Here is a 57,671-nt window from a genome sequence, read left to right as displayed (position 1 = left end):
CCGGTACGGGAATCGGTGCCCGCATGCGGCGCAAGCTTGAGTCCGTGGGCCGGGATACAGCCGCCGTGGATGCCCGTGAGGTGATCGCGCTTTGGCAAGCGGGCGACGTTATAGCCAGTACAATCATGAACGAGACCTTCCGTGCGCTCGGCTCTGGCCTGGCTTCGCTCATTCATATGTTCAATCCCGAGATGATCGTCCTCGGCGGAGGAGTGGCGGAGAGCGGAGAGGTTTTTTTGGAGCGGGTCCGGGCGGAAACGCTGAAGCGGGCGATGCCTTCTTTTACCGAAAATCTGAGAATCGTGTCTGCCTATCGCGGCAATTACAGCGGCATGATCGGTGCGGGCCTGCAGTTGTGGGAATATCCGCTGCGGACACCGTTAACACCCGGCGAGGGGTGAATTGAAGATTTTCGTCATTATAAATTCAGTAATGGAAGAAAAATTCTTCTGGAACGATGCAGAGGCGTGATATAATGGGCGAGACGATAAATGATAAAAAAATATAAAATTGATATTGTCAAAATCAACTTAAAGCTGTTAAATCAGAAGAAAAAGGTGATGACGATGCCACTAATTGATATGCCCTTATCGAAGCTGAAAACGTACCAAGGAATCAATCCAAGACCTCATGATTTTGATGATTACTGGGAAAAGGCGCTCGAAGAAATGCGTGCCGTAGATCCTCAGGTCGAGCTGGTTCCAGCCGAATTCCAGCTTCCTTTTGCGGAATGCTTCCATCTGTATTTCACTGGTGTAAGCGGTGCCAGAGTGCATGCGAAATATATTCGCCCTAAAGAAGCGACAGAGCCGCATCCTGCCGTGCTGCAATTTCATGGGTACCGCGGCAACAGCGGCGACTGGATGGATAAGATGGTCTATCCGGCGCTCGGATTCTCCATGGCTACCCTGGACGTTCGCGGACAAGGGGGCTTGTCTGAAGATACGGGCGGCGTGATCGGAAACACGAATCACGGCCATATTATTCGGGGCCTGGAGAATGAGGATCCCCATCGCTTGCTGTTCAGGGATGTATTCCTGGATACCGCGCAGCTCGCCGCCATTGTCATGAATCTGCCGGAAGTCGATGCAGACCGCGTAGGTGCCACAGGTTGGTCGCAGGGCGGTGCATTGACGATTGCTTGCGCGGCCTTGGAACCGCGGATCAAGAAGGCGGCTCCTGTTTATCCGTTTCTAAGCGATTACCGCAGAACCTGGGAAATGGACCTGTTCAAGAACGCTTACGAGGAGCTCAGCACGTATTTCCGCTATTTCGATCCGCAGCATAAGCGCGAGGATGAAATTTTCACGAAGCTGGGTTATATCGATATTCAAAACCTGGCTCCTCGCATACGTGCCGATGTGCTGGTCGGTGTCGGACTGATGGATACCGTGTGCCCGCCGTCCACGCAGTTTGCGGCCATCAACAAAATGACCGCTCCGGTGCAGCTGGAGATTTTCCCTGATTTCGGCCATGAAGGCCTGCCGGGGCTTCATGATAAAATCATTCAATTCTTAAAAGACCTATAATTACTAATACAAGACATCAAGCCGTTCACAAGGAGGGATCAGGATGATTGGATTTGCCATACTCGCCTTTTTTCAACTGGTCGGGTGGCTTATTCAGCGTCTGACGGGCCTGCCGCTCCCTGCCAATGTGATCGGCTTGCTTTTGTTTATTGCGGCTTTGTTTTTGAAGTGGGTGCCACTTCATAAAGTGGAGGAAACGGCGTCATTCCTGCTCAAATACATGAGTCTTTTTTTCGTGCCGGTCATTGTTGGCAGCCTTGCCTTCTTTCCGTATCTCCGCGAGCACTGGTTCGTGATTACCGGCAGTGGAGTTATTAGTCTGCTGCTGCCGCTGCTCGTGACCGGATGGCTGGTGCAGAGCCGTATACAGGCCCGAAATAACCGGCAACAGAAGGAGAATGCGCATGTCCATCGCAGCTGATCCCTTGTTCGGCATCGCCGTGACCGTTATTGTATACGCGTTGTTTTTGTGGCTGCAGTCCCGCATGTCTTGGGTTCAGCCGCTGCTGATGACGAGCGCGGTCATCATGCTGATGCTCGTTATTCTTAGAATTCCGGTTGAGGATTATCAGAAGGGCGGCTCCTGGCTGAGCTTTCTGCTCGGACCGGCGACGATTGCGCTCGGTGTGCCCATTTACAAGAATGCCGAACAGATTCGCCGCAGCTGGCGGCCCATCCTGGGCGGCATTACAGTGGGAGCATGCTGCGGTCTGCTCAGCGCAGGTCTGATTGTGTTATGGATGGGCGGTACCCGTGACATGGCCTGGACACTCATGCCCAAGTCGGCGACGACGCCGATCTCGATGGAGGTATCACGGCTCTATGGCGGCTATCCGGAACTTACGGCGGTGCTTACCGTGTTAACCGGGCTTGCGGGGAGTATCATTGGCCCGCCATTGTTACGGCTCTGCGGTGTTACGGATGAGACCGCGATCGGCGTTGCCATCGGCACGACCTCGCATGGCATTGGTACGGCGCGAGTACTTAAGGATTCGGAATGGATGGGTGCCGTCAGCGGCTTCAGCATGGGCCTGACCGGCATATGGGTGTCCATGCTGGCGCTACCCTTGCATTTGCTGGGGCTTTAAAGGATGTATCATAGTTCAAAGGGGGAGGATCGCTATGATCCTTCCTCTTTATTTTGCTGCAGAAAAGAGTTTTTATAGTGATCGGACGTTTAGCGGATAGGGATTCATTTAGTTGTTCTTTTTACATAGAATCTGCATGTTTCGATGGATGGACGCGCATATGGAAGGATAGATATAAGTTTTTATATCATGTGTCTTCCCGTAGAGGTAAAATAACCCAAGCGTTGAATACTATAGAAACAAATGATTTTCTTGCTATGGGAGGGATGCGTATGCAGCGCAAATGGGTCAATTCGCCATACACCTTTGCACTCGGTATGTTTGCCATGATGGTTCCGAGCCAGGCCTTCAGCACGTTCTACAGCTTCTTTTACGTGGAAAAGCTTGGCCTTGGCATCGGGCTCGCGACGCTGGCCCGGACGATTTTCCTCATCTGGGATGCGGTGAACAATCCACTGTTCGGCCACTGGTCCGATCGAACCAACACTCGGCTCGGAAGGCGCAGGCCTTGGATCTTCGGCGCCATGCCGCTGTTCATGCTGACCTTCGTCATGGTGTTCTCTCCTCCCGGCGGGTTATCGCAAAACGGACTGTTTGCATGGTTCCTGACGGCATTAATATTATTTGAAGCGGTATCCACGGTATTGTGGGTCAATTATGGAGCGCTGTTTCCGGAATTGTACCAAGGGGACCGCCTCCGCGCCAAGGCATCGGCCATTCAGCAGAGCTATCAGGTGGTGGCGCTGCTGATCGGTTCGGCGCTGACGCCGATTATTTTCAAGGCGCTGAATTTCTCCAACATGTCCATTATTTACGCCTTCGTATTTGGCATCAGCATGCTGGTATGTATGCTGATGGTTCGCGAACACAAAGAACACAGTGTCGGGGAGCCTTTAAAGCTTGGCGCCGCGTTCCGTGAAACGCTAAAGAACAAGAAATTCTGGCTGTTTAATATTTCGAATTCTTTTGCTCAGACGGTAAATGGGCTCGTGAGCTCCATAATTCCATTTTATGCGAAGTATGTGCTGAAGATCGGCGAAGCGCAGGTCACCATCCTGATGGCAGCTGTATTTGTATCCGTCATTCCGTTGGTCTTTGTATGGTACTGGATCTGCCGCCGGATGGACGGGGTTAAAGTCTGGCGGCTATCGCTGGCCGTTTATGCCGTATCCGTGCTTCCGCTGTGGTTCGGCTTCAACCTGATCAGCGGAGTCGCTGCGGGGATTGCCGTCGGCTTCGGACTTGCCGGCTTCCTGGTCACGCCTGCGATGGTCAGCGGCAGGATTATTGACGAAGATGCAGAAAAAACGGGGCTTCGCAGAGAGGGGATTTATACGGCCGTCGCCGGATTCATTACCCGTTCGAGTGGCCTCATCTCGGCGCTCGCCTTTCTGATTGTCGGCCTGATCTTCGGCTATGAAAGCGGCGACAAGCCGGGGCCGAATCCAGAGATGACATTCCGAGTGCTGATCAGTATTGTGCCGTTCTGTCTTCTTCTGGTATCTATCGTGATTTCGCTGCTCACCCGTTTTGAATTTACCACGCACCGGAGAGGAGATCTGACGCATGGGGAAGAAACTCATCATCAATTGTGACGATTTCGGCCAAAGCCCTGCCCTGAACCAGGCTATTACGGCTCTTCTGGAGGAGGGGAAGGTGTCCTCGGCCACGATTATGGCGGTAGCGCCCGGCTTCGAAGAGGCGGCCGCATGGACAGCCCGCCGTAAGCAGCCGAACGTGGGTCTGCACCTGACGATGACCAGCGAATTCGAAGCGCTGCGCTGGCGCAGCCTGACGGGCGACCCGTCACTGCATGACGACAGCGGTTATCAATACCGCACCGTGAAGGAATTTGAACAAGGGGCGGAGACGAAGGCTGCGGTCAAGGAAATCGATGCCCAGTATGAGCGGGCACGGAAGGCGGGCATCGTGATCAGTCATGTCGATAACCATATGGGGAGCCTGTACGGCATGGAAACCGGACGCAGTCTGCTGCCGCAGACGCTTTGGAAGGTGTCACGCTGGAAACTGCCGATGCGCTTTTTCCGGCATATCTACAAGGAAGATCCACTGCTCGGATCGCTGCAAGGCATCGAACGTCCAGTCGCCCGCGTGGTTTCCCTGGCCGATGCGCTCGGTGTGGCCATTCCCGATTATCTGCTGTCGCATCCTTTTGGGATCGAGGATGGGGAGACCTATGAGAGCTTCAAGCAGTCGATGATCGCGAAGTTGTACCATCTGCCGGACGGCGTCTGTGAAACGTATATTCATCCCGGTGTGCCGGATGCCTGGATGCAGGAGAATATACCGAATTACACGAAGCGCGTATGGGAGTATCGTCTGCCCTTTGACGATGACTTCAGCTATGCGCTCCGAGATGCTGGCGTTGAGATGACCGATTACCGGTATGTACAAGAGCACTTGAAGCGTCCGCGGCTGCGCTCGGCACTGAAGCTTGCAGGGCAGCTGCGATAGGTTAAGACGTTTAGTGGACACGGCAAATGGCAGCAGCTTAAATCGTCTTGTCAAGATTGAGATGAAGTTTTGAATGGTTATTCAAGCCCGGAAATAAAACGAGCCAACAATTGGTATGGCTCGTTTTTTTGTTGTGATTTTTCTACATCGGATCACAATTGTATTGAGGATGTACTTGCATGTTTTCATAGGTAAGAGAATAGAGGGGGTAACATTGTGTCATTTATCTAAAAATTTCCATAAGTGGCTTGTGCCGAGTTGGAATCGATGAAATGCAGTCATTACTTTCTCCGTGATCGCGGTGTTACGCATGTAGCATCGCAGGAAAATTCAACGAGATGACGGCTCCACCATCCCGTCCGTTGCCGGCATGGATCAGGCCGCCGCAGCGCTCGACGATGGCGCGGGAGATGGCAAGTCCAAGTCCGGATTCGCCGTCTTTTCCTTTGACAAAGCGGTGGAACAGATACGGCAGCAGATCTTCCGGTATGCCCGGACCGTCATCGCTGACGCGAATCACGACATGCTCATTCTGGATATCGACATGGACATAAATATGATGCTTGGCATAACGTACCGCATTGGAAACGACGTTCAACAGTGCTTGCAGCAGCTTATCAGGGTCAGCGTGAAGCGTTACGGGCTGCACATCATCGTACACCGTATGAAGCTGAATGCCTTTTTTGACGAGGAGAGGGTTCATGCGTTCCACCGTTTCCGTTAACAGATCTTGCAGGCAGACCTCTTCGCTAGTAAAAACATCCTCTTCACTGTCCAGCTTGGCGAGCAGCGTCATTTCGGTGACGAGTTTCTTGAGGCGTGCGCTTTCGCTCATGATGACATCGAGGCCCTTGTGGACGCTCTCCCCTTCAAACACACCGTCGCGGATGCCTTCCGCATAACCCGCGATGGACATCAGGGGCGTTTTTAGCTCATGGGATGCATTTTGGAAAAACTGCTTTTGCACATGATTGAAGCGGTTTAGTTCACCTGCCATGTCATACACCGATTTGGCCACCGAGCCGATTTCACCTCCGGCCTTTACGAAACTGACGTCAGCAAAACGGCGTTCCTTCACCTTGTTCAGCTCATCCCGCAGCCTGATTAGTGGCTCAATGAACTTTTTTGTAATAAACAGGCTGAGGATAAGCATGACCACTCCCGCTGTGCTGAAAATTATTAGCAGCCGTTTCAGCAGGGCCTTTTCGATGGTTTGAATTTTGCTCAAGGGAGTATAGAGCGTTAGTTTCCCCTGAGGGGTCAACTTGTCCACAGTAATATAGCTTTTGTCGAACCCGTCACGGATGCTCTGCATGCTGGAAGAATCTATTTTAGCTATTTTGGTCATGGCCACCGGCTGGGCTTCCTCAATGGAATAAGCTGGCGATGGCGATACCGTGAGAATGCTGCCCGTTTTGTCGGTCAGAATGGCACTCACATTGGCAGTCGACGAGGCTAACGGCATCGCTATGGAGTAATCTTTGGCGATGGTATTGTACTCAGTTGCTTCTACATGCTGCAGTGAAGCGGTCATTTCTACACTCATGGCCTTCAAGTCGTCTTTCTGCGCGCCGATCAGGTGATCGAGCAGCACATAGTGAATGACGATGCCTGTCACGGAAAGCACCAGTACCAGCGCAATACCAAAGGCCAAATTAATTTGATGAACGAGTTTCATCGTGCCGGTCACCTCCATCATTTCGCATTCGGTAGCCATGTCCCCATACCGCCTCAATCGGCAGGTGTCCGATTTTCTTGCGCATCCGCTTAATCAAGTGGTCTACTGCACGGTCGCTTCCGAAATAATCATCTCCCCATACATAGCTAAGCAGCTCGTCTCTCGTAAATGCACGGTTCGGATTCTCAGCAAAAACCTGCAGCATCGTGAACTCCTTGCTGGTGAGGTCCACTTCTTCACCCTGCCAAAACACCCGGCGTTCCTCCGGTAGCAGCTGCAGATGGCCGATATCAATCGACTCAGGCGATGCAGGGGCATGTCCTTCCGAACTGTTCATTTTATACCAGCGCTGCAGCTGTCTTTTGATGCGGGCTACAAGCTCGCGCGGACTAAACGGCTTCACCAGATAATCATCGCTTCCGAGCTCAAGTCCAAGAATTTTATCAACCTCATTGTCTCTGGCGGAAATCATGATAATCGGTACTTCCGCCTCGCTGCGGATCCGCCGGCAAAATTCGTATCCGTCCATGCCGGGCAGCATAATATCCAGCACCCACATGTCGGGCGGACTGTTCTTCCACAGCTCCCAGGCTTCTTCTGCGCTGCCAAGTCCAACGGTGCGGTAGTTTTCTTTTTGCAAAAAGGCTTCGACCAGATTGCGTATATTCAAATCATCGTCCACGACGGCAATGAGATAATTGTTGTTCATTACTATATCCTCCAAGCGGAATTTCTTTTATCAGTATATCAATGGGAAGGCAGCTGAGGGGGAATGCCATCGTTTTTCCACAAATCCACCAATAGCGTGCCACATCTGATCCATATACTTGGACATGCAAGCCCGGATAGCCGGGGAATACCGGCAGATGATGGTCTAGCTGATATAAAGGAGTAGACGGAAATGGCCAAGCGAACCAGGCATACCGGTAATAAGCCGCATGTTGCCCTCAAAAGAATATTTCGGATGACGGGGCTGATGCTGCTGTGCTGGTGTGCCTTCTTTGCCTGTTCGGAGGCGGCGGTCCTGACATATGACGCGATTGTCAAACGGCTTGTCGAATAGGATTTGCGCCACCGTTTTTCCACAAATCGGCCCTTGTTATGCCACATCCGCCTTGTACACTGGGACTTGCAAAACCAAAACGAAGGAGTGTTACCCATGAACGTACAAAACATACTTAAAAGGACGGCTTTGTCCGCATTGATGTTTTCTGCAGTTGCGGCTCCGGCCGTGACGAATGCGGATAGCAGCCATCAATCCGAGACGCCTGCTGCAAAGACACAAGCTGCGATCGCCATCTCCGCAAAGGATGGCAACAACATGCAGGACATCACAATCACGAAGATTTCCGATCCGCTGGCTCTTGCCAAAAAATATGCCCCGGAAACGGTGGCGGATTGGCAAAAGACACTGGAACAATTCAAAAAAACCTTCGCATCGGAAACGATGCAGAATGTTATTGTCAGTAAAGCAGTAAGCCTGAAGGATGCTTCCGGTGTAAAAATGGACAAATCCGAGCTGTCCGTTCCTATGACAGTGGCACAGCCTGTTCCTTCCGATAAACCCATCTTTAGCGTGGAAAAGATCAAAGATATCTCTGGAGAAAAAACAGGTCAATATGAGATTGCTGTCCCTATAAGCGAAGCAAAGACAATCGCGTCTGTAAAAATTTCTCCCAGTACGGCTACCCTTAAGGATGATATCTCTGGAGAAAAAACAGGTCAATTTGAGCTGGCGGTCCCCGCAGCCAGCTTGACGGATTCGAAAGATAAAGCGGAAATGGCTTCGCTCACCGTCTCTTTCTCAACGATTGAGGCCAAGGGAGCCGAGTCAGCTTTCGGAAAGGCTTGGACAGCTTTAACCGAAGCCGAGGAATCCAATAATGCAGACGCCATCAAGAAAGCACTGGCTGAGCTGCTCCAGCAGTACAAACAGCAAATCGCCGAGAAGGAAGCCGCTGCGAAGTAAGTTTTCCGCCTTTTAAACTAGAGAGAAAACCATGTGCCGTAACGAAAGATGATCAAGGAGATCGCCAAAAGCCCCTGCCGCTGTTTGAACAGCCGAAGCAGGGGCTTTTGCGTACATATTTCGCGAGACGCTGGCTAGAAGCAGGTGAACGACTGGATTTGTCTCAAATCGATGCCGGTATACATCCAGAAGAAGCCGTTCCAGCGGAAGCCGGCAACGGAGGTCCGTCCGACAAAAATCGGATAGAACCAGAAGCCGCGGCCGCCGGACAACCAAACATAGGTATTGCGAAACAAGCAGCCGGAAATCGCGCCGGGATCGACGGCGAACGCTGAAGCGGCAGGCTGCTGCGGGGTGTACTGCGGCGGCGGGGCGGTGGGCGCCTGCTGCTGTCCTTGCGGACCAAAAGGGGGCATAAAGGCCATGGTTCGTAACACTCCTTCGTTAAGATAGGGATTTCGAATGGTTAGTTTGGGGTCAAGCCATCAGGTTGCCAGTAAGGTAATGACGAGCAGTTCATACAGAACGAGAGGCAGTATGGCACCGCTGAAGCTGCGCTGTCCGCTATGCTGTGCCATCGGCATTTGAATGTACAGGATGCCGTTATTGCAGTTGACGATCATGCCTTCAAAGACATCGCCGTCGAGCGTTTCAATTCGGACAAGCTGGTTGACGTGTTTTTGGCAGAGGTGGCTGAATTTGTCACGGACCGATTTGAGGGTATGGTGCATATTCGGATCAGCTTGATATAAGGTTTGCTGCTGATAGCCAGGATACTGCAGACTCATATTTAAGACCTCCATTTGGGGTTATCGCATGGAATATCGTATGCGGATGCCTAGATGGAGGTGTCTGGAGGAAAAGATGCAGCAGATTAGCGTACAGGCATACAGCTGGCATAAATAAGATTTCTCAACCCGATGCGGATTTAGTATGCTAGAGGAGTAGAGTTTAACCAAAGGGGGACAAACAGTCATGAGCGGCAAAACATTAATCGAAGCCTATGAACAGACAGCTTACCCGCTGGGTGGCAACGGTCCGCGCGATGTTCAGGTGTTGAAGGAAGCCTTCGATCAGGTACAAGGAAGCCTGGGAAGTGATATGTACGGCAATGGCAAGGTCATTGAGGATTTTCAAAATAAGATGGCATCGGTGTTGGGCAAGGAATCGGCGGTGTTCTTCCCAAGCGGCACGATGGCGCAGCAGATTGCGCTCCGGATCTGGTGTGACGAGAAGGGATTGAAGCGCGTCGCCTATCATCCGCTTTGTCATTTGGAAATTCACGAGCAGGACGGCTTGAAAGAGCTTCATCACATTGAGCCTATTTTGCTCGCAACCCAAGACCGGCTGATCACGCTGGCGGATGTGCAGCAGCTGGACGAGGAGATATCCTGCCTGCTTCTGGAGCTGCCGCAGCGTGAGATCGGCGGCCAACTGCCTGCTTTCGAAGAAGTGGAGGCCATTTCTGCCTATTGCCGTGAAAAAGGCATTAAGTTGCATCTCGACGGAGCGAGATTATTCGAGATCATACCTTATTACGGAAAATCAGCTGCAGAAATCTGCGCGCTGTTCGACAGCGTCTATGTATCCTTGTACAAGGGAATCGGCGGGATCGCCGGGGCGATTCTGGCGGGCGACAAGGGCTTTACGGAGCAGTCGAAGGTATGGAAAAGACGCCATGGCGGCGATCTGATCAGCCTGTATCCTTATATCATCAGCTCGGATTACTACTTCGAGCAGCGGATCGGCAAAATGTCCCAGTATTATGAGGGAGCCAAGGAGCTCGCGGCTTTGTACAATGCATGCGAAGGTGTACTCACCAAGCCCGAGGTGCCGGTATCGAATATGTTCCATGTTTACTTCGAGCTTCCGGAGGAGAAAATGGCTTCGATTCTCACCTCGGTTTTGGAGGCTTCGGGGGTCGGATTAACCGCATGGCTGCGCGATGCCGGGGATGGTATCAGTTCTTTTGAGATCAGCATCGGCGACCGCTACCCGAACGTGCCGAAGGACAAACTCCAGGAAGCCTTCCGTCTGCTGAACGAGAAGATGAGGGAGCAGTAGAATAATCTGCGCAATATCGTTTAGCCTTGGCAATTTTGCCAAGGCTTTTTGGCATTCTATCGGCATCACTTCCTTTGACAACGTTTACAAGTCGGAAAATGTTAAGTATTATAGCAAGAAAAACCGGATATTCATGATTCTCTCATCAAAATTAAAACGCTTTAAGGCGGGTGTATGTGTGAAAAAATGGCTGGGAAGATCGCTGAAGCACAAGCTTTCGCTGCTGATTATCATGACAACGCTGGTTCCGCTCCTGTTTCTCGGTTTGTTTTCGTATAAGACGGCAGAAGGTTTGACCGAGGAAAAGGCCAAGAGTTCCGGGATGAATACGCTCCGCCAGGTGGAGGTATACCTCGAAACCATGGTCAAGGACGTGGAAAACATGTCTTTGTTTCTGATCGGTCATAACGGCGTGCAGAATTACTTGAAATCGCCGGAGGGCGACCTGCTTCAGCAGACCACGATTATCAATTTCCTCACGAATTTGGCATTTTCCAAGGATTATATCGCGAACATTATTATTGAACCGCTCGGCAGCAAGCCGCCGATCTCCCACAAGTCCATCGTGGGTTCCGACTTTATCGACATTACCACCACGATTCCCGACTATTACGAGCAAAACCCCAAATGGTGGTCGAACGTGCACCGGCAGTGGACCTTTGAAGGCGCGCGCAAGGTCATTACCCTGGCCAGACCCATTCGTAGCACGGACAAATTCAAGCTCATCGGCAAGGTGCAGATTAACCTGGATCAGGGTGTCATTGCCCGGCAGATTCGGCAGGCAGCTCTGGAAAAGGGAGGGTTCGTTCTGCTCCTGGATGAGAAGGACCACATCATAGCAGGACCGGATACAATGGAAACCAATATGCCGCTATCCGTCTACTATCCCGAGATCGGAGCTTTCAAGGGACGAAGCGGATATCTGGATTATGGGTCGGGAGCCGACAAAAAAACGGTACTCTACAATACGATGTCCAGCGTGAACTGGAAGCTGGTGGGCATCATCCCTACGCAGGAATACCGCTCGCAGAACCATTACTTTCTGATTTTGACTGCCGTCGCGGTCAGCGTGGCCATGCTGTTTGTTATTATTTTCGTTGTCTTCCTGATCCAGAAAATCACCAATCCATTATCGGCACTGACTCGCTTTCTGAAAGATTCAAGCCCGGAAGAACCGCTTCCCGCGATTCCCGTAAAATCGATCGACGAGGTGGGACAGCTGATCGTCAGCTATAACCGTCTGAGTACCCGGATCGTAAAGCTGACGGATGAGGTGAAGCGCAATGAGTCGCTGAAGAAAGAGGCGGACATGCAAGCGCTGCAGCTCCAGATCAATCCCCATTTTCTGTACAATACGCTTTCATCCATCCACTGGCTGGCGCTCATGAATCGGGATTCCAAAATTGCGGAGATGGTCGGCTCGCTGAGCGACTTTCTAAGGTTCAGCCTGAATAACGGTCAGGAGTACTGTCCTGTCGGTCAAGAGATGATGCATGTCAAAAATTATGTCAGCATTCAGTCTATCCGCTATCCGGACAAATTCAGCATTCAGGTTCGGGTGGATGCCGAGGCGCAGGAACAGCATATGCTGAAATTGCTGCTGCAGCCGCTTGTCGAGAATGCCATGCTGCATGGCATTTTAAGCCGGGAGGGTCCGGGAGAAATCACGGTTGAAATTGGCTGCGACGAACAAGGGATGCATTTTGCCGTAGAGGATAACGGACTGGGCATCCCCGCCGGACGCCTGGAATGGCTGCGAAGCCAGTTGAGCAGTGCGCCGGAAGAAAATTCGGGACCTGCCGGCAAGGGCGGGTACGGGCTTCGCAACGTCCACAGCCGCCTATTGCTGCACTACGGACGTGATGCCGGACTGCATATTGAGAGCGCCGAGGGTAAGGGGACAAGAATTACGTTCAACATTCCATACCTTGAGGACGCCGTTCTTTTGCCAATAAGGGCCGAGGGGGAAACGGCTTAAGCGGAGAGAAGGGGGAGAAGAGCATGAAAGTTCTGATCGTAGATGATGAAGTGATTATCCGTACCGGTCTCAGCACGGTCATTGACTGGGAGCAAGGCGGATTTACAATTTTGGAACCAGCCTCTTCGGCGGAGGAAGCCCTGCTGCGGATTCCGTCAGAGCGTCCGGAAATTATCTTTACGGATATCCGTATGACAGGCAAAAGCGGATTGGATCTGATTCGCGAGGTCAAAGCAGATTGCCCGGATACCGAGTGGATCGTTATTTCCGGTTATGATGAGTTTGCATATGCCCAGCAGGCTATTCGGGAAGGGGTCAGCGAATATCTGCTGAAAACAAGCCGTCCTGACGAAATCATACAAGCTGCCTTACGGGCAAAAGGGCGGCTGGAGATGCGGCGGAAGTCGGATGAGCTAGGCAGGGAGAAGGATCAGCTGCTGAATCGCAGCTTTCTGAGCAGTTTGCTGTCCGCAGTTTCCGTACCGGCTGAAGAGGCGTTGCAGGAACTGTGGACACGGTATCCCCAGCTTCGGCCTGAAGGAGGCAGTTATCTGCAGATATGGCTGATTACTGCTTCAAGTAGAGCTCCGGAGGCAGGGCAGAACCGTGAGACGCTGTATAGATCGCTTGGGTCCTTGTTTATGGAGGAGATGACATGCGAGTGGCTGCCATGGAATGAGTCGCTGCTGCTGCTCATGCATGCCAAGGATGGCTCTGTGGGATGGAATCCCGTTGAACAGCTCCTGCGAAAGGCCGGTCAAAAGCTGGATTGCAGGCTGTTTGCTGCTTGCGGGAAGCCGGTCAGCGACGCGATGTTTCTAAGGGAGGCGCTGGATACAGCGATAACCGCCAAGTCCTATGAGTGGCTGCTGGGCGGACAGCATATCGTACGGTTCGAAGATATTCAGACGCGCAAGGGTTGCCGGGGGATGTGTACCCATGAGGAGGAAGCGGCGCTTACAGCCTTGTTGAAGTCAGGGGATGAGACAGCTTTGCGGAATTGGGTAACGAGTGTTACAGATCAGCTCCGAATAGACGGACAAGCCACGCCAACCACAGCCTCAGCGTATTTGCATTCCCTTATTCTCGCCGGTCAACGCTGGTTGGAACGGGCAGCCGCTTCGATCGGGTATAACCGTCAGCTGCAGGAGAGGGAGGAAGCGGGACGGGTGAGGCTTGCAGATGAGACGCAGCAGGAGCTTTTCCGCCGGTTTAGGCACATGATGGAGGAGTACAGAAGACTGGTTTCCGAAACGACTCCCGTAGAGCGCGCCGTCACCTACATCCATGAGCATCTGGAACAGAGCCTTTCCCTTGCCCAGGTGGCGAGGCATGTACATATGAATCCCAACTATTTCAGCGAGGTATTTAAACGGGAGACCGGTCAGAACTATATTGAATTCGTCACCCAGGCCAAGCTCCGCCAAGCGATGGTTCTCCTAAGCGAGACGCCTGCCAAGATCAGCGAGGTGGCCAAGCGGATCGGATATGAGGATATCAAGTACTTTAACCGTTTATTCAAGAAGTTTACAGGCAAGACTCCGTCGGAGTACCGCGGAAACAGCTGAAAATATTCCCCATACCGGCTGAATTCTGTCCCCTATGGCCGGGGAGGCATCCTCTCTTATACTGAGGTTATTCGACATATCCGGAAGCCGCCGGACGGGCCAAGTCAACAAGTCCCGGGCTGCTTCCGCATAATCCAAGGAGGATCGATTGATGAAACCAGTACGGAAAATAGGTCTTTTACTGCTGCTTATGACCTTCATTCTGGCAGCATGCGGAGACAGCGGCAGCGACAGCCAAACCGCTGATCAATCCGGAGGCAAGAGCTCGGGGGAAAAGGTAAAGCTCAGCATTTGGCATAACTTTGCCGGCGACGATCTGCGTGCCAAAACCGTCAGAGGCATCATTGAACAGTTCGCGAAGGATAATCCGGACATTGAGCTGGATGCGCAGGCGATTCCGCCGGACGGCTACCGCCAACGTTTGAGCACGGTGGCAGCAGGCAATGAACTGCCGAATATTTTCTTCGTTTACGCAGGCAGCCACTCCGCCGAGATGTACAAAGCCGGATTGTTGCAACCGGTTACAGAAATCGCGGAGCAACACAAGGACTGGAAGGAGAAATTCTTGCCTGGAGCCTTCGATCCGTACGAATTTGAAGATAACCAGATTTACACTGCGCCGATCGGCATGTCGGCTACCTCGATTTTGTACTACAACACCGCTTTGTTTCAAAAATATAACGTAAAAGTTCCCGAAACCTGGGATGAGCTGATGACCGCAGTCAAAGTATTTAACGAGAACAAGCTGACTCCGATCGCGCTGGGCAATAAAGCGCCTTGGGTGGCGCAATCAACGATCCTGGGCACGCTCGCGGATCACGTGACGGGCACCGAATGGTTCAGAAATGCGGCAGCCCAGAAGGATGCCAAGTTTACCGATCCCCAGTTCGTCGAGGCCCTGGGCTACTTCAAACAGCTGGTGGATAACAAGGCCTTCCAGGATGGGGCCAACAGTATCGATAATACACAGGCAGAACAATATTTCATCCAAGGCAATGCGGCTATGATGATCAGCGGCGCCTGGACACTTACCAACCTTGCGGCTTCAGCCAGTGAGGAACAACTGAAGGATATTGACGTAACGGTGATGCCTTCGATCCCCGGGGGCAAAGGAGAAGCGAAGACCATTTCCGGAGGTGCCGGGGGAGGCATGGCTCTGAGCAAGCGGACGGAAGGGGCTACGAAAGAAGCCGCGCTGAAGCTTATTTACGCGATCAGCGGTCCTGAAGCACAGAAGGCGATTGCCGAGAGCAACTCTATGGTCATGTACGACACGGATATCGACCAGAGCAAGGTCAGCTCCTTGTATTACAAGGCGTTTAATCTGGTGAAGAAAACGGCCATCACGCCGGTATATGATGCGTATCTGACTGCAGATGCCGCCGAGGTCATCAATAACGGTCTTCAGGAAATCATGACCGGGGCTTCACCGGAGAGCATCGCGAAGAAACTTCAGGATGCGCAGGCTAGATCGATAACTCCTTAGAGGCCGCTTGATTCAGCATGAAGGAGGGAGATAACGCCATGTCAACCGCTCTCAAAAGCAAAGGGTTTATCGCCCTTGCCCTGCTACCCGCCCTGATTCTGTTTCTGGTATTCGTGATTATTCCGATTTTCTGGTCGGCCTATTACGGGTTCTTCGAATGGAAGGGACTCGGAACAGCTAAATTCATCGGCTTCGGCAATTACAATGAAATCATTCATGACCGGATATTCTGGAATGCGCTGCTAAATAATCTGTTGCTCGTCGCATCGGCGATTGTCGGACAAATACCGGTGGCGCTGCTGCTGGCGCTGGTGCTGCTGCGCAACTCGCTATTTTCCAAGTTCATCCGCTCCGCGGTATTTATGCCGATGGTATTGTCTACGGTCGTCGTTGGCCTGATCTGGGGATATATCTATCACCCGCAGTTCGGTCTGGCCAACTTTATCCTGAAGGAGATCGGACTGGGGTCGTGGACCCGGGCCTGGCTGTCGGAGCCGCACATCAACATGCTGGCGATTACCATTCCGATCAACTGGAGCAATATTGGGCCGTATATGGTCATCTATATTGCCGCGCTGCAAAATATCCCCTCCGAAATCGGCGACGCTGCCGAAGTGGACGGGGCCAGAGGCTGGAGAAAGCTCATTTACGTCACGCTGCCCATCATCTGGAGCACTGTCATCGTTACGCTGGTCTTATGCATTTCAGGCAGTCTGAAGGCCTTCGATCATGTTATCGTCATGACGAACGGCGGGCCCGCTCATACCACGGAACTGCTCGCCACGTATATGTACAACAATACCTTTCATGTGTATAGGTACGGATACGGCTCGGCGGTTTCCACGGTTATTATGCTTGTCAGCGCGCTCCTTATCGCCGTGAATTATGCTGTGACCAAGCGTAGATCTGCATAGGGAAGGGAGTGGGAGAGATGGAACTTACAACCGCCGCATCACGGAAGAAGGAAGGGCGCGGATGGGCATGGAAGGGCCTGTCAGGGTTCGGCAAGCTGCTTCTGACCGCCTATGCGGTGCTCACGCTATATCCTTTGTATTGGCTATTCATCAGCGCGTTCAAGACGAATGAGGACTTTTTCAGGCATCCTTACGCGCTGCCCCATGTCTGGATGAAGGAGAATATATCCCGGGCCTGGGAGCTGGGCAAAATGGGACGGGCGATGATGAATTCAACGCTGGTCACCGTAGCGGCCGTGATATTGACGCTTTTGCTTGGCATTCTGGCCGGATATGTGCTGTCCCGTTTCGAATTCAAGCTGAAGAAGCTCGTCATGGGACTATTCCTTGTCGGTCTGCTGATTCCGATTCACAGTACGCTGGTTCCTTTGTTTCTAATGATGAAGAAGATCGGCCTGCTGGATACTTACGGCGCTTTAATCCTGCCTTATACGGCATTTGAGCTGCCGATCACGATTTTTCTGGCTATTGGATTCATGGCGTCCATTCCGCGCGAAATTGAAGAAGCCGCTATGATCGATGGCAGCGGATGGTGGAGGATTTTCGGCCGGATCATTTTTCCGCTCTGTACGCCGATCGTTGCGACCATATCCATTCTTGCTTTTCTGAGATTTTGGAATGATTTTTCCTTCGCGCTGGTTTTTATTAATTCGCAATCCCTGAAGACGCTGCCGCTAAGCTTGTCCTTGTTCTCCGATGGATTTGGGACGGACTACAGCCTGACGATGGGAGCCATGGCGATTGCCGTCATCCCGACGATCATCATCTACTTGATCCTGCAGGATCAGATTATGAAAGGGATGGTGGCCGGCTCGATCAAGGGATAGTTGCTTTGAATGAAAAGTGAACATTTGATTGATGAAGTGATGCATGACACGCTCGCAATTCGCTTGCCCGCCATAGGCGGGCTTTTTTTTGTCTGATTGGTCATTTTATAGTAGAAGTCCAGGACCGATTTCCGGAACATGTGCCACCGGTGATGGGTATAATTCCATGGATGTTGTACAACAAGTCGGAATATTACCATCAACCTCGGAATATTTCTATTTCTCGCCTAAAGCCAGCTCTCTATACTTGAGAATAGGAACAAAACCACATCACAACTTGAGGGGGAATCGGGTTTGAGAAGAAAGAAGCTAAAGATATGGAATAGTATCCTAGCTCTTACCATGGTGTGCTCAATTGCAACCGCTTGCAGTTCAGCCGGTAAAACCGATGGAAACGGGAGTGCCGAAGGAAATCAGGAGAGCCATTTGGTAAACGGAAAGTTTGAACCGCCAATCACGATTACAACGGTTTCCCCTGTTATTGGGCCGCAATATAAGTTTATGGAAGGCGATTCGCTGAATGATAACTTTCACATTCGCTGGGCCAGGGATACGCTGGGCATCAACATTAAATTTTTATGGAACGTTGACGGAACAGAGGCTTATCAGACCAAGCAAAGGCTTATGCTGGCCAGCAATGAACAGCTGCCGGATGTGATGTACGTCCACAATAACCAAATCAATACCTTTATTGAATCGGGACAAGTGATGGATATTACTGAAGCGTTTGAAAAGTATGCACCCGAACGGTTGAAAGAGGCCTTTAACAAGGACCCCGAATTATGGGTTCGAGTAGCGAAAGATGGGAAGAAGTACGGGCTTCCGGTCTTGTCGGATACGGAAACGAATGCTGTTATGTTTATCCGCCAGGACTGGCTGGACAAGCTGGGCCTTAAAGCGCCGACAACCATCGATGAGATGGAGCAGGTCATGGATGCATTCACTAACAAGGACCCGGACGGCAATGGCAAAAAGGATACCATCGGCATATCGCTTTCGGGTAAAGATAAGCTCGCTACCTGGGCGGCGACCGCCGATTTCGTCTTCGGCGCGTATAACCAAATGCCAGAGCTTTGGTTTAAAGCGGAGGATGGCACCCTGAAGTATGGATCAATTCAGCCTGAGGTAAAAACGGCACTGGGCAAATTAGCTGATTGGTTCCAAAAGGGTTATCTGGATAAATCGCTTGGAACCCTCGACAACGAAAAAGCAGCCGAAAGCTTCATTCAAGGAAAGTCCGGTATCTATGTAGGTCCTGCCTACTCTCCGGAATGGCCGCTTTCGGACATGATGAAGGATAAAACAATGGCCGTTAAGGCATATCCGATTCCAAAAGGACCGGATGGGCAATTTGGCAGTACGGCGGCCGAGAAAACGAACCACGCGCTGATGTTCCGGAAGGATTTCAAGCATATGGATGCATTCTTCGCATATCTGGACAAAACGATGAAGCCATATGACAAGGACTCTGAATTCTACTATGGACAACAGGAAGGCTTCGATTATGCGATGGAAAACGGGAAGCCGGTTTACAATTCCGATAAGGTGACGGCCGGGGCGGATCCATACGCTTTGCATTTAACGGCATTCCCTTACAAATTACCTGGGACGAAGCAGCCTTATGATGAATTGTTAGCCGGAAAAACTCCGGAAACGCCAGATGAGATCAAAGCTGCATCTTTACCTGAGGTAGAGCTTAATGCATTCTCCATTATGTACAGAGACAAAGGCAAACAGGCGATGTTTAACGCCTTCGCCGGTCCTGCCACGCCTACAATGTCGAAGAAGGATGAACTATTGAAGAAAATGGAACGGGAAACGTTCCTGAAGATTGTGTATGGTGAGCAGTCGTTGGACTCCTTTGATAAGTTCGCGACGGATTGGGCGAAGGCCGGCGGCGACGAGATTACGAAAGAAGTCAACGAATGGTATAAGAGCACCAAGTAATGAAGTAAGTCATGTCGCACGAGCGACGAAGCTGGATCAATATGGGCTTGCAAAAGGTCTGTCGATCTTCTTGTAAGCCCTGCATTTTTTTGACTGCGATTAAGGAGGTCATAGAAGTTGAAATGGAGACGCTCATTTCCGCTGCATTTGCTCGTTTTACCTTCCGTCTTGTTTGTACTGATCTTTCAGTACATTCCCATGGGCGGCATTGTCATTGCCTTTCAGGACTATAAGCCTTGGCTGGGCATCCGGCATTCGGCTTGGGTCGGATGGGAGAACTTCGAGTACATCTTTACGTATCCGGACAGCAAGCAGGTCATCGTCAATACGCTCATCATTGCATTCTTTAAAATCGTGGCCGGGATGATCGTGCCGTTTACCTTCGCACTGCTGCTGAACGAGATACGTCTCGTCATTTTCAAGAGAAGCGTTCAGACGCTTGTCTACCTGCCGCATTTTTTGTCGTGGGTCATTCTGGGCGGAATTTTGACGGACATTCTGTCCATTAACAATGGACTTGTGAATCAATTCGTGTCATGGCTCGGATTTGAACAAATCCCATTCCTGCAGGATGGCAGCTGGTTCCGCTTCACGGTCATTCTGAGTGATATTTGGAAAGAGTTCGGATTTTCGACAATTATCTATTTAGCGGCGCTCACGGCCATCAATCCCTCGCTATACGAAGCGGCGGAAACCGATGGAGCCGGCCGATGGAAGCAGACGATTCATATTACGATCCCTTCGATTCTCCCGATTGCAGCATTGGTCGGAACGCTTGCGCTCGGCAATATCCTCAATGCCGGCTTCGACCAAATCATGAACCTGTATAACCCGCTCGTGTATAACAAAGGGGACATCATCGACACGTTTGTATACCGTCAAGGGATTCTAGGTTCGCAATTCAGCTTCTCAACGGCCTTTGGATTGTTTAAATCTGTCATCAGCATGACGCTTATCGTCGTTTTTTATCGCTTGGCTTACAAATATGCTAACTATCGTCTTTTCTAACGGGAGGTAATCATGCGACGTTCGTTTTCCTATCGGGTATTTTCGGTTGCCAATCATTTGTTTTTGGTCCTCATATCCCTGTTGTGCATTTTGCCGCTGTTACATATTCTTGCGGTATCTCTTAGCTCAAAGGCCGCTGCAACGGCAAATATCGTCAAATTTTGGCCGGTAGAGCTAACGTTTGACGCGTATCGGCTTACGATAGAGAATTCCTTTTTCATCGGTTCCCTATGGAATTCCATCGAACGGACCGTTCTTGGGACATTGATATCCATGGTGCTGTGTATTACAGCGGCTTATGCGTTGTCCAAAGAGAATCGGGTCTTTCCGGGACGCACCTTTTACTCATGGTTTTTCATTTTTACGATGCTGTTCAGCGCGGGTCTTATTCCGAGTTATCTGGTCGTGACCAATCTGGGCATTAAAAATACGATCTGGGCGCTGGTGCTTCCTGGAGCGGTCAGCGTCTATAACATGGTTCTCATGCTCAACTTTTTCCGGGGAATTCCTAAGGACCTCGAAGAAGCGGCATTTATGGATGGAGCCGGACATTTCGTAACGCTCTGGAAAGTTTATCTGCCGCTCTCCATGCCATCCGTAGCTACCTTGTCGCTATTTTCGATGGTGGGAAATTGGAATGCATGGTTCGACGGTCTCATCTATTTGAATAATGCGCAGGATTATCCGCTGGCGACCCTCCTGCAGCAGTTGACGGCAGGTATAGATATGAGCACTTCAAGCGCGGTAAACGCCGATGCCTTGAAAAACATTGCGCAAAGAACCGTAAAAGCGGCCCAGATCTTTTTGAGCATGATTCCGATCCTGATCGTGTACCCTTTCTTGCAAAGATACTTCGTTCAGGGGATGACGCTCGGTTCGGTAAAAGAGTAGTCGTTGGCTTAGTCAGCCCTGTGATATGCTGGGAGTAAAAGATTTCGAGCAGATGAGGCGAAGCGATGAAACTAAAGACAAGCACATTCACGAAAATCCTTTGTGTCATTATACTGCTGTTACTGTGCGTGGTAATTCTTTACTCCTTTTCGTATCAAAGAAGCGTGAGATTAATCCGGGAGGAACTGACGAATTCCAATTTGAACCGGTCGGCTTTTTTTCTATACCAAATCGATACGGTGATGGACCAGTTCACCGCAAACGGCATCACGTTAAGCAGCGACCCGGCCGTACTGGAAATGACCGATCGCTATTTGCTCCAAACCTATTACAACCGCACCAAAATTCAAAATGACCTGACCAGCAAATTACTGCTTCAACGATCGGCCACCAACTGGTCGAATCAAATATCGGTATACTTCCCGGAACTAAAGAGCGTGGTATCCACGGATTTGGACCGCGTAGGTTATGTGGAGGGCTATTTCAAAGAGCACTATGCCCCAAACTGGACGTATCGGGAAAACGATCGAACGCATGAGTTTTTTCGCCAGATCACTTACCCGCCGACGGCCAGTATACTTCAGGCACAAGCTGTCGTTGAAACCAGAATACCCACCAGCAATTTGTCGGATCTTCTGGATCAGCTGAAGATGGATGGGAAAGGCGAGCCGTTTTTGACGGACGGGAGTCATATCATCGCTCCCCACTCTTCGGACACGAAGCTTATTTACGATGTGATAGCGAAATTGAATGAACCATCGCTGCAGGGTTACACGACGATTCGTATCGATGCTAACGATTATATTGTTTCTTATGCAAAATCCAAGACGATCGGCATGTATCTAGTCAGCTATATTCCGCTAACCGAGATTTTGCATCCAATTGCGGTGAGCCGGAACCTGTTTTACGCTTCTCTCTTAATTTTATTGTTACTCGGGGCATTCGCCGCGATGCTGCTCTATCGGAGCGTGCAGATTCCAATTAAACAATTAATCCAAAGATCCAATCGGATCGCAATGGGGAATTTCTCGGTGCAGCCGTTCCCGCGTACGGGGAATGAATTCGAATATTTGTTTCAGAAGTTTGAAAACATGGCCAGGAGCTTGGCCGAATTGATCGATAAGGTATATGTCGAAACGATACGTTCGCGGGACGCAACCCTGAAACAGTTGCAATCGCAGATCAATCCGCATTTCTTGTACAATTCGCTCAGCTTTATTGTCAACATGACCAAGTTAAAGCAGGATCAGGCGGTTATAGCCATGGCACATCATCTTAGCGACTATTTCCGTTACACCACGCATGTCGAGAATCAACTGGCGACGGTTCAGGAAGAGATCCAAATGATTTCGCACTACCTCGAAATCCAGTCGATGCGCAGCAAGCGATTGCGCTATGAAATCGATGTTTCAGAAGGAATGTTTTCCCTCATGATTCCGCGGCTTATCGTACAGCCGCTGGTGGAGAATGCCATTCTCCATGGCATCGAGCAACGGGTGGGAGACGGGCGGATTCGGATTACGGGCGAAGAACATAACGGAGAATATCTCCTAATCATAGAAGATGACGGGATAGAGGTGACGGGTGAGCTATTAGACGAGATGCGTCAAAAAATCAATCTACCTGCGAATCCGGATACAGCATCGGAAGGATGCGGATTGCAAAATGTTCATCTCCGCATGAAACTCCACTTTGGCGATGACGCAGGGGTTCGGCTTAACCCGGCTGTCCCGGTTGGGATGAGAGTCATTTTACATTGGAGGTGCCGTGATGTTTCAGATTCTGATCGTGGATGACGAGGAACATGCGGCCGACAGCTTGGCGGTTGCACTGGATTGGGAGAAATTTGGTATTCACAAGGTCATGACGGCTTACTCGGGGCCTGAAGCGATTGAGACGATAAATCGGGAAACGGTACATCTGTTAATTACGGATATTCGCATGCCCGGTATGACCGGCTTACAGTTGATCGAGGCCATAGGCCAGCTTTCTCCCAAAACGAAGTCGATTGTATTAAGCGGATATAATGAGTTCGATTACGCGAAGGAGGCAATCCGACACGGTGCCCTGGATTATCTGCTGAAGCCTGTCAAGGACGGCGAACTGGAGAATGTCATCACGACTGCGATCAAGGGAATTCGCCAGGAATGGGAAACCCTCGTAGCCAGCCAACAGTCCATTCTCACGTTGAAGCAAAATCTGCCGCTGCTTCGAAGCGCGTTGCTGCAGGATCTAATTCGCGGCAAGTGGATCAGCACGGATATTTTGGATGAACGCCTACGGCTGTATGAGCTTTCTTTCCAGGCGGGCGATTCCGCTGCGCTAGTTCTGATGCGTATTGAGTGGGAAGATCAACATGAAGATCTTCAGAGCAGAGAGCTGCTTGAATATGCGGTAACCAATATTGCCGAGGAACTCTGTGAAGGTTCATTTGTACTCTGGACATGCAAAGATCCTAACGACTATCTTCTTATGATCATTCGTCAGGATCTTCAGGATAGGGATGCTGTGCCATCACCGGGTTCAGCGGATTTACTGGAGCGGAAGATCAGCGAACTGAAGCTCGCCGTCCAAACGCTGCTGAAATTATCGGTGTCCATTGTCATGACGCCCTTTGGTTCCCTGCCTGCGGATTTGCCCATGTTTTATCAAGAAGCGCTATCGACATTTAGGCGGCAGATTGGCAAAGAACGCGGCTTATTCATCCATTTTCTCGATCAAAACGAACGGGATGAAGCGATCCATATCCACTATTTAAGCGAGCAGCCGTCGCTGCAGCAGCTCATGGAGACGGGGTCGTGGGATAAGGCGGAACAAAAGCTGGAGAAAATTTTCGGCGAATTCGAAAGCAGTATCTTTTCCTCCCAAGAATATGTATGGGAACTCTATTTTTATCTATCGCACACGTTCACGCACCTGGCTCATAAGAATACCGCATTGCTTGATGACATCGTCGGGCATACCTTTTTTGAGCTTCCCCATATGAGATTGGATTTCTCTCTGAAGCAATTGAAGGAGTGGTCCAGTGGGCTCATGGACGCGTTCAAACAATATGCGCAAGCCGAATGGCAGAGCAATCGCCGTTCCATCGTTGATCGTATCAGGCGCTATATCGATGATCATTTAAGCGAGTCCCTTTCGGTTGAAACGATTGCGGGCGAACTTCATTTTAACTCCGATTATTTGTCGAAGGTATACAAGAATGAGACGGGCGAGAGCATGAGCGATTATATCTATAAACTGCGCATGCAGCGGGCCGCTTCTTTATTACTCGAGACGGATGATCTCGTATACGACATTGGACTGCGGCTCGGGTACCCGAACCCTAATTATTTCATCAAGGTGTTTAAGAAATTCTATGAAGTAACGCCTCAAGAATTTCGTGAGAGACATCGATGAAAGACATCGATGATAAGACCTGAGCCCTCCAGTGAATATGAAGGAAGGAAGTGCACCCTAATGGAAAACCAATGGACCCTTATGAAACCTGCAGCGGAGGTAGCTGCCTTTAACGTTGAACCAGGCGTGGATTGGGTTCGGTTTCAATTTGAGTTTGCCGATCCCGGCCGGTGGTTCTACATCAATCTGTGGGATTCCCAAGGACGAATCCGCTTTTCCCACCTCGATTACCATCAAGTCGGATGGATAACCATCCACCGTGACCCTCTGCAAACGAGCGAGCAGGCCATCCCCGGCGATATCCCGGCAGGGGAATGGAAAATCGAGTTTGTTCGCGGCTTGCCGGAAGCGATTACATTGAAATGGGAAACAGGCAGCGGCGATGCCCCATTTCCGGTTGCGGAACAGCCTGAGGAGTGGGATGTCTGGTTTGACGGTCATTCGCCTGAAGCCCATGCCCAGGGTTATTACACGCTGAACCGGTTCGACTGGGACGGGCCTAGGGAACGGAAGCGGAGATGGTATAAAGGAGACCTTCACACGCATACGGTTCTGTCCGATGGCGATATGACGACGGGTCAGATTACCAGAGAGGCAGAGGCACGTGGTTTGGATTTTTTCGCGACGACGGAACATAACATCTTGGCGTGCCGGTGGCCCAAGAGCCGTACGCTTGTCATTCCCGGCTTTGAAGTTACCTCGTTCGGGAAGGGCGACTGGAACGCGATCGGTGTGAAGCGATGGCTGGATTGGCGGATCGGAGCCCCGGGCGGGGGGATTGATACGCAGCAGGGAATGGACCGGCTGATGGAGGAATGCGGGGGGACGGGAACGCTCCGTTGTCTGAATCACCCCCTTGATACACCTTTTGCCTGGATGTTTATGGAGACCCCGCTTTCATTGCTGGATGGCTTTGAAGTCATGAATTCGCCAACGTCTTCCACCAGCTCAGCGGCAACGGAACAAGCTCTTGTTGCCTGGAATGCCCTTTGGAACGAGGGATACCGGACGACCGGGATTGGCGGATCGGATATCCACGCCGTACCTCCAACGGATGAAGAAACGGCGGATGGCACGCATGCCCGTCTAGCCGATCCCGCGACTTACGTGGATGCCGACGAACTGTCGGCTTCAGCGATTCTGTCCGCCGTGCGGGCCGGACGGGTCTATGTATCGCGGTGTGCGGAGCTGGACATTCAGGTGAAGGTCGATGGACGAACTTATCCGCTTGGCTGTGATTTAACGGAAGCGGTCAATCAATCGCTTAAGGGAACAGTCGAATTTACCGTTGTCGTTGACAAGATGAAGGAAGGAACGATCCACTTCATCGAGAACGGGGAGCGAGTTCAATCAAGCCCTATCCGGAAATCCGGTGAGCGCTTTGAACTGTTTCGCGAGTGGAAAACAACCGGATACCGGTGGGCAAGGCTGGAGATTCGGGACTCGGCGGGCGAGCTCATTGCATTCACGAATCCGGTCTCTTATGGTCAAAAAGACAGCATGATAAAAACCTGGGGACAGCTGTTGGATCAAGCAGGCATCGAGCATCCCGTGAATAAAAGGTAAGACTTCTTTACGTACAAGCCGCCCATATCATCAATTCATATATAGGAGAATTTTCGATGGATCCTTTTATTCATTACGCTGCACAAGTGAAACCTTCGGAAAGACAGATCGAATGGCAAAAAACGGAGTTCTATGCGTTCATCCATTTTACGATGAATACGTTTACCGACAAGGAGTGGGGACTCGGGGACGAAGATCCGGCAATCTTCAATCCGGTTCAATTTGATGCCGACCAGTGGGTATCCGCGTGTAAAAGCGCTGGCATGAAGGGTCTAATTCTGACTTGCAAGCACCATGACGGATTTTGTTTGTGGCCAAGCCGTTTTACCGATCATTCGGTGAAAAGCAGTCCGTGGAAGGATGGACAGGGCGACATGGTGAAAGAGGTCGCCGACGCGTGCCGCAGAGGCGGGATTAAGTTCGGCGTATATCTGTCTCCCTGGGATCGGCATGAACTTTCCTATGGAGACTCGCCGGCCTATAATGCATTTTTTAAAGGCCAGCTTCGTGAACTGTTGACCGAATATGGCGAGTTGTTTTGCGTATGGTTCGACGGCGCGTGCGGAGAAGGCCCCAACGGAAAAAAACAGGTCTACGATTGGGACGGATATGTTGAAATCATCAGGGAACTGCAGCCGAACGCAGTGATATCCGTATGCGGCCCGGATGTGCGCTGGTGTGGCAACGAAGCGGGTTATACGCGGGAGTCCGAGTGGAGCGTCGTTCCGGCCGTGCTGACCAACAAGGAGAAAATCATGGCCGATTCGCAGCAGGAGGACGACGGGGAATTCTCCAGACGAATCGATACGATGGTACCGGATCTTGGCAGCAGGGAAGTGATACGCAATTACGACGAGCTCGTCTGGTATCCGGCAGAGGTCAACACGTCGATCCGGCCAGGGTGGTTTTATCACGCCTCGGAAGATGACCAGGTCCGTTCGCTAGAAGAATTGCTCGATATTTATTACGGTGCCGTCGGCGGGAACGCTACGTTTCTTCTAAATCTGCCGCCGGATCAACGGGGGCTCATTCATGAGAATGATGTGAAGCGGCTGAAGGAATTGGGAAGCGTGATTTCCCGGACATTTCAGGATAACCTTGCGGTTCATGCAACCGCTGAAGCCTCATCGACGGCGATGGCGTCATGTCATGTAAACAAGATATTCGATGGAGATCCAGAGACTTACTGGCATTCCCCGGAGGGGACGGAGCAAGCCGTCATCGAGATCGATCTGCAGGAAGAGCAAACCTTTGACCGGATCGTTTTGATGGAGCATATCCGCTCCGGGCAGCGGATCGAGCGCTTTTATATTTCATGCAAGTTAGGAGACGTGTGGCATGACATTCACCACGGCACGATTGTAGGCTACAAGCGTATTTGCCGAATGGATCGCGTCACCACCCGGCATATCAGACTGACCATAACGGAATCGAGACAGTGCCCGACGCTTTCGAGCTTCGGGGTATATAAAGAGGCCCCGCCATACACGAAAGGGGAGAGCACCGGATGAAGCGGTTAGAGTATTGCAAGCGCGTGATCATTCTCGGCATGGATGGTGCAGGAAACTTTATACGCGATACAGAAACGCCGCATTTGGATGAGTTTTTAAATCGGGGAATTCTGACTTACGATGCGCAGGCAGCCTTCCCGACCATTAGCGCTGAGTGCTGGGGCTCGATGCTCCATGGCGTCGTTCCGGACAAGCACGGGTTAAACAACGACCGCGCAAGCACGGAAAGGTTCCCGTTGAGTTCACCGTACCCATCGATTTTCAGACTTGTCCGGGAGCAGCTTCCGGACGCCAAGCTAGCTTCCTTCACGTCCTGGTCGCCGATTAACGAAGGCATTATCGAGGAAGGCATCGGAGTCCACAAAGTATGTCTCCCCGATGCAGAATTGGCAGAGGCGGCTGCGGCTTACTTCGAAGAGCATCCGGATGTAACGCTGTTTTTCATGCAGCTTGACGATCCGGATGCAGCCGGGCACGCAGAAGGCTACGGAAGCGACTCCCCCCGTTATTTGGAAGCCATTACGGAGGCTGATCGCCTGATCGGCAGCGTTCTAGCGAGAATCGAACGGCTGGGACTCGCCGAGGATAGCCTGATCATGATCGTGACCGACCATGGTGGGGGCGGAGCGTCCAGATACGATCACGGCAGTGATCATCCTTGGGATAAGACCGTCTTCTGGGGTTGTGCCGGACCGGGGATTGCGCCGGGCATGCAGATTCCGGATCTGAACATCACCGATATGCCCGCCATCGTGGCTAAAGCTTTGAATTTGAAAGCGCCGGAACAGTGGGACGCCCGGCTGCCAGAGACGCTGGCCGGAGTATGAAGAACAGGGAAATGATAGCAAAGGAGGGACTTGATATGAGCACCGTCTCTAAGATGGGAAAGCCGGTGACGATAGCGATAGATGGGTTGTCCGACTGGAGAATCGTTGTTGAGGAGGGGGCTATTGCATCTGAGACGCATGCCGCGCGCGAGCTGCAGCATTTCCTGCGGGAAATTTGCGGAGCTGAGCTGCCGATTGTTTCAGATGAGCAGCCGCTTGCTGAGAAGGAATTGATCGTTGGAGACAACCGGCATCTTCGTGAACTCGGAATCGATCTGGACACGGGAAGGCTTGGGCAGGATGGGTTTGTGCTGAAAACGGTTGGTAACCGGCTTGTGATCGCAGGCGGACAACCCAGAGGCACGCTGTACGGAGTCTATTCGCTGCTCGAAGAAGAGCTGGGCTGCCGCTGGTTTACCCGGACGGAGAGCCTTATTCCGAAGCGAAGCAGCATTCAGCTTCCCGAGATCAACAGCGAACGGATTCCGCGGATTGCGACCCGGACGGCGTTGTTCATGGATACCTACGACGGGGATTGGGCGGCGAGAAATAAAATCAATTGTTGGTCACCGTATCCGCTGGAGGAGAAGCATGGCGGCAAAATCGCGATGTCGGAGCATTTTGTCCATACGTTTTACAAGCTGGTCCCGCCGGAAGCATATTTCGAGGCCCATCCCGAATATTTCTCGCTTGTTGACGGTACCCGCCGCGGCAGTGATGCGCAGCTCTGCTTATCGCACCCGGATGTCTTCCGGATCGCTCTAGAACAATTGCGGCGCTGGATGGACGAGGAGCCGGAGGCAGCGATTTTCGGCGTGTCCCAGAACGATTGCACGGGAGCATGCGAATGCGAACAGTGCCGTGCCTTGGATGAGGAGGAAGAGAGCCCGATCGGCTCGATCCTGACCTTCGTAAATCGCCTTGCCGAAGCAATTGAGGAAGAATACCCCGATAAACGTATTGAAACGTTAGCTTACTGGTATTCGCGTAAACCGCCCAAGCATTTGAAGCCTCACCGAAACGTCATTATTCGCCTTTGCAGCATGGAGTGCTGCTTTATGCATCCGCTCGATCAATGCGAGCAGAATGATTCGTTCGTGCAGGATGTCGTGGGATGGGGGAAAATCTGCGACCAGGTCTACATCTGGGATTACCTGGTTGATTTTAAGCATTATGTGATGCCATATCCGAATTTGCGGGTGATCGCGCCGAATATCCGCTTTTTTACCGAAAGCAACGTCTCCGGAATCATGGCGCAAGGAGCACATACCAGCCTGAAGACCGAGTTTGCCGAGATGAAAAGCTATTTGACCGCCAGACTCTTATGGAATCCGGAGCTTGATCCGCAGACGCTGATTCAGGAGTTTGCCACGCATTATTACGGCGCCGCTGCTGAATCGATTCTGGCCTACATAAGGCTGCTTGAAGATCGGGTGGATGCGCTGGTCGGATACCACGCCGGCTGTTTTGACCCTCCGACGGACAAATATTTCTCCCCGGAACTTCTGGACGAATCGGAGCGGTTACTCGGGCATGCGCTTAGGCTGGCGGACTCGCCCGAAATCGAAGAGCGGGTTCGTACGGTGCACATGCAGGTGAAGTATACGAGGATGATGCTTCTGACGGAGAAGCTGAATCAGGTTCGGAGCGATTTTTTTAAAGAAGCCGAGGAACTGGGCATTACCCGCGTGACCGAATGGAAACCGCTCGAAGAGTCAAAGGAACGGCTGGAGACGGGACAGGAGCCCTTTTGACCGGCAGGAAAGCGCCGTAAGGGACGAAAGTATCTGACAACGACAACGGTATCGGTATCGGACCGTCGGCGTTATCCCATGACATCTAACGCATAACAAAATACGCTTGGAGGTAAGTATGTCTACATTTCGTTATTCGGGTTCTTCCTTTTATGACGGCGACAAACCCGTGCAAATCTTGTCTGGAGCGATTCATTATTTCCGCGTCGTTCCACAGTATTGGGAAGACCGGCTGCTAAAGCTTAAACACTGCGGCCTAAATACGGTGGAAACGTATGTGCCATGGAATTGGCATGAACCGAAAAAGGGGCAATTCAACTTTGAGGGCATGGCCGATCTCGTCCGCTTTATCGATCTTGCGGGGAAGCTTGGACTATACGTCATTGTACGTCCGTCTCCATACATTTGTGCAGAGTGGGAGTTCGGCGGCCTGCCCGCTTGGCTGCTTGAAGATTCGAATATGCGGCTTCGGTGCAGCTACAAGCCGTTTTTGGACCATGTCGATGATTATTATGATGTGCTGCTTCCCAAGCTGAAGCCGCTGCTTTGTACTCAAGGCGGACCTATCATTGCCCTGCAAATCGAAAATGAATTCGGAAGCTATGGCAGTGACAAAGTGTATCTGAACTATATCCATGACGCGATGGTCCGCCGGGGGATGGATGTTCTGCTGTTCACTTCTGACGGTCCCGAAGACTCCATGCTGCAGGGAGGCATGGTCGATGGTGTGCTGGCTACGGTGAATTTTGGGTCGCGCGCGGAAGAGGCTTTTGACAAGCTGCGGGAATATCAGCCGGATGGGCCTCTGATGTGCATGGAATTCTGGAACGGTTGGTTCGACCATTGGAGAGAGGAACATCATACCCGTTCGGCGGCGGATGCGGCGCTCGTGCTGGACGACATGCTCCGTCAGGGAGCATCGGTCAATTTCTATATGTTCCACGGAGGCACCAATTTCGGGTTCTACAATGGGGCCAACGGCCATGTAAAAGACAGCTATGAGCCAACGGTAACGAGTTATGACTACGATGCGCTGCTCAGCGAAAGCGGGGAACCGACGGCTAAATACCACGCGGTTCGTGACGTGATTGCGAAGTATAAAACCGTGGACGCGGCCGAGCTGCCGGCGCCGCTGCCCAAAAAGGATTACGGAACCGTCGTGATGACGCAGCAGGCTACCTTAGCGACAAACTTGGAGCGGATTTCAAAGCCGGTCCGCTCGGCGTATACGGAAACCATGGAGAAACTCGGCCAGGATTTCGGTTTCATCCAATACGATACCTTCATTCCCGGACCCAGATCTCAAAACAAGCTCTACATTCAGGAACTACGCGACCGGGCGCTCGTATTTTTGGACGGGGAGTATGCAGGGACAGTGGATCGATGCGAATCGGACACAACCATTGAATTCGAGGTTCCAGATAAAGGTCAGCACCTTAGCTTGCTCGTGGAAAATATGGGACGGGTGAATTACGGTCCGTACCTGAAAGATTCGAAAGGGATTACGGAGGGAGTCCGGTTTGGACTACAGTTTCTGTCGGATTGGACGATGTATCCCCTGCCCTTGAATGACTTGTCGGGTTTGGAGTTTCAAGCGTTGGAACGTCAGAACGCCAAGAACGGCCCGGCCTTTTACCGCGGGGAATTCTTTGCGGAGGAGCCTGCCGACACCTTTATCCGTCTCGAAGGATGGACCAAAGGGATCGTGTTCGTGAATGGATTTAACTTGGGACACTATTGGGATCAGGGCCCTCAAAAAACGCTGTATGTACCAGGACCGCTCCTGAAACAGGGACAGAACGAAATCGTCGTTTTTGAACTGTATCGCTGCGTGGCACCTGAAATCCGTTTGCAGGATCAGCCGGATTTAGGATAGGGACTATGTTGTTGAAGGAAAGATACCAACCGAGAGGAATGATACGAATGCGAATCGAGCGGAGTGAGGCCAATCCGATTGTCGTACCCGGCCAATATGACTGGCGCCGAGTAACGGTGTTCAATCCGGCTGTGATACTCAAGGATGGCAAGTTCTACATGATCGAAAGGACAGCAGGCAGCCTGACGCCGTTCCAATGCTTTTTCGGATTGCTGGAAAGCGAGGACGGCGTTCATTTCAAGCACGTGTTGGACCGTCCGGTGATCCATCCGGAGCAATTCGGCTTTCCCTACGGAAGTATTCAAGATCCGCGCATTGTCCACATTGAGGGAACCTACTATTTGAATTATGCGATGCGTCCCTGTTCCATGAACTATTACCCCACGGGTCTCGGAGTGCCGAACAGCTCGAAGCCGGACTACCCGGACGGCTGGGGTCAATCGCCCGGCGATTGGTTGACGCGATCATCCATTGCGGTGTCCAAAGATCTGATCAACTGGGATTTTCTGTGCGATACTACGCCGCTCGATATCAATGACAGGGACAATATCCTATTCCCCGAAAAAATAAACGGGAAGTTCGTGCTGCTGCGCCGGCCGGAAGAATATGTCGGAGAGGCGTTTGGGACGGAGAAGCCCGGCATGTGGATTACTTACTCGGACAACCTGGTTGATTGGGAAGAGCCTCGACTGATTGCATCTCCTGCGGCGGACTGGGAATGTAAGAAGATCGGCGGCGCTACCCCGCCGGTCCGTACGGATCAGGGCTGGCTGACCCTGTATCACGGAGTCGATGCGGACAACGTGTATCGAGTGGGGGCCATGCTGCTGGACTTGGAGCAGCCCGAGAAGATTGTTGCCCGGTCCAACCGCTGGATTATGGAGCCTGAAGCGTATTACGAGAAGTTTGGCCTGTTCATCCCGAATGTCGTATTTCCGACGGCCAATGTTGTCAAAGATGGACTGTTGTATATTTATTACGGCTGCACGGATACGTCAATCGGGCTGGCTACGGTACCGTTAGAAGACTTAGTAGAATATATATTGGCAACTTCTGAATAACGGAGCTTAGATTCCGATTGTTTTTCTCGCAGACGGGATATTAATGGCAATTCGTATTTCATGAATATGTAAAAATCGTCGTTTATGCTGAGACCCCCTTTTAGTAGGCAAGAGAAAAAGACATCGGTATGATGGTCTTCATCTTGTTGAACGGAGGGGATTTTTTAACTAGCGGTGGACACGTTGTATACCGGAACGGACGCCCATAGTGGGGTGAACGCGCCGGATCTCGGAAGTTTTGAGGCAAAATCGTTGATTTTTATTATTAAAATTGCAACTATTGGTCTATAGCCTGATAAATAACATTTAATTACAATTAGTATAAGTTATGGTTATTCATCCCATGAGCAAATGGAATGTCTGCAATCAGCTTCTCATGAAGCATGGATGTGGAAGCCGGTTACGCATAAACTGTAAGCGCTTTCATAATTTGATTTCGATGGAGACTTAACGGCATCAAATGCGCGATTCATCCCTGCAATACAGACGATTGTTTCTTCTTATGCCATTGCATAGTTTCCATATGATGCACCGCAGGCGTTGACATGACTAAGGCGTGATACCGCGCAAAAAAAGGAGGGCAGAGGCAAAACGGAAGGCAAGGAAAGCTGGGTTGAAGCACGATTTCATTTAAGAGGAGGAAGTTTTATGAAAAAAGCTTCATTATTAAAAGGCAGGTCGTTTACCCGGTTTCTGCCCCTGGTCATCATAATGACTTTGTTTATCGGGCTGCTGCCGTCAATGGTATCCGCCGCGGACCGCGGGGCATGGGCTCCGAATGTTGCATACGCGGTGAATGATACCGCCACCTATGGCGGCAGTACCTATAAGGTGATTCAACCGCATACCTCATTGACGGGCTGGGAGCCGCCGAATGTGCCTGCATTGTGGCAGCTCGTACCCGGCGGTGGAGGCGGCACAGACCAGCAGGCTCCAACTGCTCCGTCGAACCTGAGGTCGACGGCGGTGACTTCCTCAAGCATTGCTCTGGCTTGGAACGCCTCCACGGATAATGTCGGTGTGACAGGCTATGATGTCTACCAAGGCAGCGCGGTTGTCGGCAGTGTGTCCGGCAGTACACTGGCCTTTACCCATACGGGATTAGCCGCAGACACGACGTATTCTTACACGGTAAAAGCCAAGGATGCCGCGGGCAACGTATCCGCAGCGAGCAGCGCCCTGAGCGTGAAGACGAGCACAAGCGGCGGCGGAGCCGACACGCAGGCTCCTACGATGCCGACGAACCTCGCCGTAACTGGCGTGACAACCTCCAGCGTTTCCCTCTCGTGGACGGCTTCCACGGACAATGTCGGCGTAACCGGCTATAACGTCTATCAAGGAACAACGCAAGTGATGACCGTTACAGGCACGAGCGCGACGGTTACAGGCCTGACTGCGGGAACGGCGTATACCTTCAAGGTAGAAGCCAAGGATGCCGCAGGCAACGTCTCTCCGCAAAGCGCCGCCGTTACGGCAACAACCCAAAGCTCCGGCGGAGGTGGCGGAAATAGCCAGCTTCCGAAGCATGTGCTGACAGGTTACTGGCATAACTTCATCAACGGATCTTCGAACCTGAAGCTGAGTGATGTGCCGAGCCAATATGATATTATCGTGCTGGCTTTTGCCGATATGGATCCTACCAAGCCGGGCGGTGTAACGTTTAACGTGGATTCCTCACTATCGACGGCGCTTGGCGGCTACACGAATGCCAATCTAATCAGTGATATTGCAGCGAAGCATGCCCAAGGCAAGAAGGTTATTATCTCCGTGGGCGGTGAAAAAGGCAACGTCAACCTGGGTAGCGCATCTCCGAACGTGGCCAACTTTGTGGACAGCATGTACAACCTCATCACGACCTACGGTCTTGATGGCATCGATATCGATCTGGAGAACGGCATGAATGTAGCCAACCTAACCAGCGCCGTCAAGCAGCTGCAGCAGCGTGTAGGCTCCGGCTTCATACTGACCATGGCTCCACAAACCATTGATATGCAAAGCAACAGCACGTCCTATATGCAGCTCTACAATAACCTTAAGGACATTACAACGGTCATTAATGTTCAATATTACAACTCCGGCTGCATGCTGGGGCGTGACGGCAAATGTTATTCCCAAGGCACGGTGGATTTCTTGACGGCCCTGTCGGATCTCTCCCTGCAGTGGGTGGCTCCATCGCAGCTTGGACTTGGATTGCCTGCTGTATCCGGCGCTGCTGGCGGCGGTTACGTCTCTCCGAGCGTTGTCAATAATGCTCTGAGCTGCCTTGCGAACGGAACAAGCTGCGGCAGCTACAAACCTGTAGCCAAGTATCCCGATTTCCGCGGCGCCATGACGTGGTCCATCAACTGGGACAAGACGAGCAACTACAATTTTGCCAATACCGTCAAGCCACTCCTCGTTACCTTGCCGTAAATCGAATACTTGAATCTATCGAACCCCCGGTCCATTTGGACCGGGGGTTCGATTTGTCTCATTAAAAGATATAAATCAATGAAATAAGATACATATCCTGAAACCGATTTTCCTGAGCGGAAAGGGGTGATATGCTGAAGGAACAGCAGGGGAAATATCGATCCTTCACTTTGTATAGACAAATGTATCCCTGGATCATAGAAAAATGCCCCTGGAAACACCTGTTAAATCAAATATAATATTCCTTACCAGCAGTTGTCCGGTATGACCCGTTCCATTCCCCTATGTTGCTACTCTTCGACGTGTATATATACATGAAAAGGCCTGGCCTGGCTCAGCTTATCATCTTACGCAGATTCAATCTTCCTGATCAGTCAGAATCACGAATGTCATTAAGTCCGGTCCTTCCTGACCGGGTTTAAGAGCAATGCATACGCCGATATCGTCCCTAAAAAGTGGAGGTGAACACCGTTTCTCCTGAGGAATGGCGCATTGCAGCAAATCTGATAGATTGGGGTGTGTTATGAAAGCGCTTCAGAAAAGACTGGAATGGAAATGGTTTATTTGCTTCGTTTGCGCAGCCATTATAGTATCATCATATGCTTTTGCCGGACAGGCCTCAGCCAGCTCTTCCGATACTCGGGGGCATTGGGCAGAACAGCTCCTCACAAATTGGCAGGAACAAGGCCTGCTTAAGGGTTATCCTGACGGCTCCATGAAACCGGATAAGCCGCTGACCCGGGCAGAGCTGATGGCTCTGATCAACCGGTACTTTCATTTTACAGACGAGAAGCCAGTCACTTTCACAGATCTGACAGCCGGACAATGGCAGTATGCGGAAGCCGCAAAGGCGCTGCAGGCTGGTTATATTACCGGCTATCAGGACGGCACGATACATCCGGACCAGCTGGTAGCAAGAGAGGAAGCTGCCGTCATGCTCGCTAAGGCGCTTAAGGCAGAGCTGGGCAGCAACTTCGATATTCTCAGCCGCTTCAAGGATGCCGATACGATTGCTGCCTGGAGCAGACAGGCGATTGCTTACCTGATTCAGCAGGGTAAGCTGGGCGGATATGAAGACGGCACTCTTCGTCCGAAGTCTTCCCTGACACGTGCGGAGGGTGCGGTCCTAATCAGCCGACTGCCCGTCCCTTCGGCTCCAACAGATACGACATATGGCAAAGCAGGAACGTACGGCCCGGCTACGGGGACTGAAACCGTTAACGGAAATGCCGTTATCTCGGCACCGGGCATTACGCTTCAAAATTTGGTGATCCGAGGTAACCTGATTCTCGATAAAGGGATCAGTTCAGGAAAGATCATTTTAAAAAATGTTAAAGTGGAAGGAACGCTTATCGTTAAGGCTGCGGGAGTAGAGCTTGAGATCAGCGGCAGCTCGCTCGGTTCGGTCGTGATCGACGGACAGGGAAACATCCTTCAGCTCGGGAGCGATTCGAGTATTTCAAGCCTGGTGCTGAATGCACTAACCAAAGTGTTCGGAACCGGCAAAATTCTTAAAGCTACTATCAATGAAGGCGCCAAGGGTTCTTCGTTCCAGACGGCTCCGGGTATCGTGGATGGACCGCAGGCCGGATCCATCAAGACCGGCACGGCAGGCGGCAGCGGAGGATCGGGCGGATCGTCCGGCGGAAGCAGCTCGGGCGGTGGCTCAGGCTCCGGCGGCGGCAACAGCGGTGGAGGAGATACAACCCAACCTCAGGCGCCAACCGTTACGGGAGTGTCGAATGGCACGGTGTATCATTCCGGAGTGCTCCCGAACTGGAACGATGCAGCGGATACGACCAGCAGCGCAACGCTGAATGGGGCTGCATACGTAAAAGGCAACGGTATTATTGAAGCAGGCACTTATACATTGGTTGTTTCCGCTATTCATAAGACAAGCGGGAAAAAAGCAAGCACGACCGTCAATTTTACCATGGATCCTGAGGTCAAACTGATCGGCTACGTAGCAGGTTGGAAGGACTGGTCACAGTCCCAGCCGGTGGATGCAGCGAAGTTGACTCATATCAACTATGCCTTTACCCATATCAAGGACCATAAAATCATTCCGATCGAGGATCAGAACGATGACGCGAATTATGCCTACCTGCAAAGTTTGAAATCCCAAAATCCCAACTTGAAGATCCTGAATTCGGTTGGCGGTTGGGGAGCAGATGGCTTCTCCGATGCTGCATTGACGGCAGAATCGCGTGAAATCTTTGCGAACAGCATCATTGAATACGTGAAAAAATATGATTTGGATGGCATTGATCTGGACTGGGAATACCCGTCCCAGGATGCAGGTGGTATTGTAACCGGCAGACCTGAAGACAAGGAGAATTTCACACGGGTGCTGAAGCTGATACGCGAGAAGCTGAATGCGCTTGGACTGGAAGAGAACAAGTATTACGAGCTCACCATTGCAGCCGGCGCCGGTTGGGGCTACCTGGATGGCGTCGAGATCGGCAATATTACCCCGCTTCTGGATAATATCAACGTGATGACCTATGATTTCGCGGGAGGCTGGGTGCAGAATACGGCCCATCACACGCATCTGTTCGGACCGGTCATCAGCACCGATCTTTGCGTGAAGGTGCTGCTGGATAACAAAGTACCGGCTCATAAGATCGTGATTGGCGCAGCTTTCTACAGCCATAAGTGGACGGATGTTGAGCAAGGTGAAGGTAAGGCCGTAGGATGGAAAGCGAAAGGTAGCGGTGACACGCCATCTTACAGCGCAACCATCGCGACGTACAACGAGGAAACCGGATATACCCGCTACTGGGATGAGGATTCAAAAGCGCCTTACCTGTTTGATGGAAGCACGTTCTTGTCTTATGATGACCCAGAATCTTTGCATGAGAAAGCTCAATACGTCCTGGACCATAAGCTGGGCGGAGCGATGTTCTGGGAGTATAGCCAGGATACGACGGGAGCCCTGCTTACCGCGCTTTCGGATGGCCTCCAGGGCAAGCCTTTTGTAAAGGATACGACTGATGTCGTCGCGCCGGATATCACGAACGTGACGGAGGGCGGCGAATATGAATACGGATTTATTCCAAGCTGGAACGATGCGCCTGGAACGGCGAGCGCAGCCTTCTTGAATGAATTCGTTTATGAGAAAGGAACGGCGATTAAAGCAGCTGGAAGCTATACGCTTACCGTCATCGCGGCACATGGCGCGAGCTTGAAAACCGCTAAGACAACGGTTCACTTTACCGTTAAGGATAAGGAACCGAAGGTGATCGCGTATGTACCGGGCTGGGTGGCATGGTCTGACGCCAAGCCGATTGACGCCAGTAAGCTGACCCATATCAACTATGCGTTTACGCATATTAAAGACAATAAGATCGTACCCATCGATGGCCAGTATGATGATGCCAACTATGCTTATCTGCAGAACCTGAGAGAGCAGAATCCGCACCTGAAAATCCTGAACTCGGTTGGCGGTTGGGCGGCTGACGGCTTCTCAGATGCTGCATATACGAAGGAAAGCCGGAAGGTTTTTGCCGACAGCATCATTGAATATGTCAAAAAATACGATTTGGACGGAATCGATCTGGACTGGGAATATCCTACCCAACCTGCCGGGGATACCAAAGCGAGACCGGAGGATAAGCAGAACTTCTCGCTGCTGCTTAAGCTGCTGAGGGAGAAGCTGGATCGGCTGGGTGCAGAGGAGCACCGTTATTACGAACTCGCCATTGCTGCCGGAGCCACTCAGAGTTATCTGAATGGCGTTGAAATTGGGGAAGTGGTCAAATACGTCGACAACATCAATTTAATGACGTATGACTTTGCTGGAGGCTGGAACAGTACTGCCGAACACCATGCGAATTTGTACGGCAGCGGGCTCAGTGCGGATGCGTCGGTGAAGTTGTATATGAAGAACGGCGTACCTGCGGATAAGCTCGTGATCGGAGCCGCATTCTACGGGCATAAGTGGACAGACGTCGTCACCGTAGACCCGGAAGACACGGGTCTTGGGCGGAATGCCAAGGGCTCTGGGGATACGCCGACTTACAATGATATTCTTGCAAATTACAACGCACAGAACGGCTTCGTCCGCTATTGGGACGAAGCGGCTCAAGCCCCATATCTGTTCGACGGCAGCACATGGATCTCCTACGATGATCCGCAGTCCGTAGCGGCCAAAGGGCAGTATGTCCTTGATAAGGGACTCGGCGGAGCGATGTTCTGGGAGTACAGTCAGGATGGATCCGGAAGTCTGCTTGCCGCACTCGCGAGTGGAATTCAAGGCATACCTTATGCCGGGGATCTGACAACCATTCCGGCTGAGCCGATCATTGACCAAGTAGCTGACGGCGGTGCGTATGATTCGGGTATCGCTCCGACCTGGACAAATGAACCGGGTACAGCCAGCAGAGCTTTACTGAACGGCAAGGCTTATGTCAAGGGGACTCCGATCACTGAACCGGGAAGCTACACCTTAACGGTTATCGTTGTCCATGATACAAGCGCTAAAATCACCGTTAAAACGGTGCAATTCACGATCAAGGGAGCTGTACCACCTGCCCTGAATTCAGAACCGGAGGAGGCTCCTGTGGTGGAAGACCCTGCAGATATCCCTGCGGAAGTCCCTGAGGAAGCCGTTCTCTAAGCGTTAAACAAGACGTAAATAAGAACATGCAGACAGGTATCCTGCGGGTACGTGTCTGCATGCTTATTTCAAACCCTAGATCGTGTGCGCTGTATACGCTGCTTAAGAACAACGTTTTTACATCCAAAATGTAATCTATTCATTTCTATGTTGTATCCTATGCTCCATAAAGGGATAGATCAATTCGTCCATCCCAGCTGACGGCGACCCCTTCGTCTTCAAGAAGTGCTTGCTGAAGGAAGCGGGATTCATCGTCACGAAGGGCAATTTCACCTTTGGCATTCACGACCCGGTGCCAGGGAAGCTGGTATTTGCCACTCATGGAGTGAAGAATCCTGACCACCTGCCTTGCGGCACGAGGGCTTCCGGCAGCCGCAGCAATACCGCCGTAGGTCATGACTTTGCCGGCGGGAATGGCTTTGATTTGTTCAATGACTAACATGGTAAATGGCTGCATGGCTTCTCCTTTAGATCCAGGGACCAAGGATTCCCTGGGCAGTCTCTGTTTTTGATATCAACAGTGTATCATGGAAGCCCCTCGAAGCGTTATTTCACCCTTGCAAAACGTTATAGTGAAGGAATAGCCATAGGGTGGTATTATAGGGGGGACTCCTCTTTTGCAACATTACGCACAGCATCGTTCATAGCAACGACAGAACCGGCTTGAGTCCGTTGGATTCAAATAGCTTCACAAGAAATAAGTAAAGAAGAAAAATGAGGTATGCAGTATGGGAGGATCTTTACATAGAGTAGATACGGCAGAAGCAATAGCGTTGTCCAAACAGTATTGCAGGCAAACGGGTATTCATGCGGATGAGCTCCCCACGTTTATCCGGCGGAACAGTCATGCTGAGTTGGCGGTGAAGCTGATAAAGTATAGGGAGTACATCGAAGTCATCCACTTTTTTATCAGCAAGTTCCTATCCTCCATTTCGGGCAGCCCGATTACGATAGCCGTGACCGATGATCAGGGCTATGTTTTGGAATTTGCGGGCGATCCGACGATTATCAAGACGGTTAGGCATCTGGGCATTGAGGAAGGTATTCAATTCAATAAGGATGCTGGCACCAACTCAATTGATCTCTGCCTGACGTACCAGCAGCCTTTTCAGCTGGTCGGCGAAGATCATTACCACACCATTCTGCATGGCCTTGCCTGCTATACGGCGGAATTTCACAGTGATAAAGGCGAGGTTCTGGGAACCATTTCACTGATGACGAATATCCATTTTGCCCATCCGCACTTGCTTGCTTTGCTATGTACGATGGCAGATTCCGTGGAGCGGGAGCTGCTGCTCCGGAGGCAGAACACCCAGCTTCAGATCCTGAACCGATTCCTGTTGGATACGAATTTTTACGGAGTCATCATTACGGATGGTACAGGCAGTATATTGGAAATGAACGAACGCTGCCGCTCCATGCTGCAGTTGGACGATCAAGCCATATTTGAAGAAACCTCTGTATTAAGTATCGGATTGATCAGCAACTATTTCCAACGGGCAATCGAGCGGTATGAGGAATGTATTGGTATGGAACTGTGTGTGAATCTGCAAGACGGAAATCATCACTATATGCTTGATGTGCTACCGGTATATGATAATGGCAATTCTATTATCCGTGTGGTGGGGACTCTACGTGATATTACCGAAATGAAGAGGACGGAAGAAATGTTGCGGAATACCGAGAAATTGGTGTTTGCCGGGCAGATTGCGGTAGGGATCGCGCATGAAATTCGTAATCCGTTGACGACGGTAAAGGGAATGTTGCAATTATCAGGAAAGGGTACTCATCTACGGCATTACGATCTGATTATGTCGGAGCTTGAACGGATGAACCTGATTGTCAGTGAATTTCTGATTCTGGGCAAGCCGCAGGTTGTCCAATTCAGGGAGGAGCGCTGCATGCCTATTCTGGAGGAAGTGCTGAATCTGTTTGAAATCCAGGCGGCATTGAGCTGTATTACGTTAAATTGCACGATGAACGCCGATCATATGATCCGATGCGACCGCAATCAAATTAAACAGGTATTTATGAATATTCTGAAAAATGCCGTGGAAGCTCTTCCTTTTGGCGGCTCCGTCCAAATCGAGCTCGATGACGAAGCGGGTTATCAGCTCATCCGTTTCACCGATGACGGAATAGGTATGACCGAGGAGGTGCTGGGGCGGATCGGGGAGCCCTTTCATACTACGAAAGCCGATGGCAACGGTCTTGGCATGATGATCGTAAAAAAGATTATCGAGGCTCATGCAGGCCGTCTGGTCATCACGAGCAGAGTAAACGAAGGAACGACCGTGGATATTTATCTACCCATCAGCAAGACTTGAAAGAGAATAGAAATACAACAATAAGGCTTCCAAAGGGTTCAGCAGACCTTTGGAAGCCTCTTGATTTTGCCGGTTAATACACTAGAGCCACCCCTGAGTCGGTTAAATGCATGAATAACTCTGCCGAACCGGACGGGTCTTGGGTTCGCAAATACTGGTGTTATGCGACCTGACCATAGGGCGGAGATTCATAAAACAAGCATTGTCTGTTAGCGGCGACGCTGGATTTCCTTAAACGCCAGGGTCAGAACAATGAGGATCACTCCACCTGCGAACAGCCAGTATTTCTCGTCAAAGCTTCCATTCCCAAGAGAAAATAGGTAAAAGTACTGTACATACTTGCTGCCTGTAAACATATTGGTCAGGTAATAGGCGAGCGGTACCATATATCCGATAGCCAACTGATTGCAGAGACCATAGGCGGCAAAGCCGATACTCCCGAGGAAAAAGGCGCTTGCAAAGGTCCCAAAAATATAGCGGGCGGCGGGAAAATGGCTGTCCATCGCTTGCATCACCGTAACCATCCCCCAAACCATAACCACTATTGTAAGCGAAGCGAGCAGCAGTCGGATGTATTGCACTCCGGTTTGCGGTGTGGCCTTGGAATCCATCAGGTCGCGGATGTCCCGGTTCTGCTCAGGCAGGAACAGCGGTGTCATCAGAATGATCCCGGTTAATGCGGTAAACTTCTCCAGCACAACCGCAGAAGCAGCAGGATCCAAGTGGCTGATGCCGGAGAGAAGCGGAATAATCAGGAGCCAGGCTGCAGCCATGAAGGCATTATTCAACCACGCGAGCTTTAGATTGAATTTTAAAAGCTGCCAGTATTTTTGTAAGCTTGCTCCGGGCATTCAACTTCCCCCTTCTTTTCAATTGGACCAAGCCCACCGTCAACAGCACCAAGATAAGAGCCAGTGCCGTATAACCCAGACGGTTCAACAGCAGCGTAATCCAGTGATCCTGATACACCTGCAAATTACCGATCGTATTGTGACGCAGGATGAGCTGAGAGCCGTAGCCCCCATCCATGATGAACCGCGCCGAATTCAGGCTGATGAACCACCACAAGCCTTGTACAACAATGGCTATCGGCGTATCCGTCAGTTCGGTCAGGAACATGCCAACGGCAGTGGAAACCATTAGCGTTGGCATAAGCCAAGCTGCGATATATTTAACGAAAGCAAGATGGTCAATGGTTATGCCGTGATCACCCGCATATCCCATGAGTTGTATTAGTGGATGAAGCGACAGGAACAGCACCGGCAGGATCATCATCGCGATCAATGCCAAATAGCGTGCGGCAACCAGAGCGGAGGATGAAATTTTACGGGTATAGATCAGATCCTGCATCCCAGCGCGGCGGTCGCGCATGATGAAGAATACCGTCACGAAGACCGGCAAGAAGGCAAGCATGATGCCCATATAATCGCTGAAGAGGCGTGCGTAAGCACCGGTGATCCGATCCTTCTGAATAAAATCGTTATACTCCGCCAGCTTCTCCGCGTACGTGATAGGCGAATGACCATAGGAATCGATCATATGCTGCAAACTGTAACTCGAGCTGCTTCCGGTCAGTTTCTCTACCCCGGCCATGACTTCTTTAAACCTGTCGTAAGTCACATGGATTGGGAAGGAAAAGGAATTTCCGCGGCCTATTTGCAGAGGCAATCCGTTCGCGGCTGCCTTCTGGGAGGCATCGCTGATGCTCTGCCGCAGTTGCTCCATCGTGGAGCCAGTGATTTCCGTGATCGCGGCGGCGATCTTTTCCTGCTCGGACGGACTCAGCTTTACGGCCTTGAAAAAGCCGAGCGGATAGCTCGCATAACGGTTGTCCGTATATTCCATATATAGCGACTGTACGGCCTCCGGCATGATTGTAGCGGGATTCTCCGCTGTCTTCTCCCCATAACTGCTCTGGCCGGGCAGCGGTTTGGCAAAAGGGCTCGCAGGAGGCGTGGCGGAGATGCCCATTGTGCTGCCTGCTGTTTGTTGATGGGATGCCGCAGTCTTTCCCGGATCGGCATCCCGGATATCATCCTGAACCTGGCTTCCCATCTGGGTCGCATAGAACAGACCGATGATCACGACGAAGAGCAGGTAAGTAATGCTTTTCAGAAGAAGCCGACATTCCTTAAGCCATAGATGAACGAACATCGCTATGTCCTCCCATCATGAGCATGTACGCATCCTCGATCGTTGGCTCGGCAGGGACTGCATTCGGATAGGGCATGCGGTCTGCGAGCAGCCTGACGGTCACTTCATTGCCGAGAGTGAGCATGGCGGTGACAGTGTATACGGCTTTAACTCGCTCCAGTTCTTGCTTGGACATGTTCACAGTATAGACTTTCCCTGCTGCCTTGGCGGTCAGTTCCTGGGCTGTGCCTGTATATTTCAGTTGTCCCTGATCGAGTACAGCGATTCGTTCGCAGGTTGCTTCAATGTCGCCGACGATATGCGTAGACAGGATCACGATCCGGTCTTCTGCGAGCTCGCTGAGCAAATTGCGAAATCGGATGCGCTCCTCGGGGTCCAGTCCTGCCGTGGGCTCGTCGACAATCAGTACCTCAGGATCATGCAAAATCGCCTGGGCGATACCCAGTCTGCGCTTCATGCCGCCGGATAACGCCTTGAATTTCATCCGGTGCCGATCCTCCAGGTTGACCTGCCGGAGCAGCTGCGGAATCCGCTCGCGGCGGATGCTGGTGGGTAGACCGGACAAAGTACCGAGGTAGTCCATGGCGCCGTAGACGGTCATGTTCGGGTACACAGCAAAATCCTGCGGAAGATAGCCGACACATCTGCGGACCTCCTTGGCTTTTTCGATGGGAATGCCGCAGACGGTGACGTCGCCGCTGTTTTTCATATGAAGGGTCGCCAGTGTTTTCATCAGCGTCGTTTTGCCGGCCCCGTTGCGGCCCAGCAGACCGAACATGCCCGTTTCGATATCGAGATTGATATCCTGCAGGGCTTGCTTGGTTCCGTAGCTTTTATTAAGATGGCGGATGTGAATTTTCGGGTTCATAACAAAACACTCTCCTCGTCAGATGGCTTTTAAGTGGCTGCTTAGCCTTTTTACTGTACAAGGAGAGTATAAGGGACAGATATCTACGTTTTATCAACTTTGGCGGAGAAGCTTGCAGTCACTCTCGCACCTTTGCCTTCCGCGTTGGAGAGCCTGAGGGAGCCGCCGTGACGCTCGCACAGAGTTTTGGCAATATTAAGACCGAGGCCGAAGTGGGATTCGCCGCCGGATGGATTTTTGGTATAAAAGGGACGTGTCGTAAGCTCCAATTCATCCCTGTTAAAACCTGGGCCGTCATCGAATATGTTCAGAACCAGCTCATCGTGCAGCTGCTCGCAGGTGATCAATACATGGCTTCGGGCATAACGGAATGCATTTGTCAGCAGATTTTCGGCCGTACGGAATACAATTTTATCGTCAAAAGAAAGCATGGACGCGGGCAGAAGGTTTCTCAGCTCATACGTCTTTCCTTCTTGCTTGGACAGCATCTCGGTCTGGGCGGCCAGTTGGCGTGCAAACTCACCTGTATGCTGCGGGAAGGCATGAACCTCCGTATGCTCCAGCTGCTGCAGCGTGTTCATAGAGTCAACGTAGGTTTCGAGTCGATGAATATGATCGGACATAAAGCTCAAGGTGGACACCAGTCTCTCCGGTTCGATCCGGCCTTCGGGCATATATTTGGTCAAGAGGTCCGTGTATCCCTTCAGCACCGTCACCGGCGTACGCAGATCATGCGCGAAGGCGGCGTTCAGCCGTTTCCGCTCCTCCATCATCCGCCACATGGCCTGCTGGCTGCTTTTCAGTTCGGATCGCATCCGTTCAAAGGAATCCACAAGCCTACCCATTTCGTCTTTTTTATCGTATTGAATGGAAAAGTCGAGATTGTTCGCGGAGATCTGGTTGGCAGCGTCATTCAGCAGCCCGATCGGTTGTTTCAGCTTCAGTTTATAAAAGAATGCCGCAGCCGCCGTCACCGAGATGACAAAAAAGAGAAGCGGGAGCAGCAGATTGAGCGCGGAGATGAGCCTTAGCACGATTGCTTCCTGCGGACTACCCGGCTGCATATAACCGATGGCAATCGTAACGGGGACAGTTCCCTTGGGTGCGTCTGGAGGCGGTTGAAGATAGTGCTGTATATTGGCGTTGGTAATCATGGTTTTGTAAAGCGGCTCATAAATTCTTTCAAGTATCTGAATCGAGATCGTGCTAAGAATAAGGGCAACCAGCAGGGATAGGATCGTCAGCACGATAAAGGACTTCCGGAGCGACATGTTTTTTAAGAGGGCAGTGAAAGACCTTCTTTTTACTTTAACCATTTGTATCCCACTCCCCAGACCGTTTCGATATAAGCGTGGTCCGAACAGCGTGCCAGCTTGGCACGAATGCGCCGGATATGCTCGGCTACGACGCTGCTGTCGCCCTCGCTGTCATACCCCCACAGCTTTTCATAGATGCGTTCCTTATCTAAAATCTGACCGGTATGCTTGGATAACAGCTCCACGATATCGAATTCCTTTTTGGCAAGGGAAATAGGGATTTCTCGATAGAAAAGGCAGCGTTCGCCATAGTCGATCACCAGATCTCCGGTAAATTTGGCAGTGGTTTTGCGGCTGCTGCGCTGTTCGCGCCTCAAATGTGCCGCCACGCGCGCGCCCAGTTCCTCAATGCTGAAGGGCTTTACGATATAATCGTCGCCGCCCACGCGGAATCCGCTTAGCTTGTCCGTTTCTTCCACGCGCGCGGTCAGAAATACAATCGGGCATGAGACATGGCTGCGGATTGCAGCACATACTTCCAGCCCATCCACATCAGGCATTTGAATATCGAGCAGAATGAGGGCGGGGTTTTGGGCTGCCTGCTTCAGCGCTTCCTCCCCGTTTGCGGCGGTCAGTACCCGGTAGCCGTTCAGTTCAAAATAATCCTTCAGAAGCGTAACAATCCCTGGCTCGTCGTCAACGATGAGAAGCGTTTCGTTCATGTGCAGCCTTCCTTTTCTTTGGGCTGGCGGAGGCAAATGGCCCCGTCAACTCCAGTATTCCACAAGTTTACATGATGATAGCAGAAGGTTATCAACTTTTTATCAACAACATACCAATATATGGTTATAAATAGTAAAATAGGAATAAAACTCATTGTCGATGAAAGGAAGTGCGTAGGGGGATGCAGGGCATACAAGCCCGGCGATACAGCTCCTGGAGCTGGTTAGCCTTAGGGATTGGAATCATTTGTTTGATATGCGTTTCAGGTCAGCTTTTTCAAATCATTCGCGGAAATTTCTATAGCGGCCTGCTCTTGGGATTGTCGTCCATGGCGGGATTTATCATGTCTACGGTAGGGCTGATGCGGAGGTCGGAAAAGAAAGCATTGCTGTGGATTGCGCTGGTGTCATCATTATCTCCAGTCTTTTATAAAATCGTTATTTTCGTTGGGTTTATGTCCGGCTCCATTCCCTTTGCTCCATAGGGCTCCGAAGGGGGATCAGATCACCATGGAATTTAAAAAGCGGTTTGAACCGCTTAGCGGGTTAGCACTGTTAACGGGTCTGCTTTGTTTTCTGTTCGTTTTTGTCATTCCGCTGCACATTCCGCCGGAGAGCTTTCCATACAGCGGGTTTGTCCTTGTGCTGCTTACCGTGGTTTCTTTTTCTATTGCGCTCGCGGGTTTGATCCGAAGACCGGAAAAGACATGGATGCTGCGGATCGCGCTCGTATTGTCCTTGTCTTTACCGATCTTTTGGCTGCTGGTGGTATTGTGGCTGATTGGCGCAGCATTCGGGCTGATCCGTTGAATTGAAGGAGAGGGCACTTTAGCTCTCCATCACGGACCGGCGGTATTCCTCCGGCGTGCTGCCGACAACGGCCTTGAAGTCTTTGATAAAATGCGGCTGATCATGATAGCCGAGTTCCGTTGCCAGATGTGCCAAATCGACAGGCAGCTTGCGGTCCATCGTTTCGGCGGCATTTTGCAGGCGATAGAGCCGGATCACCCATTTCGGGCTGATGCCGACATATTGATCGAAGAGACGCTGAAGCTTGCGGATATGCATATTGAAATGCTCACAGACCCGATCCACCTTGGAAACCTCGCGTTCGCTCGCGATATAGTTAATGATCCGGTTCACGAGCCCAACCTGCTCATCCTGCGGAGGCAGCTTGGACAGCAGGAGCTGGTCCATGGCGTCCGCCATTTCCCGTTCCGTACCAAGGGAGAGAATCGTTTCCTCCAGCTCCGGGCCGTGGAGGTCCAGGACTTCCGCCACCTCAAGCGGGTGACCGACAAGGGCTGAGACCGGCCGATTCAGGAACGGATAGAAGCCACCGGGCTTGAATTTAACGCCGAACACCATTCCTTTACCATGGATCGGATAAGAAAACTTTTGAGTGGACGGGCCATAGATCAAGGTTTTTTGCGGTTCCACGATCAGATTGACGCAGGGGTTAGGCACGACGTGTTGGAGATAAGGCTCCGCTTCCGTGCAATCCCAACTGACAATCCAGTAATGCTTGACGAAGAAACTTAATTCATCCGCGGCCGCAAGACGGGAAAGCCTGAATCTTTTTTCTCCGCCCTGCAAATTCAGGACGCCCATGCTGGGTCTCGGCAATCCGGCAGGCATAGAATCACGCTCCCAACTTTTTTAAAAGTGCTGTATAAAAGTATTATGTCAGAACTGGCGTTCTTGTCGCATTTTTACAATACATCGGATTTCATCCAAGGTATCATGAGTCTAGCATCAGTTTCCAGGTGCTAAGACAGGCCGGAAATATACTGCAAACGACAAGAATACAAAGGAGCGTGCAAACATATGAGTCAGAATCTAAAATACGAGTTTTATATCGGGGCCGAGCCCGAGAAGGTATGGGGTTTTCTGGTAGCGCCGGAGGGGACGAAAAAAACCTTTTTCAACTGCGTGCTGCAGTCGAGCTTCAAAGCTGGAGAGCCCTTTGCATACGTAGGGCCGGGGGACGACGGTGACGAAACGGTCCATGTATACGGGGATATCCTCGCGTATGAACAGGGCAAGGTACTAAGCTATCTTGAGCATCCGGGCCCGTCTTATCATGCCAACCACCAGGAGCTGACCTCCCGGGTGACATTCACGCTCGACACGGTAGGCAAATGCACGAAACTCACGCTCGTGAACGACCAATGGTCGGACAACCATCCATCTTTTCAAAATGCCGAAGGACACTGGTGGATGATCCTGAGCAATATCAAGACGGTGGCAGAAACGGGCAATATGCTGGATTTTGGCTGGTAAACCTTTGCATAATGGAAGTTCCGGCAGGAGCGGCTGCATCAGCAGCCGTTCTTTTTGCCATTCGCCTTATGTTCAAAAAGTCAGGCATCGTTAAAAAAATTCGCAAGTTGAAGCGAACCCGCGCATAAAATAGCAGAACCAAGAATGACTGCTCAAATGTCATCTCATGTTCATTTTTTGAATTCACCATTTTGCTTCAGATTACATATTAGAAAGTATAGGGGGAATCCGATCATGCATTGGACTGATTTCCTGGTGATTATAGCGTCAGGTTCATTTGGCGGCCTCCTGTCGAGTCTGTATATCCATGACGGATCCCTTATACTGCCCAAGATTATTGAGCTGGAACTCAGTGACGGGTCCAGAAGGAAAAATTATCATATCGGTTTTCTTTCGGATATCATTCTCGGGGCTGGCGCCGGCCTGATTGCGGTTCTTCCCATTGGGCTTGAGTTTCCAAAATACATCTACGTGGCGATCATCGCAGGCTTCGGGGGCGGCAGTTTCATCGCCAAACAAGCCAAGCTGACGGCGGAAGAGAAGATATCCTCGCAGGATAAGCTGCCGACGATCGTGGCGTCGAGCGTCCAGGACACGGATGCTGCAGAAGAAGTGACGTTTGAACTCGCGATTTCAGACCGCAAAGGAGAGAAACTGACATGACGCTTGGGAAGATCACGCTGACGAATGACGAAATCAATGAGTACAACAAGCTGAAGCAAATGATCAGAGAGGCTAGAACAAGAGTGGAAATTTCGTTATACACAAAACGGGCGGAGGAAATCTTGGATAAAGGCCGTTTGCGTTACGTCGACAAGTTGGAGAAAAGCAATAAACCGCAAGTGAAAGGAATACAGGACAAGAATAGGCCTAAGGATAAGAAATTGAAGCTGTCAGCCTATGCGGCAGCAAGTCATAGCCACACGTTCCCGCAGCATATCAAACGCTCTCCGATCATGACCAAATTAGTGAAAACGAATTCGGGTCGGTAAACCGTTCTGCGTTTGTTTGAAAAGAGCCGGGCATAGCTAGAGCTGTGTTTCCCGGTATTGTTTCGGGGACGAGCCCACGACCTTTTTGAACATTTTCGAAAATAGAAACGGATCATTATATCCTACGGAACGCGAGACATCGCTGACAGAAAGCTCCGGATTGCGCAGCAGATCGGTCGCTCTGCTCATGCGGTATTCCAGCAGGAAAGTCTGCAGCGATACGCCGAACTTGTCCTTGAACAGGCCCGAGAGATAGGTGCGGTCGAGGCCGACCGAACGGGCGATATCCAGCACGGTGACCTTTTGGCTGTAGCTGCTTTCAATATATTCAACGGACCTTCGGATATAACCTTCACGGGAGTGTTGGGGCTTATGGCTGCCGTCTTGCTCCGGGGAGCAGCGGATCAGATCGGCAAAAATGCGGTACAGGATGCTTTGTCTGAGCACGTCGCTGCCGCGTTCATCGCCGGCCATGTTCAGTTCCTCGTAAAAACTGCTGAACCCGCTTCCCGCAAGTTCCGTAAATATGGGGCGATCGGCGCTAATCTGTGCCCGAAGCAGCAGCGATTTAGCGTTCAGGCCCTTGAAGCCGATCCACGAATACGTCCAGGGGTCGGCTTCATCGGCGCTGTAGTGGACAAGCGTATCCGGCATCAGAATAAAGCCCTGTCCGGGCCCAAGCTTATAGATCGTTTCCGTTGTACGGAACACGCCATGCCCGCTGTGGATGTAGTGCAGGACATAAGAGTCGCGCAGACCCGGGCCCCAGGTATGCCCCGGCGCGCATTCCTCCATTCCGAAGAAGAGCAAATTCAAATCCATTTGGCCCTGCATCGCGGGCGTGGTGTAGTTGACATTGATACGTGCCATCCGATTGGTTCTCCTTCCTGCCATGGTCTATTGCTCAACATTATAACAAGTAAAACGTTGTTCATTCCAGTTGAAAGCGGATACGGATATGGGATTATGACATGTATTGCTGGGGTTGCTCCATGTTCCGCCACCTGCTCGGAAGGTATAGTTAGAAGCAAATGAAAGCGAAAGCGAATGGGAGGCTATCCGTTATGTCTAAAATTACGTTTATCGGTGCGGGAAGTACCGTTTTTGTTAAAAATGTGCTCGGCGACGTCATGTCGACGCCTGCGCTGCAAGGCTTTGAGCTCGCCTTGTTTGATATCGATCCGGAGCGCCTGCAAGATTCCGAGCGGCTCTTGAACAGCATCAAAAACACGCTGGGCAGCACCTGCGTCATCAAGGCCTACAGCGACCGCAAGGCCGCGCTGAAGGGCGCCAAGTACGTCATTAATGCCATTCAGGTGGGCGGATATGATCCATGCACCATCACCGATTTCGAAATTCCGAAGAAATACGGCCTGCGCCAGACGATTGCCGACACGCTCGGGATTGGCGGTATTTTCCGCAACCTGCGCACGATTCCGGTGATGCTCGATTTTGCAAGAGACATGCAGGAGGTATGTCCCGACGCGCAGTTCCTTAACTATACCAACCCGATGGCGGTACTCACCAATGTGATGAATACGGTGGGCGGCATCCGAACCGTTGGTCTCTGCCACAGCGTGCAGCACTGCGTATCCGAGCTGTTCAAGGCGCTGGATATGGACCAGACGGGCGTGGAATCGAAAATTGCGGGTATTAACCATATGGCCTGGCTGCTTGAAGTGAAAAAAGACGGGGTGGACCTGTACCCGGAAATCAAACGCCGCGCCGCCGAGAAGCAGAAAGAGAAGCACCATGACATGGTCCGCTTCGAATTGATGCTCCGCTTCGGGTATTACGTGACGGAATCCTCCGAGCACAATGCCGAATACCACCCGTACTTTATCAAGAAAAGCTATCCGGAGCTGATCGAAAGATACAACATCCCGCTCGACGAATATCCTCGCCGCTGCGTCAACCAGATCAACGGTTGGAAGGAAATGCGCGAGAAGATCTTTGCCAGCGAGAATATCGAACACACGCGTTCCAAGGAGTATGCATCTTACATTATGGAAGCTATGGAGACGAATGTACCGTTCAAGATCGGCGGCAACGTCATGAACACCGGGCTGATCACGAATCTGCCGAAGGAAGCCTGCGTCGAGGTGCCGTGTCTTGTAGACCGCTCCGGCATTTCGCCGACGTTCGTGGGCGATCTGCCGCCGCAGCTGGCCGCGCTGAACCGCACGAACATCAATACGCAGCTGCTGACTATCGAGGCTGCCGTGACCGGCAAAAAGGAACATATCTATCATGCTGCTATGCTCGATCCGCATACGGCTGCAGAGCTGTCCCTGGATGATATCGTGGCGCTGTGCGACGATCTGATCGAAGCGCATGGCAGCTGGCTGCCCGCGTTTAAATAAGGCAACGAATGACCGCGAACGCTGTCATAGGATGAAGCAACTTTTTTAGCTAGAGCTATAAGTGAAGCCCGGCCATGAGGCCGGGCTTTTTTGCGTTTTCATAGGCAATTTCATGCGGTACCGTAAAAAAACACAAGCGAGCGCAACCTATGCAATGGAGGTACTGACCGTCCGGTAGTAGCATGGAAGAAAGCATAAATTACGGTATGGGACAGGAGGTCAATTATATGAAAGCGCTTTTAGTTGGACTTGGTGAGGCCGGTAGCGGCTGGTACCGCAGACTGCGGAGCTTGAACGGGGATTTGGAGCTTGCCGTTTCCGATACGGATGGGAGCCGGGGTGAGCAGATTCGGGAGGACGGCATTCCTTTTTACACAGATGCGAGGGAAGCGATCGAGCGGGAGGCGCCCGACTTCGTGATCAATGTGACGCCGCGTCATGCGCATACGAATATCAATCACTTGGCCTTTGATTATAAGCTTCCGGTACTATGCGAGAAGCCGATAGCGGAGAGTTATGAGAAGGCTGTGGAGATTGTGAAGAGGGCCGAGGAGGAGCGGATTCCGTTTATGATCGCGGAAAATTACCGTACGTTCGCGCCGCTGCGCAAGCTGAAGCAGCTGATCGACGAAGGCGCGGTCGGCACGCTGCAGACGTTGGAATGCGAATTTTTCCGCAAACGCCAGCGGGTGACGCTGGAGCCGAACGATGAGCTCGAGGAAGTGATTATTCATCATTTTGACCTGGTGCGCCATTTGTCGGGACGTGAAATCGGCAAACTGTTTGCCGTTAAGCGCCATGTGTTCCATATCGTGATGGATCTGCAGGCAGGCATTCAGGCCTCCTTTCGCTGTTCGCTGCACAGCGTGGGGCATGAAACCCAGTGGCCGGGCAATTGGCGGATTGAAGGCGATCAAGGCAGCCTGACCTTTAAGGACGGGGAGATTGAGCTGACGACGCCGGCCGGCGTGCAGCGCTGGAGTGATTTCAGCGACGTGACGGTCCGGACGCCGGTCCAGGAGTTCATGAGCTCTCTGGAAGAAAAGCGGCGCGGGGAAACGGATGCGAAGGAGTATCTCAAGAATCAGGCGCTCGCCCATTACACGCGCTTATCGCTAAAGCAGGGGCAGCAGGTGGATACCTCCGCCAGCTGGGGCTATGGACCGGCGGATATCCGCAATTTCCTGCGGGCCGAGCTGAAGCCTTCCTCAAGCCACGGGGGTCAAGGACTGGTCGACAGCGCGCGGCTGTACAGCAATGCGGATTTCGAGACGCCGCTCAAATTTTTGTATTATTCGGTGCTGCCTCCGGGGACCTCGATTGGCTACCACGGGCATCGTGAAGACGAAGAGGTGTATATCATCCTGGAGGGTACCGGACTGATGACGATTAACGGGAAAGAAACGCGGGTGGGCCCTGGAGACGTGATCGTAAACAAACCTTGGTGGAAACACGGTCTTGTCAATGACGGCAACGAGCCGATCAAGGCCATCGTGTTTGAAGTGGATAAGGTTTGAATTTAGTCATAAAAAGCTGCAGCAACGGCAAGGAAAGGGGAGATTGGCGGGATGAAGCAGCAAGCAATCGGCGGATCCAATAAAGCGCCGGAGCAAGGAGCGAATCAAGAGCATCCGTATTGGAATCAGGATGGGGATTATTTAGATAACGGAAAACCAGTTATACGCGGAGCGGCCAGTCATGGACGCCCGCTGCGACTGTGGTATAACGCCCCGGCAGCAGCGTGGGAGGAGGCACTTCCCATCGGAAACGGACGTCTCGGTGCAATGGTCTACGGTTCGCTTGGGCTCGAAACGATCCGGTTGAATGAGGATTCGCTCTGGTACGGCGGTCCCGCCAGAGCGGCTAATCCCGAAGCAGGGCCTTATCTGGATGAAATCCGGAGCTTGCTGCGCGAGGGCAGGCAGGCGGAAGCGGAGCATCTGGCCCGGATGGCGCTCACAGCTTCGCCCAAATATGAGCAGCCCTATCATCCGCTTGGCGATCTGATGCTGAAGCCGCTTATGGATGCCTCCCCGGTGGAAGACTACGAGCGGGAGCTCGATCTGGAGCGCGCCGTCGTGAACGTCACGTATCATGCGCAGGGTGTGAACTACCGCAGGCAGTACTTCGTCAGCGAGCCGGACGGTGTTCTGGTCGTGCGGCTGACGGCGGACCGTTCCGGAGCCCTGACCTTCGCGGCCAATCTCATGCGCCGTCCCTTTGACAGCGGCTGCTGGCCGGGTCCGGACGGCACCATCATCATGGGCGGCGAATGCGGCGCAGATGGTATCCGCTTCAGCGCCGCTTTCCGTGCCGTCCCGGAAGGCGGCACCGTACGAATGATCGGGGATTTCCTGTCCGTGGAGGGAGCGGATGCGGTGACGATTCTGCTTGCTGCGCAGACTTCGTTCCGGGAGAAGAACCCGGAGGAGGCCTGCTTGATCCAGCTTGAACGGGCCGCTTCCACCCCCTATGACGAGCTGTTCAAACGTCATGTGAAAGAGTACCGGCAAAGATTCGACCGTTTTGAACTGACGCTTACGCCGGAAGGGGACCCCTTCGAGGAGCTGCCGACCGACCAGCGGCTGCACCGGCTGAAGGAAACGGTACGGGATTCGGGCTTGGCCGGACAAGAGATACCCGGCGACCCCGGTTTAATGGCCCTCTACGTCCAGTATGGACGCTACCTGCTGCTCTCCTGTTCACGGCCGGGCACGCTTGCGGCCAACCTGCAGGGGATCTGGAACCATAACTTTACACCACCGTGGGAATCGAAATATACGATCAACATCAATACGCAGATGAACTATTGGCCGGCGGAACCGCTTGGTCTTGAAGAATGTCATGAACCACTCTTCGACCTGATCGAGCGAATGGTACCGAACGGGCGCGTCACGGCGCAGGAAATGTACGGGTGCCGGGGATTCGTGGCTCATCACAATACGAACCTGTGGGCGGAGACCCGACCGGAGGGCATTCTCATGACCTGCACCGTATGGCCCATGGGAGCGGCGTGGCTCAGTCTCCATCTGTGGGAGCATTACCGTTACGGACTGGATGCGGAATTCCTGAAAAGCCGGGCCTTCCCGGTAATGAAAGAGGCCGCCGTCTTTCTTCTCGACTATATGACGCAGGGTGAGAACGGAGAGCTTGTGACCGGCCCTTCGGTGTCGCCGGAGAACAAGTTTGTGCTTCCGGACGGCAGCAGCGGCAGCCTGTGCATGGGGCCCTCCATGGATGCTCAGATCGCATTGACCCTGTTCGATGCCTGCCTGGACGCCGCGAAGGTAATCGGCGCGGGCTCTGAAGCCGGCCTCATCGCTGAGCTCGAGCAAGCCGTACGCCGCATTCCGAAGCCGCAAATCGGCCGCCACGGCCAGATCATGGAGTGGCAGACTGACCATGAGGAAGCCGATCCGGGACACCGCCACATTTCACAGCTGTTCGCCCTGCATCCGGGTCGGCTCATCGATGCCTTCGACACCCCGGAGCTGGCGGAAGCCGCGAGAGCGACTCTTGCGCGCAGGCTTGCCTCCGGAGGCGGGCACACCGGTTGGAGCCGCGCTTGGATCATGAATTTCTATACCCGGCTGCTGATGGGCGGTGAAGCGCACGGCCATCTGGCGAAGCTGCTGTCGCAGTCCACCTATCCGAATATGCTGGATTGTCATCCGCCATTCCAGATCGACGGCAATTTCGGCGGCGCGGCCGGTGTGGCGGAGATGCTGCTGCAGTCGCATACCGGCGAACTGAGGCTGCTGCCAGCGCTTCCGCCGCAGTGGCCATCTGGCGAAGTCCGGGGCTTGCGGGCACGGGGCGGATATACCGTAGATATAAGCTGGCGGGAAGGAGCGCTGTCCAAAGTGACGATCCATCCGCGGCAAACCGGAGACTGCCAGATTTGGTCGCCGGTGCCGCTGAATGCTGTTGGTCTTATGTCCTTGCCTGAGAAAGAAAACGTAACTCATGTGAAACCGAACAATCACGGATACCGTTACCGGGTTTCAGTGATTCAGGGAACCAGCCTCACAATAAACAACGAGGATTTCCGGAAGCGGTGAAGAGAGTAACCGATCGTAATAAAACACAGGTTCAGTCGACAAATCCCCATTTCGGCGGGTTATGAGGCAGCGGTAAGATAAATACGAAAGCGGAGTGTCTTGGAGCAGCATTCGAATATTTGAGATAACGCTTTCTTTT

48 protein-coding genes (1 of these 48 cut by a window edge) are annotated in these 57,671 nt (G+C 51.9%); 36 read left to right on the top strand and 12 right to left on the bottom strand.

Annotation, left to right across the window (positions count from 1 at the left end):
• From GRF59_RS20785 to GRF59_RS20760, 6 genes are all read left to right on the top strand, one after another.
• Positions 1–401 carry the 3' end of an ROK family protein gene (locus GRF59_RS20785; RefSeq protein WP_160499620.1) on the top strand. Its footprint begins 595 nt before the window's first position, so the window shows 401 of its 996 coding nt (coding positions 596–996); its start codon lies off the left edge, out of view; it ends in the stop codon at positions 399–401.
• Positions 402–566: 165 nt separating this feature from the next.
• On the top strand, positions 567–1,529 hold the full coding sequence (locus tag GRF59_RS20780) for an acetylxylan esterase (RefSeq protein WP_160499749.1): 963 nt from the start codon (positions 567–569) through the stop codon (positions 1,527–1,529).
• A gap of 43 nt (positions 1,530–1,572) precedes the next feature.
• A complete protein-coding gene (locus tag GRF59_RS20775) occupies positions 1,573–1,950 on the top strand; it encodes a CidA/LrgA family protein (protein WP_160499619.1) in 378 nt (125 codons plus the stop codon).
• On the top strand, positions 1,934–2,617 hold the full coding sequence (locus GRF59_RS20770) for an LrgB family protein (protein ID WP_160499618.1): 684 nt from the start codon (positions 1,934–1,936) through the stop codon (positions 2,615–2,617). Before GRF59_RS20775 ends, GRF59_RS20770 begins: the two co-directional genes overlap by 17 nt.
• Before the next feature lie 272 nt (positions 2,618–2,889).
• Positions 2,890–4,212 carry an MFS transporter gene (locus GRF59_RS20765; protein WP_160499617.1) on the top strand — a complete coding sequence of 441 codons (1,323 nt, stop codon included), beginning with the start codon at positions 2,890–2,892 and terminating at the stop codon, positions 4,210–4,212.
• Positions 4,184–5,092, top strand: coding sequence for a polysaccharide deacetylase family protein (locus tag GRF59_RS20760; protein WP_160499616.1), 909 nt, complete (start codon positions 4,184–4,186; stop codon positions 5,090–5,092). The genes GRF59_RS20765 and GRF59_RS20760 overlap by 29 nt, the downstream gene beginning before the upstream one ends.
• Before the next feature lie 304 nt (positions 5,093–5,396).
• Here the strand turns inward: GRF59_RS20760 and GRF59_RS20755 are convergent, their stop codons facing one another.
• Both GRF59_RS20755 and GRF59_RS20750 read right to left on the bottom strand, forming a co-directional pair.
• Positions 5,397–6,809, bottom strand: coding sequence for a sensor histidine kinase (locus GRF59_RS20755; protein WP_237391938.1), 1,413 nt, complete (start codon positions 6,807–6,809; stop codon positions 5,397–5,399).
• The gene (locus GRF59_RS20750) at positions 6,748–7,479 is read right to left on the bottom strand and encodes a response regulator transcription factor (protein ID WP_160499615.1); all 732 of its coding nucleotides are present in this window, start codon (positions 7,477–7,479) and stop codon (positions 6,748–6,750) included. Before GRF59_RS20750 ends, GRF59_RS20755 begins: the two co-directional genes overlap by 62 nt.
• 192 nt (positions 7,480–7,671) lie before the next feature.
• Here GRF59_RS20750 and GRF59_RS20745 point away from each other — a divergent pair, with 192 nt between their 5' ends.
• Positions 7,672–7,833, top strand: coding sequence for a hypothetical protein (locus GRF59_RS20745; RefSeq protein WP_160499614.1), 162 nt, complete (start codon positions 7,672–7,674; stop codon positions 7,831–7,833).
• A 96-nt stretch (positions 7,834–7,929) separates the two neighbouring features.
• On the top strand, positions 7,930–8,739 hold the full coding sequence (locus GRF59_RS20740) for a hypothetical protein (protein ID WP_160499613.1): 810 nt from the start codon (positions 7,930–7,932) through the stop codon (positions 8,737–8,739).
• Between the two features lie 134 nt (positions 8,740–8,873).
• Here the strand turns inward: GRF59_RS20740 and GRF59_RS20735 are convergent, their stop codons facing one another.
• Both GRF59_RS20735 and GRF59_RS20730 read right to left on the bottom strand, forming a co-directional pair.
• Positions 8,874–9,164 (bottom strand): transporter, encoded by a 291-nt coding sequence (locus GRF59_RS20735; RefSeq protein ID WP_160499612.1) that lies wholly within the window; start codon positions 9,162–9,164, stop codon positions 8,874–8,876.
• Positions 9,165–9,224: 60 nt separating this feature from the next.
• Complete coding sequence (locus GRF59_RS20730) at positions 9,225–9,527, bottom strand: hypothetical protein (RefSeq protein ID WP_160499611.1); 303 nt, start codon at positions 9,525–9,527, stop codon at positions 9,225–9,227.
• A 187-nt stretch (positions 9,528–9,714) separates the two neighbouring features.
• Between GRF59_RS20730 and GRF59_RS20725 the strand changes: the two genes are divergently transcribed.
• The 19 genes from GRF59_RS20725 (at position 9,715) to GRF59_RS20635 (ending at position 40,506) form a co-directional block, all read left to right on the top strand.
• Positions 9,715–10,803, top strand: a complete 1,089-nt coding sequence (locus GRF59_RS20725; protein WP_160499610.1) for a threonine aldolase family protein — start codon at positions 9,715–9,717, stop codon at positions 10,801–10,803.
• A gap of 178 nt (positions 10,804–10,981) precedes the next feature.
• A complete protein-coding gene (locus GRF59_RS20720) occupies positions 10,982–12,781 on the top strand; it encodes a histidine kinase (RefSeq protein ID WP_160499609.1) in 1,800 nt (599 codons plus the stop codon).
• A gap of 23 nt (positions 12,782–12,804) precedes the next feature.
• Positions 12,805–14,349: a response regulator transcription factor gene (locus GRF59_RS20715; protein ID WP_160499608.1), complete on the top strand. Its 1,545-nt coding sequence runs from the start codon at positions 12,805–12,807 to the stop codon at positions 14,347–14,349.
• Between the two features lie 151 nt (positions 14,350–14,500).
• Complete coding sequence (locus GRF59_RS20710) at positions 14,501–15,835, top strand: extracellular solute-binding protein (protein WP_160499607.1); 1,335 nt, start codon at positions 14,501–14,503, stop codon at positions 15,833–15,835.
• A 38-nt stretch (positions 15,836–15,873) separates the two neighbouring features.
• Complete coding sequence (locus tag GRF59_RS20705) at positions 15,874–16,749, top strand: carbohydrate ABC transporter permease (RefSeq protein ID WP_160499606.1); 876 nt, start codon at positions 15,874–15,876, stop codon at positions 16,747–16,749.
• Positions 16,750–16,766: 17 nt separating this feature from the next.
• On the top strand, positions 16,767–17,636 hold the full coding sequence (locus GRF59_RS20700; RefSeq protein WP_160499605.1) for a carbohydrate ABC transporter permease: 870 nt from the start codon (positions 16,767–16,769) through the stop codon (positions 17,634–17,636).
• A 294-nt stretch (positions 17,637–17,930) separates the two neighbouring features.
• The gene (locus tag GRF59_RS20695) at positions 17,931–19,583 is read left to right on the top strand and encodes an extracellular solute-binding protein (RefSeq protein WP_237391937.1); all 1,653 of its coding nucleotides are present in this window, start codon (positions 17,931–17,933) and stop codon (positions 19,581–19,583) included.
• Positions 19,584–19,700: 117 nt separating this feature from the next.
• A complete protein-coding gene (locus GRF59_RS20690) occupies positions 19,701–20,591 on the top strand; it encodes an ABC transporter permease (protein WP_237391936.1) in 891 nt (296 codons plus the stop codon).
• 12 nt (positions 20,592–20,603) lie between these two features.
• Positions 20,604–21,482 carry a carbohydrate ABC transporter permease gene (locus tag GRF59_RS20685; protein ID WP_202128776.1) on the top strand — a complete coding sequence of 293 codons (879 nt, stop codon included), beginning with the start codon at positions 20,604–20,606 and terminating at the stop codon, positions 21,480–21,482.
• Between the two features lie 65 nt (positions 21,483–21,547).
• Positions 21,548–23,278 (top strand): sensor histidine kinase, encoded by a 1,731-nt coding sequence (locus tag GRF59_RS20680; RefSeq protein WP_160499603.1) that lies wholly within the window; start codon positions 21,548–21,550, stop codon positions 23,276–23,278.
• Complete coding sequence (locus tag GRF59_RS20675; RefSeq protein WP_160499602.1) at positions 23,253–24,881, top strand: response regulator; 1,629 nt, start codon at positions 23,253–23,255, stop codon at positions 24,879–24,881. Before GRF59_RS20680 ends, GRF59_RS20675 begins: the two co-directional genes overlap by 26 nt.
• A 60-nt stretch (positions 24,882–24,941) precedes the next feature.
• Complete coding sequence (locus GRF59_RS20670) at positions 24,942–26,447, top strand: CehA/McbA family metallohydrolase (protein ID WP_237391935.1); 1,506 nt, start codon at positions 24,942–24,944, stop codon at positions 26,445–26,447.
• A 56-nt stretch (positions 26,448–26,503) separates the two neighbouring features.
• Entirely contained in the window at positions 26,504–27,958 is a 1,455-nt protein-coding gene (locus GRF59_RS20665; RefSeq protein ID WP_160499600.1) for an alpha-L-fucosidase, read from the top strand.
• Positions 27,955–28,785 (top strand): alkaline phosphatase family protein, encoded by an 831-nt coding sequence (locus tag GRF59_RS20660; protein ID WP_160499599.1) that lies wholly within the window; start codon positions 27,955–27,957, stop codon positions 28,783–28,785. Before GRF59_RS20665 ends, GRF59_RS20660 begins: the two co-directional genes overlap by 4 nt.
• 35 nt (positions 28,786–28,820) lie before the next feature.
• Positions 28,821–30,539, top strand: a complete 1,719-nt coding sequence (locus GRF59_RS20655) for a DUF4838 domain-containing protein (RefSeq protein WP_160499598.1) — start codon at positions 28,821–28,823, stop codon at positions 30,537–30,539.
• 118 nt (positions 30,540–30,657) lie between these two features.
• The gene (locus GRF59_RS20650) at positions 30,658–32,415 is read left to right on the top strand and encodes a glycoside hydrolase family 35 protein (protein ID WP_160499597.1); all 1,758 of its coding nucleotides are present in this window, start codon (positions 30,658–30,660) and stop codon (positions 32,413–32,415) included.
• 47 nt (positions 32,416–32,462) lie between these two features.
• Complete coding sequence (locus tag GRF59_RS20645; RefSeq protein WP_160499596.1) at positions 32,463–33,476, top strand: glycoside hydrolase family 130 protein; 1,014 nt, start codon at positions 32,463–32,465, stop codon at positions 33,474–33,476.
• Positions 33,477–34,187: 711 nt separating this feature from the next.
• Positions 34,188–35,888 (top strand): fibronectin type III domain-containing protein, encoded by a 1,701-nt coding sequence (locus GRF59_RS20640; protein ID WP_423802973.1) that lies wholly within the window; start codon positions 34,188–34,190, stop codon positions 35,886–35,888.
• Between the two features lie 523 nt (positions 35,889–36,411).
• Positions 36,412–40,506 carry a glycosyl hydrolase family 18 protein gene (locus GRF59_RS20635; protein ID WP_160499594.1) on the top strand — a complete coding sequence of 1,365 codons (4,095 nt, stop codon included), beginning with the start codon at positions 36,412–36,414 and terminating at the stop codon, positions 40,504–40,506.
• Positions 40,507–40,663: 157 nt separating this feature from the next.
• On the opposite strand, the gene GRF59_RS20630 is transcribed toward GRF59_RS20635, so the two are convergent.
• A complete protein-coding gene (locus GRF59_RS20630) occupies positions 40,664–40,963 on the bottom strand; it encodes an MGMT family protein (protein WP_160499593.1) in 300 nt (99 codons plus the stop codon).
• A 271-nt stretch (positions 40,964–41,234) separates the two neighbouring features.
• On the opposite strand from GRF59_RS20630, the gene GRF59_RS20625 reads away from it, so the two are divergent.
• The gene (locus GRF59_RS20625; RefSeq protein ID WP_160499592.1) at positions 41,235–42,833 is read left to right on the top strand and encodes an ATP-binding protein; all 1,599 of its coding nucleotides are present in this window, start codon (positions 41,235–41,237) and stop codon (positions 42,831–42,833) included.
• Positions 42,834–43,042: 209 nt separating this feature from the next.
• Here GRF59_RS20625 and GRF59_RS20620 read toward each other — a convergent pair whose 3' ends face one another.
• From GRF59_RS20620 to GRF59_RS20600, 5 genes are all read right to left on the bottom strand, one after another.
• Positions 43,043–43,606, bottom strand: a complete 564-nt coding sequence (locus GRF59_RS20620; protein WP_160499591.1) for an ABC transporter permease — start codon at positions 43,604–43,606, stop codon at positions 43,043–43,045.
• Positions 43,607–43,613: 7 nt separating this feature from the next.
• Complete coding sequence (locus GRF59_RS20615) at positions 43,614–44,987, bottom strand: ABC transporter permease (protein ID WP_160499590.1); 1,374 nt, start codon at positions 44,985–44,987, stop codon at positions 43,614–43,616.
• Entirely contained in the window at positions 44,965–45,855 is an 891-nt protein-coding gene (locus GRF59_RS20610) for an ABC transporter ATP-binding protein (RefSeq protein ID WP_160499589.1), read from the bottom strand. The genes GRF59_RS20615 and GRF59_RS20610 overlap by 23 nt, the downstream gene beginning before the upstream one ends.
• 83 nt (positions 45,856–45,938) lie before the next feature.
• Positions 45,939–47,171 carry a sensor histidine kinase gene (locus tag GRF59_RS20605; protein ID WP_160499588.1) on the bottom strand — a complete coding sequence of 411 codons (1,233 nt, stop codon included), beginning with the start codon at positions 47,169–47,171 and terminating at the stop codon, positions 45,939–45,941.
• Positions 47,159–47,833 carry a response regulator transcription factor gene (locus tag GRF59_RS20600; protein WP_160499587.1) on the bottom strand — a complete coding sequence of 225 codons (675 nt, stop codon included), beginning with the start codon at positions 47,831–47,833 and terminating at the stop codon, positions 47,159–47,161. Before GRF59_RS20600 ends, GRF59_RS20605 begins: the two co-directional genes overlap by 13 nt.
• 182 nt (positions 47,834–48,015) lie before the next feature.
• On the opposite strand from GRF59_RS20600, the gene GRF59_RS20595 reads away from it, so the two are divergent.
• The gene (locus GRF59_RS20595) at positions 48,016–48,318 is read left to right on the top strand and encodes a hypothetical protein (protein ID WP_160499586.1); all 303 of its coding nucleotides are present in this window, start codon (positions 48,016–48,018) and stop codon (positions 48,316–48,318) included.
• A gap of 25 nt (positions 48,319–48,343) precedes the next feature.
• The gene (locus tag GRF59_RS20590) at positions 48,344–48,643 is read left to right on the top strand and encodes a hypothetical protein (protein WP_160499585.1); all 300 of its coding nucleotides are present in this window, start codon (positions 48,344–48,346) and stop codon (positions 48,641–48,643) included.
• An 18-nt stretch (positions 48,644–48,661) separates the two neighbouring features.
• Here the strand turns inward: GRF59_RS20590 and GRF59_RS20585 are convergent, their stop codons facing one another.
• Positions 48,662–49,471, bottom strand: coding sequence for an AraC family transcriptional regulator (locus tag GRF59_RS20585; RefSeq protein ID WP_160499584.1), 810 nt, complete (start codon positions 49,469–49,471; stop codon positions 48,662–48,664).
• Between the two features lie 189 nt (positions 49,472–49,660).
• On the opposite strand from GRF59_RS20585, the gene GRF59_RS20580 reads away from it, so the two are divergent.
• From GRF59_RS20580 to GRF59_RS20570, 3 genes are all read left to right on the top strand, one after another.
• The gene (locus tag GRF59_RS20580; RefSeq protein ID WP_160499583.1) at positions 49,661–50,116 is read left to right on the top strand and encodes an SRPBCC family protein; all 456 of its coding nucleotides are present in this window, start codon (positions 49,661–49,663) and stop codon (positions 50,114–50,116) included.
• A 234-nt stretch (positions 50,117–50,350) separates the two neighbouring features.
• A complete protein-coding gene (locus GRF59_RS20575) occupies positions 50,351–50,779 on the top strand; it encodes a DUF4257 domain-containing protein (RefSeq protein WP_160499582.1) in 429 nt (142 codons plus the stop codon).
• Positions 50,776–51,108 (top strand): hypothetical protein, encoded by a 333-nt coding sequence (locus GRF59_RS20570; protein WP_160499581.1) that lies wholly within the window; start codon positions 50,776–50,778, stop codon positions 51,106–51,108. Before GRF59_RS20575 ends, GRF59_RS20570 begins: the two co-directional genes overlap by 4 nt.
• 36 nt (positions 51,109–51,144) lie before the next feature.
• On the opposite strand, the gene GRF59_RS20565 is transcribed toward GRF59_RS20570, so the two are convergent.
• Positions 51,145–51,978, bottom strand: coding sequence for an AraC family transcriptional regulator (locus tag GRF59_RS20565; RefSeq protein ID WP_160499580.1), 834 nt, complete (start codon positions 51,976–51,978; stop codon positions 51,145–51,147).
• Positions 51,979–52,172: 194 nt separating this feature from the next.
• Between GRF59_RS20565 and melA the strand changes: the two genes are divergently transcribed.
• The 3 genes from melA (at position 52,173) to GRF59_RS20550 (ending at position 57,532) form a co-directional block, all read left to right on the top strand.
• Positions 52,173–53,471, top strand: coding sequence for an alpha-glucosidase/alpha-galactosidase (melA, locus tag GRF59_RS20560; RefSeq protein WP_160499579.1), 1,299 nt, complete (start codon positions 52,173–52,175; stop codon positions 53,469–53,471).
• Positions 53,472–53,698: 227 nt separating this feature from the next.
• The gene (locus tag GRF59_RS20555; protein ID WP_160499578.1) at positions 53,699–54,988 is read left to right on the top strand and encodes a cupin domain-containing protein; all 1,290 of its coding nucleotides are present in this window, start codon (positions 53,699–53,701) and stop codon (positions 54,986–54,988) included.
• Between the two features lie 51 nt (positions 54,989–55,039).
• Positions 55,040–57,532: a glycoside hydrolase family 95 protein gene (locus tag GRF59_RS20550; RefSeq protein WP_160499577.1), complete on the top strand. Its 2,493-nt coding sequence runs from the start codon at positions 55,040–55,042 to the stop codon at positions 57,530–57,532.
• The last annotated feature ends 139 nt before the right edge of the window (positions 57,533–57,671 follow it).

The sequence above is a fragment of the Paenibacillus dendrobii genome, assembly GCF_009807035.1.
Taxonomy (GTDB): Bacteria; Bacillota; Bacilli; order Paenibacillales; family Paenibacillaceae; genus Paenibacillus_AQ; species Paenibacillus_AQ dendrobii.
This window is presented reverse-complemented; position numbering and strand designations above follow the sequence as displayed.

Excerpts from the sequence above, each read along its gene's own strand:
- GRF59_RS20610 (WP_160499589.1), bottom strand. The coding sequence starts at position 45,855 with ATGAACCCGAAAATTCACATCCGCCATCTTAATAAAAGCTACGGAACC.
- GRF59_RS20780 (WP_160499749.1), top strand. The coding sequence starts at position 567 with ATGCCACTAATTGATATGCCCTTATCGAAGCTGAAAACGTACCAAGGA.
- GRF59_RS20650 (WP_160499597.1), top strand. The coding sequence starts at position 30,658 with ATGTCTACATTTCGTTATTCGGGTTCTTCCTTTTATGACGGCGACAAA.
- GRF59_RS20600 (WP_160499587.1), bottom strand. The coding sequence starts at position 47,833 with ATGAACGAAACGCTTCTCATCGTTGACGACGAGCCAGGGATTGTTACG.
- GRF59_RS20655 (WP_160499598.1), top strand. The coding sequence starts at position 28,821 with ATGAGCACCGTCTCTAAGATGGGAAAGCCGGTGACGATAGCGATAGAT.
- GRF59_RS20670 (WP_237391935.1), top strand. The coding sequence starts at position 24,942 with ATGGAAAACCAATGGACCCTTATGAAACCTGCAGCGGAGGTAGCTGCC.
- GRF59_RS20715 (WP_160499608.1), top strand. The coding sequence starts at position 12,805 with ATGAAAGTTCTGATCGTAGATGATGAAGTGATTATCCGTACCGGTCTC.
- GRF59_RS20685 (WP_202128776.1), top strand. The coding sequence starts at position 20,604 with ATGCGACGTTCGTTTTCCTATCGGGTATTTTCGGTTGCCAATCATTTG.
- GRF59_RS20725 (WP_160499610.1), top strand. The coding sequence starts at position 9,715 with ATGAGCGGCAAAACATTAATCGAAGCCTATGAACAGACAGCTTACCCG.
- GRF59_RS20730 (WP_160499611.1), bottom strand. The coding sequence starts at position 9,527 with ATGAGTCTGCAGTATCCTGGCTATCAGCAGCAAACCTTATATCAAGCT.
- GRF59_RS20635 (WP_160499594.1), top strand. The coding sequence starts at position 36,412 with ATGAAAGCGCTTCAGAAAAGACTGGAATGGAAATGGTTTATTTGCTTC.
- GRF59_RS20765 (WP_160499617.1), top strand. The coding sequence starts at position 2,890 with ATGCAGCGCAAATGGGTCAATTCGCCATACACCTTTGCACTCGGTATG.
- GRF59_RS20590 (WP_160499585.1), top strand. The coding sequence starts at position 48,344 with ATGGAATTTAAAAAGCGGTTTGAACCGCTTAGCGGGTTAGCACTGTTA.
- GRF59_RS20605 (WP_160499588.1), bottom strand. The coding sequence starts at position 47,171 with ATGGTTAAAGTAAAAAGAAGGTCTTTCACTGCCCTCTTAAAAAACATG.
- GRF59_RS20740 (WP_160499613.1), top strand. The coding sequence starts at position 7,930 with ATGAACGTACAAAACATACTTAAAAGGACGGCTTTGTCCGCATTGATG.
- GRF59_RS20770 (WP_160499618.1), top strand. The coding sequence starts at position 1,934 with ATGTCCATCGCAGCTGATCCCTTGTTCGGCATCGCCGTGACCGTTATT.
- GRF59_RS20705 (WP_160499606.1), top strand. The coding sequence starts at position 15,874 with ATGTCAACCGCTCTCAAAAGCAAAGGGTTTATCGCCCTTGCCCTGCTA.
- GRF59_RS20700 (WP_160499605.1), top strand. The coding sequence starts at position 16,767 with ATGGAACTTACAACCGCCGCATCACGGAAGAAGGAAGGGCGCGGATGG.
- GRF59_RS20660 (WP_160499599.1), top strand. The coding sequence starts at position 27,955 with ATGAAGCGGTTAGAGTATTGCAAGCGCGTGATCATTCTCGGCATGGAT.
- GRF59_RS20760 (WP_160499616.1), top strand. The coding sequence starts at position 4,184 with ATGGGGAAGAAACTCATCATCAATTGTGACGATTTCGGCCAAAGCCCT.
- GRF59_RS20710 (WP_160499607.1), top strand. The coding sequence starts at position 14,501 with ATGAAACCAGTACGGAAAATAGGTCTTTTACTGCTGCTTATGACCTTC.
- GRF59_RS20665 (WP_160499600.1), top strand. The coding sequence starts at position 26,504 with ATGGATCCTTTTATTCATTACGCTGCACAAGTGAAACCTTCGGAAAGA.
- GRF59_RS20575 (WP_160499582.1), top strand. The coding sequence starts at position 50,351 with ATGCATTGGACTGATTTCCTGGTGATTATAGCGTCAGGTTCATTTGGC.
- GRF59_RS20550 (WP_160499577.1), top strand. The coding sequence starts at position 55,040 with ATGAAGCAGCAAGCAATCGGCGGATCCAATAAAGCGCCGGAGCAAGGA.
- GRF59_RS20565 (WP_160499580.1), bottom strand. The coding sequence starts at position 51,978 with ATGGCACGTATCAATGTCAACTACACCACGCCCGCGATGCAGGGCCAA.
- GRF59_RS20680 (WP_160499603.1), top strand. The coding sequence starts at position 21,548 with ATGAAACTAAAGACAAGCACATTCACGAAAATCCTTTGTGTCATTATA.
- GRF59_RS20675 (WP_160499602.1), top strand. The coding sequence starts at position 23,253 with ATGTTTCAGATTCTGATCGTGGATGACGAGGAACATGCGGCCGACAGC.
- GRF59_RS20645 (WP_160499596.1), top strand. The coding sequence starts at position 32,463 with ATGCGAATCGAGCGGAGTGAGGCCAATCCGATTGTCGTACCCGGCCAA.
- GRF59_RS20570 (WP_160499581.1), top strand. The coding sequence starts at position 50,776 with ATGACGCTTGGGAAGATCACGCTGACGAATGACGAAATCAATGAGTAC.
- GRF59_RS20745 (WP_160499614.1), top strand. The coding sequence starts at position 7,672 with ATGGCCAAGCGAACCAGGCATACCGGTAATAAGCCGCATGTTGCCCTC.
- GRF59_RS20735 (WP_160499612.1), bottom strand. The coding sequence starts at position 9,164 with ATGGCCTTTATGCCCCCTTTTGGTCCGCAAGGACAGCAGCAGGCGCCC.
- GRF59_RS20755 (WP_237391938.1), bottom strand. The coding sequence starts at position 6,809 with ATGGCTACCGAATGCGAAATGATGGAGGTGACCGGCACGATGAAACTC.
- GRF59_RS20615 (WP_160499590.1), bottom strand. The coding sequence starts at position 44,987 with ATGTTCGTTCATCTATGGCTTAAGGAATGTCGGCTTCTTCTGAAAAGC.
- GRF59_RS20620 (WP_160499591.1), bottom strand. The coding sequence starts at position 43,606 with ATGGCTGCAGCCTGGCTCCTGATTATTCCGCTTCTCTCCGGCATCAGC.
- GRF59_RS20580 (WP_160499583.1), top strand. The coding sequence starts at position 49,661 with ATGAGTCAGAATCTAAAATACGAGTTTTATATCGGGGCCGAGCCCGAG.
- GRF59_RS20630 (WP_160499593.1), bottom strand. The coding sequence starts at position 40,963 with ATGCAGCCATTTACCATGTTAGTCATTGAACAAATCAAAGCCATTCCC.
- GRF59_RS20640 (WP_423802973.1), top strand. The coding sequence starts at position 34,188 with ATGACTTTGTTTATCGGGCTGCTGCCGTCAATGGTATCCGCCGCGGAC.
- GRF59_RS20775 (WP_160499619.1), top strand. The coding sequence starts at position 1,573 with ATGATTGGATTTGCCATACTCGCCTTTTTTCAACTGGTCGGGTGGCTT.
- GRF59_RS20625 (WP_160499592.1), top strand. The coding sequence starts at position 41,235 with ATGGGAGGATCTTTACATAGAGTAGATACGGCAGAAGCAATAGCGTTG.
- GRF59_RS20585 (WP_160499584.1), bottom strand. The coding sequence starts at position 49,471 with ATGCCTGCCGGATTGCCGAGACCCAGCATGGGCGTCCTGAATTTGCAG.
- GRF59_RS20595 (WP_160499586.1), top strand. The coding sequence starts at position 48,016 with ATGCAGGGCATACAAGCCCGGCGATACAGCTCCTGGAGCTGGTTAGCC.
- GRF59_RS20555 (WP_160499578.1), top strand. The coding sequence starts at position 53,699 with ATGAAAGCGCTTTTAGTTGGACTTGGTGAGGCCGGTAGCGGCTGGTAC.
- melA (WP_160499579.1), top strand. The coding sequence starts at position 52,173 with ATGTCTAAAATTACGTTTATCGGTGCGGGAAGTACCGTTTTTGTTAAA.
- GRF59_RS20750 (WP_160499615.1), bottom strand. The coding sequence starts at position 7,479 with ATGAACAACAATTATCTCATTGCCGTCGTGGACGATGATTTGAATATA.